The 55,395-nt window shown below is 66.2% G+C and carries 52 protein-coding genes, 1 pseudogene and 1 riboswitch (2 of these 54 cut by a window edge); of the genes and pseudogenes, 25 read left to right on the forward strand and 28 right to left on the reverse strand.

Going from position 1 to position 55,395, the window contains the following annotated elements; translation table 11 throughout:
* The 4 genes from IM760_RS00570 to IM760_RS00585 all read right to left on the reverse strand — a co-directional run.
* Positions 1–662, reverse strand: the 5' portion of a protein-coding gene (locus tag IM760_RS00570) for a cytochrome c peroxidase (protein WP_204426607.1). 457 nt of this gene lie to the left of the window's left edge; the window shows 662 of its 1,119 coding nt (coding positions 1–662); its start codon is at positions 660–662; the stop codon falls past the left edge of the window.
* Positions 659–3,133: a TonB-dependent receptor plug domain-containing protein gene (locus tag IM760_RS00575; RefSeq protein ID WP_204426608.1), complete on the reverse strand. Its 2,475-nt coding sequence runs from the start codon at positions 3,131–3,133 to the stop codon at positions 659–661. Before IM760_RS00575 ends, IM760_RS00570 begins: the two co-directional genes overlap by 4 nt.
* A gap of 2 nt (positions 3,134–3,135) precedes the next feature.
* Positions 3,136–6,300, reverse strand: coding sequence for a carboxypeptidase-like regulatory domain-containing protein (locus tag IM760_RS00580; RefSeq protein ID WP_204426609.1), 3,165 nt, complete (start codon positions 6,298–6,300; stop codon positions 3,136–3,138).
* Positions 6,301–6,373: 73 nt separating this feature from the next.
* Positions 6,374–7,303 (reverse strand): AraC family transcriptional regulator, encoded by a 930-nt coding sequence (locus IM760_RS00585; protein WP_239549528.1) that lies wholly within the window; start codon positions 7,301–7,303, stop codon positions 6,374–6,376.
* 125 nt (positions 7,304–7,428) lie between these two features.
* Between IM760_RS00585 and IM760_RS00590 the strand changes: the two genes are divergently transcribed.
* From IM760_RS00590 to mmsB, 4 genes and pseudogenes are all read left to right on the forward strand, one after another.
* Complete coding sequence (locus tag IM760_RS00590) at positions 7,429–8,739, forward strand: GntP family permease (RefSeq protein ID WP_204426610.1); 1,311 nt, start codon at positions 7,429–7,431, stop codon at positions 8,737–8,739.
* Between the two features lie 46 nt (positions 8,740–8,785).
* The gene (locus tag IM760_RS00595) at positions 8,786–10,291 is read left to right on the forward strand and encodes a CoA-acylating methylmalonate-semialdehyde dehydrogenase (protein ID WP_204426611.1); all 1,506 of its coding nucleotides are present in this window, start codon (positions 8,786–8,788) and stop codon (positions 10,289–10,291) included.
* Positions 10,292–10,364: 73 nt separating this feature from the next.
* On the forward strand, positions 10,365–11,516 hold the full coding sequence (locus tag IM760_RS00600; protein ID WP_204426612.1) for an acyl-CoA dehydrogenase family protein: 1,152 nt from the start codon (positions 10,365–10,367) through the stop codon (positions 11,514–11,516).
* Between the two features lie 23 nt (positions 11,517–11,539).
* Positions 11,540–12,433, forward strand: a pseudogene (gene mmsB, locus IM760_RS00605) (3-hydroxyisobutyrate dehydrogenase); the annotation flags it as partial.
* On the opposite strand, the gene thpD reads toward mmsB, so the two are convergent.
* Both thpD and IM760_RS00615 read right to left on the reverse strand, forming a co-directional pair.
* Positions 12,414–13,349, reverse strand: a complete 936-nt coding sequence (gene thpD, locus IM760_RS00610) for an ectoine hydroxylase (protein ID WP_204426614.1) — start codon at positions 13,347–13,349, stop codon at positions 12,414–12,416. The pseudogene mmsB and the gene thpD sit on opposite strands and share 20 nt — an antisense overlap.
* Before the next feature lie 126 nt (positions 13,350–13,475).
* Complete coding sequence (locus IM760_RS00615; protein WP_228234548.1) at positions 13,476–14,906, reverse strand: amidase; 1,431 nt, start codon at positions 14,904–14,906, stop codon at positions 13,476–13,478.
* Positions 14,907–15,057: 151 nt separating this feature from the next.
* Between IM760_RS00615 and IM760_RS00620 the strand changes: the two genes are divergently transcribed.
* Positions 15,058–15,810, forward strand: coding sequence for an SDR family NAD(P)-dependent oxidoreductase (locus IM760_RS00620; RefSeq protein WP_204426615.1), 753 nt, complete (start codon positions 15,058–15,060; stop codon positions 15,808–15,810).
* Between the two features lie 28 nt (positions 15,811–15,838).
* Here the strand turns inward: IM760_RS00620 and IM760_RS00625 are convergent, their stop codons facing one another.
* Positions 15,839–16,669 carry an HAD family hydrolase gene (locus tag IM760_RS00625; protein ID WP_204426616.1) on the reverse strand — a complete coding sequence of 277 codons (831 nt, stop codon included), beginning with the start codon at positions 16,667–16,669 and terminating at the stop codon, positions 15,839–15,841.
* 149 nt (positions 16,670–16,818) lie between these two features.
* Here IM760_RS00625 and IM760_RS00630 point away from each other — a divergent pair, with 149 nt between their 5' ends.
* Positions 16,819–17,415 (forward strand): DNA polymerase ligase N-terminal domain-containing protein, encoded by a 597-nt coding sequence (locus IM760_RS00630; RefSeq protein WP_204426617.1) that lies wholly within the window; start codon positions 16,819–16,821, stop codon positions 17,413–17,415.
* 17 nt (positions 17,416–17,432) lie between these two features.
* Positions 17,433–18,353 carry a non-homologous end-joining DNA ligase gene (ligD, locus tag IM760_RS00635; RefSeq protein WP_204426618.1) on the forward strand — a complete coding sequence of 307 codons (921 nt, stop codon included), beginning with the start codon at positions 17,433–17,435 and terminating at the stop codon, positions 18,351–18,353.
* Between the two features lie 31 nt (positions 18,354–18,384).
* Here ligD and IM760_RS00640 read toward each other — a convergent pair whose 3' ends face one another.
* Together IM760_RS00640 and soxR are read right to left on the reverse strand one after the other, a co-directional pair.
* A complete protein-coding gene (locus IM760_RS00640; RefSeq protein ID WP_204426619.1) occupies positions 18,385–18,819 on the reverse strand; it encodes a hemerythrin domain-containing protein in 435 nt (144 codons plus the stop codon).
* Between the two features lie 94 nt (positions 18,820–18,913).
* Positions 18,914–19,402, reverse strand: coding sequence for a redox-sensitive transcriptional activator SoxR (soxR, locus tag IM760_RS00645; protein ID WP_204426620.1), 489 nt, complete (start codon positions 19,400–19,402; stop codon positions 18,914–18,916).
* Between the two features lie 110 nt (positions 19,403–19,512).
* On the opposite strand from soxR, the gene IM760_RS00650 reads away from it, so the two are divergent.
* Positions 19,513–20,448: an ABC transporter ATP-binding protein gene (locus IM760_RS00650; RefSeq protein WP_204426621.1), complete on the forward strand. Its 936-nt coding sequence runs from the start codon at positions 19,513–19,515 to the stop codon at positions 20,446–20,448.
* 1 nt (position 20,449) lies between these two features.
* Entirely contained in the window at positions 20,450–21,211 is a 762-nt protein-coding gene (locus IM760_RS00655) for an ABC transporter permease (protein WP_204426622.1), read from the forward strand.
* A 61-nt stretch (positions 21,212–21,272) separates the two neighbouring features.
* On the opposite strand, the gene IM760_RS00660 is transcribed toward IM760_RS00655, so the two are convergent.
* A complete protein-coding gene (locus tag IM760_RS00660; protein WP_204426623.1) occupies positions 21,273–22,730 on the reverse strand; it encodes a catalase in 1,458 nt (485 codons plus the stop codon).
* Between the two features lie 207 nt (positions 22,731–22,937).
* Between IM760_RS00660 and IM760_RS00665 the strand changes: the two genes are divergently transcribed.
* The 3 genes from IM760_RS00665 (at position 22,938) to IM760_RS00675 (ending at position 26,476) form a co-directional block, all read left to right on the forward strand.
* Positions 22,938–23,369 (forward strand): DUF3301 domain-containing protein, encoded by a 432-nt coding sequence (locus IM760_RS00665; protein ID WP_338021354.1) that lies wholly within the window; start codon positions 22,938–22,940, stop codon positions 23,367–23,369.
* A 117-nt stretch (positions 23,370–23,486) separates the two neighbouring features.
* Positions 23,487–24,665, forward strand: coding sequence for a pyridoxal phosphate-dependent aminotransferase (locus IM760_RS00670; RefSeq protein WP_204426624.1), 1,179 nt, complete (start codon positions 23,487–23,489; stop codon positions 24,663–24,665).
* 26 nt (positions 24,666–24,691) lie between these two features.
* Positions 24,692–26,476, forward strand: a complete 1,785-nt coding sequence (locus IM760_RS00675; RefSeq protein WP_204426625.1) for a thiamine pyrophosphate-requiring protein — start codon at positions 24,692–24,694, stop codon at positions 26,474–26,476.
* 58 nt (positions 26,477–26,534) lie between these two features.
* On the opposite strand, the gene IM760_RS00680 is transcribed toward IM760_RS00675, so the two are convergent.
* Together IM760_RS00680 and IM760_RS00690 are read right to left on the reverse strand one after the other, a co-directional pair.
* Positions 26,535–28,547: a hypothetical protein gene (locus tag IM760_RS00680; protein WP_239549529.1), complete on the reverse strand. Its 2,013-nt coding sequence runs from the start codon at positions 28,545–28,547 to the stop codon at positions 26,535–26,537.
* A gap of 402 nt (positions 28,548–28,949) precedes the next feature.
* Complete coding sequence (locus IM760_RS00690) at positions 28,950–29,423, reverse strand: peroxiredoxin (RefSeq protein ID WP_204426628.1); 474 nt, start codon at positions 29,421–29,423, stop codon at positions 28,950–28,952.
* A 207-nt stretch (positions 29,424–29,630) separates the two neighbouring features.
* Between IM760_RS00690 and IM760_RS00695 the strand changes: the two genes are divergently transcribed.
* The 3 genes from IM760_RS00695 to IM760_RS00705 all read left to right on the forward strand — a co-directional run bounded on the left by IM760_RS00695 (position 29,631) and on the right by IM760_RS00705 (position 31,954).
* Complete coding sequence (locus IM760_RS00695) at positions 29,631–30,311, forward strand: SDR family oxidoreductase (protein WP_204426629.1); 681 nt, start codon at positions 29,631–29,633, stop codon at positions 30,309–30,311.
* 135 nt (positions 30,312–30,446) lie between these two features.
* Complete coding sequence (locus IM760_RS00700) at positions 30,447–30,689, forward strand: helix-turn-helix transcriptional regulator (RefSeq protein WP_204426630.1); 243 nt, start codon at positions 30,447–30,449, stop codon at positions 30,687–30,689.
* The gene (locus tag IM760_RS00705) at positions 30,686–31,954 is read left to right on the forward strand and encodes a type II toxin-antitoxin system HipA family toxin (RefSeq protein WP_204426631.1); all 1,269 of its coding nucleotides are present in this window, start codon (positions 30,686–30,688) and stop codon (positions 31,952–31,954) included. Before IM760_RS00700 ends, IM760_RS00705 begins: the two co-directional genes overlap by 4 nt.
* Here IM760_RS00705 and IM760_RS00710 read toward each other — a convergent pair.
* From IM760_RS00710 to IM760_RS00740, 7 genes are all read right to left on the reverse strand, one after another.
* Positions 31,923–34,013, reverse strand: coding sequence for a VIT and vWA domain-containing protein (locus IM760_RS00710; RefSeq protein WP_204426632.1), 2,091 nt, complete (start codon positions 34,011–34,013; stop codon positions 31,923–31,925). The two genes, IM760_RS00705 and IM760_RS00710, sit on opposite strands and share 32 nt — an antisense overlap.
* Before the next feature lie 133 nt (positions 34,014–34,146).
* Entirely contained in the window at positions 34,147–34,536 is a 390-nt protein-coding gene (locus IM760_RS00715; protein WP_204426633.1) for a DUF3775 domain-containing protein, read from the reverse strand.
* Between the two features lie 126 nt (positions 34,537–34,662).
* Positions 34,663–34,923, reverse strand: a complete 261-nt coding sequence (locus tag IM760_RS00720) for a DUF2442 domain-containing protein (RefSeq protein ID WP_204426634.1) — start codon at positions 34,921–34,923, stop codon at positions 34,663–34,665.
* Positions 34,924–34,972: 49 nt separating this feature from the next.
* Complete coding sequence (tmpT, locus tag IM760_RS00725; protein WP_204426635.1) at positions 34,973–35,638, reverse strand: thiopurine S-methyltransferase; 666 nt, start codon at positions 35,636–35,638, stop codon at positions 34,973–34,975.
* A gap of 14 nt (positions 35,639–35,652) precedes the next feature.
* On the reverse strand, positions 35,653–36,159 hold the full coding sequence (locus IM760_RS00730) for a hypothetical protein (RefSeq protein WP_239549530.1): 507 nt from the start codon (positions 36,157–36,159) through the stop codon (positions 35,653–35,655).
* 14 nt (positions 36,160–36,173) lie between these two features.
* Positions 36,174–38,933: a DNA polymerase I gene (gene polA / locus IM760_RS00735; RefSeq protein ID WP_204426636.1), complete on the reverse strand. Its 2,760-nt coding sequence runs from the start codon at positions 38,931–38,933 to the stop codon at positions 36,174–36,176.
* Between the two features lie 95 nt (positions 38,934–39,028).
* Entirely contained in the window at positions 39,029–40,075 is a 1,047-nt protein-coding gene (locus IM760_RS00740) for an alpha/beta hydrolase (RefSeq protein ID WP_204426637.1), read from the reverse strand.
* 109 nt (positions 40,076–40,184) lie between these two features.
* On the opposite strand from IM760_RS00740, the gene IM760_RS00745 reads away from it, so the two are divergent.
* Positions 40,185–41,111 (forward strand): homoserine kinase, encoded by a 927-nt coding sequence (locus tag IM760_RS00745; protein WP_204426638.1) that lies wholly within the window; start codon positions 40,185–40,187, stop codon positions 41,109–41,111.
* Between the two features lie 8 nt (positions 41,112–41,119).
* On the opposite strand, the gene IM760_RS00750 is transcribed toward IM760_RS00745, so the two are convergent.
* Positions 41,120–42,250: a cellulase-like family protein gene (locus IM760_RS00750; protein ID WP_204426639.1), complete on the reverse strand. Its 1,131-nt coding sequence runs from the start codon at positions 42,248–42,250 to the stop codon at positions 41,120–41,122.
* A 92-nt stretch (positions 42,251–42,342) separates the two neighbouring features.
* Positions 42,343–43,212: a metal ABC transporter substrate-binding protein gene (locus IM760_RS00755; RefSeq protein WP_204426640.1), complete on the reverse strand. Its 870-nt coding sequence runs from the start codon at positions 43,210–43,212 to the stop codon at positions 42,343–42,345.
* Between the two features lie 115 nt (positions 43,213–43,327).
* On the opposite strand from IM760_RS00755, the gene znuC reads away from it, so the two are divergent.
* The 4 genes from znuC (at position 43,328) to IM760_RS00775 (ending at position 46,468) form a co-directional block, all read left to right on the forward strand.
* Positions 43,328–44,110, forward strand: coding sequence for a zinc ABC transporter ATP-binding protein ZnuC (znuC, locus tag IM760_RS00760; RefSeq protein WP_204426641.1), 783 nt, complete (start codon positions 43,328–43,330; stop codon positions 44,108–44,110).
* Positions 44,103–44,888 (forward strand): zinc ABC transporter permease subunit ZnuB, encoded by a 786-nt coding sequence (gene znuB, locus IM760_RS00765; RefSeq protein WP_204426799.1) that lies wholly within the window; start codon positions 44,103–44,105, stop codon positions 44,886–44,888. Before znuC ends, znuB begins: the two co-directional genes overlap by 8 nt.
* 67 nt (positions 44,889–44,955) lie before the next feature.
* Positions 44,956–46,263, forward strand: a complete 1,308-nt coding sequence (locus IM760_RS00770) for an MATE family efflux transporter (RefSeq protein ID WP_204426642.1) — start codon at positions 44,956–44,958, stop codon at positions 46,261–46,263.
* A 58-nt stretch (positions 46,264–46,321) separates the two neighbouring features.
* Positions 46,322–46,468: a hypothetical protein gene (locus IM760_RS00775; protein WP_204426643.1), complete on the forward strand. Its 147-nt coding sequence runs from the start codon at positions 46,322–46,324 to the stop codon at positions 46,466–46,468.
* Here the strand turns inward: IM760_RS00775 and IM760_RS00780 are convergent.
* The 5 genes from IM760_RS00780 to rd all read right to left on the reverse strand — a co-directional run bounded on the left by IM760_RS00780 (position 46,452) and on the right by rd (position 49,930).
* Positions 46,452–47,285, reverse strand: coding sequence for a hypothetical protein (locus tag IM760_RS00780; RefSeq protein ID WP_204426644.1), 834 nt, complete (start codon positions 47,283–47,285; stop codon positions 46,452–46,454). The two genes, IM760_RS00775 and IM760_RS00780, sit on opposite strands and share 17 nt — an antisense overlap.
* 165 nt (positions 47,286–47,450) lie before the next feature.
* Entirely contained in the window at positions 47,451–48,068 is a 618-nt protein-coding gene (locus IM760_RS00785; protein WP_204426645.1) for a hypothetical protein, read from the reverse strand.
* Between the two features lie 93 nt (positions 48,069–48,161).
* Positions 48,162–48,533 carry a hypothetical protein gene (locus IM760_RS00790; protein WP_204426646.1) on the reverse strand — a complete coding sequence of 124 codons (372 nt, stop codon included), beginning with the start codon at positions 48,531–48,533 and terminating at the stop codon, positions 48,162–48,164.
* Between the two features lie 22 nt (positions 48,534–48,555).
* A complete protein-coding gene (locus tag IM760_RS00795; protein WP_204426647.1) occupies positions 48,556–49,707 on the reverse strand; it encodes an NAD(P)/FAD-dependent oxidoreductase in 1,152 nt (383 codons plus the stop codon).
* Positions 49,708–49,765: 58 nt separating this feature from the next.
* Positions 49,766–49,930, reverse strand: coding sequence for a rubredoxin (gene rd / locus IM760_RS00800; protein ID WP_138773523.1), 165 nt, complete (start codon positions 49,928–49,930; stop codon positions 49,766–49,768).
* Between the two features lie 227 nt (positions 49,931–50,157).
* On the opposite strand from rd, the gene IM760_RS00805 reads away from it, so the two are divergent.
* The 4 genes from IM760_RS00805 to phoR all read left to right on the forward strand — a co-directional run bounded on the left by IM760_RS00805 (position 50,158) and on the right by phoR (position 53,870).
* Complete coding sequence (locus tag IM760_RS00805; protein WP_204426648.1) at positions 50,158–50,676, forward strand: chorismate--pyruvate lyase family protein; 519 nt, start codon at positions 50,158–50,160, stop codon at positions 50,674–50,676.
* Positions 50,677–50,679: 3 nt separating this feature from the next.
* On the forward strand, positions 50,680–51,561 hold the full coding sequence (ubiA, locus tag IM760_RS00810; RefSeq protein ID WP_204426649.1) for a 4-hydroxybenzoate octaprenyltransferase: 882 nt from the start codon (positions 50,680–50,682) through the stop codon (positions 51,559–51,561).
* Positions 51,562–51,644: 83 nt separating this feature from the next.
* Positions 51,645–52,349, forward strand: coding sequence for a phosphate regulon transcriptional regulator PhoB (phoB, locus tag IM760_RS00815; protein ID WP_204426650.1), 705 nt, complete (start codon positions 51,645–51,647; stop codon positions 52,347–52,349).
* Positions 52,350–52,559: 210 nt separating this feature from the next.
* Positions 52,560–53,870 carry a phosphate regulon sensor histidine kinase PhoR gene (phoR, locus tag IM760_RS00820; RefSeq protein WP_204426800.1) on the forward strand — a complete coding sequence of 437 codons (1,311 nt, stop codon included), beginning with the start codon at positions 52,560–52,562 and terminating at the stop codon, positions 53,868–53,870.
* Between the two features lie 55 nt (positions 53,871–53,925).
* Here the strand turns inward: phoR and IM760_RS00825 are convergent, their stop codons facing one another.
* Together IM760_RS00825 and IM760_RS00830 are read right to left on the reverse strand one after the other, a co-directional pair.
* Positions 53,926–54,132: a SlyX family protein gene (locus IM760_RS00825; RefSeq protein ID WP_204426651.1), complete on the reverse strand. Its 207-nt coding sequence runs from the start codon at positions 54,130–54,132 to the stop codon at positions 53,926–53,928.
* Between the two features lie 46 nt (positions 54,133–54,178).
* Positions 54,179–54,772 carry a TetR/AcrR family transcriptional regulator gene (locus IM760_RS00830; RefSeq protein ID WP_338021355.1) on the reverse strand — a complete coding sequence of 198 codons (594 nt, stop codon included), beginning with the start codon at positions 54,770–54,772 and terminating at the stop codon, positions 54,179–54,181.
* A gap of 101 nt (positions 54,773–54,873) precedes the next feature.
* A riboswitch (yybP-ykoY riboswitch) is annotated at positions 54,874–55,035 on the forward strand.
* Positions 55,036–55,086: 51 nt separating this feature from the next.
* Between IM760_RS00830 and IM760_RS00835 the strand changes: the two genes are divergently transcribed.
* A protein-coding gene (locus tag IM760_RS00835; protein ID WP_204426652.1) for a TMEM165/GDT1 family protein crosses the window boundary here: on the forward strand, positions 55,087–55,395 show its 5' portion. Its footprint extends 240 nt past the window's final position; only the first 309 of its 549 coding nucleotides appear in the window; the start codon lies at positions 55,087–55,089; the stop codon falls past the right edge of the window.

The raw sequence follows: 55,395 nt of genomic DNA on the forward strand, positions 1-55,395 counted from the left end.
CTAAGCGCGTCGGCGTCGCCGCCGTAAAACCGGTCGAAGCGGGTGGTGCCGGTGACAAGGGTGGTGAGGTAGGCGCTGAGGGCCTCGGCCAGGCGTTGTGGATCGAGCGTGGCGGTGCCAAAGGCGTCGCGGATCAAACCGGCATAGCCGGGTATGGCGTTGACCGCCGCCACCGCTTCGTCCGGGCTGCCGTGCATCTCTTCGGGGTTGGCGATGGGCATCAGCACCTGGTCTTGCAGGGTGGCGGCGCGGCCGTCCCAGAACTGGGCTTGCAGAAAGGCCGCGTTGGCGACGCTGGGCGTATTCCGCCGGCCGCGCTGGCGGTCGTGCCCGTAGGGCACTTCGCGGCCGTCGGCCCAGCCCCATTCCGGATCGTGGCAGGACGCGCAGGCGATCTGCCCGGAACCGGACAGACGCGGGTCGAAGAACAGGGTTTCGCCCAGATCGCGCAGCGCTTGATCCACTTCGGGTGTCGGCGGCAACGGCCCCAGCGGCCGCGCGTCGACGTTGTCGTCCACCTGGAACGCCGGCCAGCACGCCGGCCCGGCGCGGTAACGTTCCAGGCGGTCCGCGTTGCCATCGGGGCAGGCGTCGGCGGCCAACGCCGGCGCCGGCCACGCCACACCGAGCAAAAAAGCCAACGCCATCCAGCGCAATGTCACAGCCGCACCTTCATGCCGAGCCAGTAATTGCGGCCAATTTCGATGCCGGAGTCGTAAGTATCCGGGTTGCCGTCGTCGGCGGTGTAGGTACGCGCGTTGAAGACGTTATTGATCTGCGCGTCCAGCACCAGGCCCGGCTTGCGGGTCACCTGCCAGGTCAGTTTCAGGTTACTGATCCAGGTGGCGGGCCGGTCCCGGTCCTCGTACACCGGCAGGGACTCGGTCACCGTCTGCCCGTTCGGCAGGGTGATGGTTTCGCCCTTCTCGGAGCGGCCGGAGTTGGCGATGTAGCGTTGCTCGTCCCGCCAGGTGGTGACCAGACTGGCGCGCAGATTCCGGTGCAGGTCCGCCGCCAGGCTGATGTTGGCGACCAGCGGGCGGTTGTAGTCATAGCGCACCTGCTCCAGTTCCCCCTGGCGCATGCGCTTGCCCTGATAGTAGATGTATTCATCGGCCAGCGGATTGTCGGCGCTCACGTCGTAGTCCGAGTTGGAGGTTTCCGCTTCCGACCACGTGGTGCTGAGCCCCAGATGATAGCGGCCGAAGGTCCGGTACCAGGCCAGCGAGACACCCTGGTAGCGGCTGCTGCCGTCATTGGTAAGGCGGTATTGTTCGAAGCCGTCCTGCTGAACGTCAGTGCGTTCCTGGGAGAGTTCGTCGTGCCCGTCCCGGTGGATGTAGCGCACATCCAGAATGCCGCCCAGGAAGCTCTGCTTCACGCCCACGGTCAGTTCGTCGCTGTAGGGGGTGTTCAGGTCCGAGAACACGTAACGGGTGCGGGCGCCGCCGGAATCGCTTTCCCAATCCCCCACCACATTGGCCACCGAACCCCGGTACTCGGTGTAATGGGGAACGCGCGCCTCGCGCAGCTTGTAGGACAGCAAGGGCGCGCTGTGATAACGGTTGGCGCCAAAGGTCAGGTGCGTGCGCCCGTCACCGAACACATCGAAGGCGCCGCGGAAACGGGGTGACAGGTTCAGGTTGCCGAGGAAATCATCGTAATCGTAGCGCGCCCCGAACACGGTCTTGACCCGGCCCCAATAGGTGGAGGCCTCGGTGTAGGCGGCGGCCTGGGCCAGGCCCACGTCCAGGTCATGGGCCTGGTACACATTGCGAGTGGAAAAGAACTGCTCACCTTCCACGCAATCCAGGCTGATACCGCGGCATTCGATGTCGGTGTTCACGATGCCGTTCTGATAGATGTACGAAGTGGACGGCCGGTCTTCAAGCACCCGCACGTAACTCAAATCCAGCCCGTACTCCAGGTTCCAGCGGCGGCCCAGCCATTGGACCGGCTGACGCTGGGCGTCCAGCCCGAAGGTGTAGCGCCGCTGTTGACGGTCCAGGTCGCCGAAGCCGCCCTGGCGGCTGAACGCCAGGTCGTTCTCGATGCCCCAATGGCGGCTCGGGCTGTTTTGCCAGTTGAAAAAATGCTGCGGGGAACGGCGGCTGTTTTCGCTCAACGACACCGCCAGACGGGCGGTGATGTCGTGCCGGTCGGTGAGCCAGGACAGCTTGCCGTTGCCGGTCAGACCACCGCCGCGCACGCTGAAGTCGCTGTCCTTGGCGTCCTTGATAAAGTACTCGCCCTCATAGGGCGCCACCGCCAGCCCCAGATCCAGCCAGCCCTGATCCCACACCGGCGTATAGAAGCGGCCATTGAGGCCCAGGTTTTCCTGTTCCTGATCCTTGATCTCGCCCAGGGACACATCCGGATTGCGCGAATAGGACCGGGTGGCGCCCAGGTAGACGCCGCGCCCGCCGGCCAGTGGCTGGTCCACACTGACGCCCATGCGTTCGCGCTTGAAGGAATCCGGCTCCGGCGGCGCCGAGGGGTTCTCGGCGTCCTCCGGCACATGGTGGAACACGCGATAATCCACCCAATCGGACCGGGTGGTGCTGTAGGACAGATTGATCCGGCGCGGCCCCTGGCCGGCGCGACGGGTTTTCATGTCCACCACGCCGCCGGTGAAATTGCCGAAGCGCGCCGGCACGTTGCTGTCGTAGACCGTCACCGATTCGAGCATGTCCTCATCGATGAACAACGACTGCTCATGGCCGGGCACATCGGTGATCGAATTGGGATTGTCCGCCAGCGGGTCGAGCCGGCTGTTGATGTCCACGCCGTCCAGCTGGAAGTTGTTTTCGTAGGCGCGCCCTCCGGAAATGGAAATCGACGCCGGCTTCAGATCGTACAGACTCTCCGGTTCATAGCGATCCTCGCTGAACTGGATATTGGGCAGCACCTCCAGGGCTTCGGTGACGCTGCCGTTGGCGCTGCCGTAATCGTCCAGCATGTGCCGGTCCAGGCGATAGCTGCCTTCCGGTTCGGTGGTCACCGGCTGGGCCGCGCCGTCGCCGTGCACATAGACCGGGTTGAGGGTTTCCACGTCGTCCTCGGCGTGGGCCGCGAGCACACAAAAAAAGAGGCCGACGGTCAGTGCCGCCGGCCGAAGAGGGTAGTCAGTCATGGTCAGCCATCACAGGACGCGCAAAAGGGCGTGGAATCCTCATCGTCCGTGATGCCATCTCCGTCCAGGTCGTCATCCAGCTGCAAAGCGCTGGCCGCGATGTCCTCCGCGTCGACCCCGAGATTGAAGAAGTCCGGACGACCATCGCCGTCCGTATCCCGGACCGCAATGGCGCCCTTGGCGAAATCGTTTTCGCCGGTCATTACCTTGGCGATGCTTTGCAGCATCCGATTGCGGTCGTTGTTGGAAAGGCCGTTCTTCCCGGTGAGCGCCACCGCCTCGTCGTAATGGCGGGCCTTGGCCAGCACCTGTGCGGACTGATTCAGATAGGTCAGCCGCGAGCTGTCGGACAATTGCGCGTCGGCCAGATTGGCCACGCCCAGCTGGTTACCGTTGCCGAGAATCAGGTCCCGCGCCGCCGCCCGGGCGTCCGCCACGTTCTGCTGGTCGGTAACGGTCAGCGCACCGGTGCGCAGCGCCATCCGGCCCGCCTGTTCGGCGACCTGATTCAGGCTGGTGGCCAGCGACAGACCACCGGACATGGCCGCGCTGCGGGTGCTGTCGTTGGTGGCGCCCGCCGCGTCCTGGAAGTAGCGGGTTTGCGCTTCGCGGCCGTAGTCGAGTGCCAGGCTCAGGTTATCGTTACCCAGCGCCAGCGACATCAATCGCAGCAATGCTTTGTCGTAGACGCTGCCCGACATGGCGGCGGTCTCGCTTTCCGCTCGCGCTATGCTGAGAGCACCCTCGGTGGTCAGCCCCAGGCGACTCTGGTAAACGGCAACGCCGGAAAGAATGGCAAACCGATCATCAGCGTTCGTGATACTTTGTAGAACCTGATCCGCGACTGATGCACAATCGCCCATCCAGTCGCGCGCCGTATCAATGTCATCCCAACTTTCCGCGAACTGAACCAACCTCATACAACCGCTACCGAGCAAAGCATTGTAATCATTGCCGTACGCATCCTGGTATTCATCGGAAAGATAGAAATTCCAGGCTGCGTCTCTTACCTGATCACCCAGCAGAACGTAGCCATTGCTGTAGAGAGCCTCCGAGAGTACGGGCACCGTTTTCGACTGATCGATCAGGTACGCCAGATACTCTTTCGGCTCTGGGTATTTCTGACGCAAGCCGTCAAGCGCCTCTTGAAGCTCTCCTCTCACTACTGCCTGAAACGCGACTCCGACATTGATATTCTGCAAAGCATCGTCGATTTCGCGCGGATCGGTAATGGTTTCTTCCACCTGCTGAAGATAACGGTCCACCTGATTGGTCGCGACATAGTACGCCGCCATTCTTTCCACATAGACGTCCGTCTGCTCCAGATTACAGGGTGTCAAAGCCCTGGTTTGTTCGAAGAGATCAATGGTGTTTCTGAGTTCCTGTTCAGCGCCCAACGCGTAGTAGTAACCGGCTGAATAGGTCAGATAGAAAGTTCGCAGCTTGTAGTGGGTACAACCACTGTTGGTCTGATATCCGGTGCCAAGAACAAAACGGGTGAAAAGATCGACGCTCTGAATGGCATCGCTCAGAAAAGGCTCCACCCGATTCTCTTCAATCGCTTTTTCTACCGATAATTCCGCGTTATCACGTATCGCCGTCAGCAGCTTTCCATACACCGACTGGTAGGGGCGCCCCTCATAGAGAGAGACGTAATCGATCACGTTATCGATGGCCCTCTGCGACGCCTCAATCTCCCCCAACCGCCGATAGTCGAGTACCAGCGAGTTGTACAGGTCGGCTTCCGGCGCAGTCAGATTTTCCAGGCCTTTTGCCTCGATAATGCTGTCCAATTCGGAAAGGGAAGTGTCAACCAGCACTTTCGCTTCGTTATGCGATCCTGTTTCGATAAGCCTGTACGCGATCCTCTGAGCCGTCCTGGCGCGGAGGAATGGCTGAAATACTCGCGTTCGTAGAATGCTTTTCGCCTCCTCAACCTGGCCGGCAAAGGCCAAGCCTTCGGCGATGTCTTCATACACCGGATCCAGAATCAGATCGTCGAGCACATCATCGAACAGCCGTTCGGCGCGGTAGAACGGCGACAGGTCGGAGGCGTAGAAGTATTCGCGGCGGGCGTCGCTGTCCATGCCGAGCTTTTCCGCGTCGGTGAGCGGAATGCGGTGGTCCAGGGCGCGCAGGCCAGTAAGGCGGGCGATGTCGTTGTCGGCGCCGAGACCGGCGGGCACGGTGAAGTCGCTGTGTGAGAGGGCGTCCGGGTCCAGCTGATAGTTCTGCAGCACATAGCGCATCAGGTTACGAATCTGCGCGCTGCCGGCGGGGACGCCGGCGCCGCCGTTGGCGCTGATCAGGGTGTCGGCCAGGGCGGCGATGTTGGCCTGGCTGGTCTCATCCTCCGCGCTTTGTCCGAACGCATCGCGCAGGTAGAGGGCGATTCCCTGGCGCACCGCGATGCGGTTGGCGGCGTCCACCACCGCCTCCGCGCCCTGACCGGTGGCGGCCCCGGCCACGGCCTGGAATTCCTGTGCCAGCCCGTTGACGCGCTGGCGGCTGGCCTCGGTCAGGTTGGGATCCGTGGCCAGCCACTCGCGGGCGGCGTCCAGGTCGCCGGTGTCGCGCAGGGCGTCGACCAGCCAGGTCATCGGCGCGCTTTCCCGATTGAGGGCCACGCCCAGCAGCGTCAGCCTCAGGGACTGGCGTTGCAGGTCGCCGTCGGTGGCCGGGTCGTCCAGCACCCGGTCGGCGTCCAGGCCGAGCCAGCCGGCCACGGTCTGCCGGGCGTCGCCCAGGTCGGCGCCGTCGTCCACCAGGGCCATCACCAGGGTCGACACCGGCGTGGCCAGGCCACTGCCGCCGGACACCGGCCCCACCAGGGTCAACCCGGTGAAGTCCTGCCCGGTTTGCGAATCCACGCCGCCCTGGGCCACCACCCGGGCGCCGGTCAGATTGGCGCCGGACGACACCGCGAAGCGAAAGCCCCCGTCCGCGTCGCTGCGCACCGGCACCGCCAGGGCGTTGCCGTTGGCGTTTTGCAGTTTCACCAGGGCGCCGGCGATGCCCGGGTCGGTGACCCGGCCGGACACGGCGCCACCGCCGCCTCCCTCGCCGCCACCACCACTGCCACCGCCTCCGCCGCCACAGGCGGCCAGCAGGCCAACAAAGAGAGCCACGGCCACGGGCCGTGCCCAGCGCGTGCATCGCTGATACATGACGGGTTCCCCCAGGTTCGCTTTGGTGTAAGGACGCCGGGGAAGATAATCTAAGTGATAATGATTCGCAATATTATGTAGGAAGTTGACCGCCGGCCAGGTGTTCCCGCCGGTAGTCCCGGGGCGCCATGCCCATCACTTTCTTGAACATTCTGGAGAAGTAGTAGGGGTCGTCGAAGCCCAGTTGCTGGGCGATGTCGACCACGCTCAGGTCGGTGATGTCGAGCAGGTAGCAGGCGCGGCTGATCTTCAGATGCTGGAACGCCTGCATCGGCGTCTGGCCGGTCTGGCGCTTGTAGGCGCGGATAAAGTGGTAACGCGACAGGTCGCTGGTGGCGGTCACCAGGGTGTTCAGGTCCACCCGCTGATGGAGCCGGGCGCGCAGCCAGGCCTGCACCCGGGCCACGTCCAGCGCGTCGTTGCGGTCCTCGCGCTGGCGGCGCATCAAGGCCATGTAGCTGAGCAGACTTTTCAGCAGGTTGGCGGCGTAGATCAGGTGGTGGCCGCGAAAGCGGGTGACCGTGGCCAGCAGGGCGTCCAGGTCCTCGGTGAGGCGGGGATGGCGACCCACCGGCGCCACGAAGGCATCCGGGCCGTCCAGCACCGCGTCGAAATAGTCGTCCACCCGGTCGCCGCCCAGGTGCGCCCAATAAATGGTCCAGGGGTCGTCCGGGTTGGCCCGGTAGCGGTGCGGCCGGCCCTCGCGGAACAGCAGCACGTCACCGGCGCCCACCGACTGGCGCCGGCCCTCCAGTTCCGCTTCGCCGGAGCCCGCCAGGCAGTAGATCAGCAGATGGTCCCGGGGCGCGCCACGGTCCATCTGGTGGCCGGCGGCGCTGGGATAGAACCCGGCCCCGTGGGGCAGGCAATCCCGGCAAAGCGGGTGTGCCGCCAGCTCCGTCACCAGCGCCGGCGGGATCACCACCCGCCGGCCGCTTTCCGGCAGCGGCCATTGGGAGGTTTCCACCTGTGAACCGGTTCCGTGCATCGCAATTTTGTCCATTACCTATCAATTAAAGCCATCTTATCCGCCAAAAGCCTGTGGTACACCATAGCAATAATTGAAAAACACGGCGGCCCCATTCGGGCGCCATCGTCAGAACAACAATACGAGAAAAGGGAGAGCTCATGCTTGTAGCCAGCTTCCTCGGGCTGTTCGCCGGCCTGGCTTTACTGGTGGTGCTGACCATGCGCGGCGTCAACATCATCATCTCCGCGGTGCTGTGCGCCATGCTGGTGGCGGTGTGCAGCGGCCTGCCGTTGGACGACGCCATGCTGGACAGTTACATGGCCGGCTTCACCGGCTTTTTCACCACCTGGTTTCCGGCCATTTTGCTGGGCGCGATTTTCGGTCAGCTGATGGACGACAGCGGCGCCGCCAAGGCCATCGCCCGCCAGTCCAGCCGCTGGTTCGGCGAGAAGCGCGCCATCATGGCGGTGGTGGGCGCCTCGGCGATCCTCACCTACGGCGGCGTGAGCGTGTTCGTGGTGGGTTTCAGCGTCTATCCGATCGCCTTCGAGCTGTTCAAGAACGCCAACCTGCCCCACCGCTTTATTCCCGGCGCCATGGTGTTCGGGTCGATTTCGTTCACCATGACCTCGCCCGGATCACCGGAGGTACAGAACCTGATTCCCACCGAGCATTTCGGCACCACCGCGGTGGCCGGCGGCGTGATCGGCGTGATCTGCGCGCTCACCATTCTGGTGCTGGGCGCCTGGGCGATCCGCCGCTGCGTGCGCCGGGCGGTGAACGCCGGCGAAACCTTCGACCCGCCAGCGGCGGCGGCGCGCCAGCACGACCGGGACGACGGCGCGCCGGTGCCCACCTGGGCGGCGCTGTTACCCTTGCTGGTGCTGGTGGGCGGTTTCAATCTGCTGTCGCTGGCCCTGGGCGTGCGCCCCGTGGAGGCGCTGCTGGTGGCCATGGGCGCCAGCCTGGTGCTCGGCTTCGCCCTGTTTCATCGCCACTTGCACCAACGCGTGCGCACCCTGGGCGCCGGCGCCGACAATGCGCTGGTGGCCACCGCCAATACCTGCGCGGTGGTGGGCTTCGGCGCGGTGGCGGCGCTGACGCCGGCGTTCAAGGAGATCGTGGCGGTGCTCACCGATCTGCCCGGTCTGGAATACGCCGGCCTGGCCATGGCGGTGACGGTGATCGCCGGCATCACCGGGTCCGCCTCCGGCGGCCTGGGCATTGCCCTGCCGATTCTGGCGCCGATCTACCAGGGCATGGGCCTGGATAACGGCGCCATGCACCGCATTTCCGCGCTCGCCTCCGGCGGTCTCGATTCGCTGCCGCACAACGGCTATGTGGTGACCACCATCCGCGCCATCTGCAAGGAAACCCACCAACGGGCCTACCCGACGGTGTTCATCGCCAGCGTACTGGTACCCTCGGTGGTGCTGGTAATGGCGGTGGTTCTGTATACGCTGGTGTAACGACGCCGGCCTCCGAATACGGCCAATAATTTTAGGAGAAAGCGTTATGAGCAACCGACTGCCCCAACTGATCCAGGGTGAGTTCCGGCAAAGCGGCACCGACACCTGGATTCCGGTGACCAACCCGGCCACCGGCGAGGTGCTTTGCGAGGCGCCGGCGGCCACCGCCGACGAAATGGAACGCGCCATCGCCGCCGCCAAGGCCGCCTTTCTGGAGTGGCGGGAGGTGCCGGTGTCCGAGCGTGCCCGGCTGATGCTGCGCTACCAGCATCTTCTCAAGGAGCGCCACGACGACATCGCCCGGGTGCTGGCGAAGGAAACCGGCAAGGTGTTCGCCGACGCCAAGGGCGACGTGTGGCGCGGCATCGAAGTGGTGGAGCACGCCGCCAATATCGCCTCTCTGATGATGGGCGAAACCGTGGAGAACGTGGCCCGCGGCATCGACAGCCATTCCTGGACCCAGCCGCTGGGCGTGTGCGCCGGCATCACGCCGTTCAACTTTCCGGCCATGATTCCGCTGTGGATGTTCCCCATGGCCATCGCCTGCGGCAACAGCTTCGTGCTCAAGCCCTCCGAGCAGGATCCGATGACCCCCAACCTGCTCGCCGAGCTGTTCCTGGAAGCCGGCGCGCCCAAGAATCTGCTGCAGGTGGTGCACGGCGGCAAGACCCAGGTGGACACCCTGCTCACCCACCCGGAAATCAAGGCGGTATCGTTCGTCGGTTCGGTGCCGGTGGGCCAGCATGTGTACCGCACCGCCACCGACCATCTGAAACGCGCCCAGTGTTTCGCCGGCGCCAAGAACCACATGGTGGTGATGCCCGACGCCCGCAAGGATCAGGTGCTCAGCAATCTGGTGGGCTCCGCCTGCGGCGCCGCCGGACAGCGCTGCATGGCGATCAGCGTGGCGGTGTTCGTGGGCGAATCCAAACAGTGGGTGGACGAACTGAAGGACCAGTTCGCGGCGGTGCGCCCGGGCGCCTGGGACGACGACCAGGCCGCCTACGGCCCGCAGATCAGCGCCAAGGCCCGGGACCGCATCCTGGCCCTGATCCGACAGGGCAAGGAAGAAGGCGCCACCTGCCTGCTGGACGGTTCCGAGTGCACCGTGGACGGTCTGCCGGACGGCCACTGGGTGGGCCCCACCCTGTTCACCGACGTGACGCCCCGGATGTCGCTGTATCAAGAAGAGATCTTCGGCCCGGTGCTGTGCTGCCTGTGCGTGGACAGCCTCGACGAGGCCATCGAACTGGTCAACAACAGCCCCTACGGCAACGGCACCTCGATCTTCACCGCCAATGGCGCGGCGGCGCGCAAGTTCCGCCACGAAATCGAAGTGGGCCAGGTGGGCATCAACGTGCCGATCCCGGTGCCGCTGCCGTTCTTCAGCTTCACCGGCTGGAAGGGCTCCTTCTACGGCGATCAGCACGCCTACGGCAAGCAGGCGGTGCGCTTCTACACCGAGACCAAGACGGTCACCAGCCGCTGGTTCGATGACGACATTCCGGACGCCACCCACGGCGGCCCGAACATGACCATCAATCTGAAATGAATCGCGGCTGAAGCCGCTCCTACAATGGCCGTGCCGTGGGAGCGGCTTCCGCCGCGAGCCGCGAGGATCAAACGTGGATTTCGCCTTCACCGATGAACAACTGGCGTTCCGGGACACGGCGCGCCAGTTCGCCGACAAGGCACTGGCGCCGTTCGCCGCCGAATGGGACGCGGGCAGTGTGTTTCCCAAGGACACCCTTCGCCGGGCCGGCGAGCTGGGGTTCTGCGCGCTCTACTGCGACGAGGAACACGGCGGCCTGGGCCTGAGCCGGCTGGACGCGGCGCTGGTGTTCGAGCAACTGGCCGCCGGCTGCACCTCCACCACCGCCTTTATCACCATCCACAACATGGCCACCTGGATGCTCACCCGCTTCGGCGGCGACGCGGTGCGGGCACGCTGGGCGGCGCCGCTGATCCGCGGCGAGGCGCTGGCCTCCTACTGCCTCACCGAGCCCAACGCCGGCTCCGACGCCGCCTCGCTGAGTACCACCGCCAAGCGTGACGGCGACGACTATGTGATCAACGGCGCCAAGGTGTTCATCTCCGGCGCCGGCGACACCGACGTGCTGGTGTTGATGGCGCGCACCGGCGGCCCGGGCGCCGGCGGCATTTCCTGCTTCGCGATCCCGGCGGACGCGGCCGGCGTCAGCTACGGCCGCAACGAGGAGAAAATGGGCTGGAAGAGCCAGCCTACCCGGGCCATCACCCTGGAGAACGTGCGGGTACCGGCGGACCAGCGCATCGGCGACGAGGGCCAGGGTTTCCGCATCGCCATGGCCGGCCTGGACGGTGGCCGCGTCAACATCGCCAGCTGCTCCCTGGGCGCCGCCACCGCCGCGCTCAAACAGGCACAGGGCTACGTGGGTGAACGCAAACAGTTCGGCCAGCCCATCGCCGAGTTCCAGAACACCCAGTTCAGCCTGGCGGACATGGCCACCCATCTGGTGGCGGCGCAGCAAATGGTGCGCCTGGCCGCCTGGAAGCTGGACCAGGGCGACGCGGACAAAAGCACCTACTGCGCCATGGCCAAGCGGCTCGCCACCGATCTGTGTTTCGACGTCTGCAACCAGGCGCTGCAACTGCACGGTGGCTACGGCTACATCAAGGAGTACCCGCTGGAGCGCTATGTGCGCGACAGCCGGGTGCATCGGATTCTGGAAGGCACCAACGAGATCATGCGGGTGATCATCGCCCGCCGCGTGCTCAAGGATTTGTCGTTCCTGTAACGACCCGCTTCGATAAGGAGAAAAACATGAAAATCGGCTTCTTCGGTGTCGGCAACATGGGCGGCCCCATGGCCGCCAATCTGGCCGCCGCCGGCCACGACGTGACCGCCTTCGATCCGGTGCCCGCCCTGCGGGAGGCCGCCGAGGAAAGCGGCGTGCACACCACCGACACCCCGGCGGACGCCCTGGCCGGCGCCGAGGTGGTGATCAGCATGCTGCCCTCGGCGGCGGCGGTCACCGGCCTGTACCTGGGCGACGACGGCATCCTGCCGCGCATCCAGCCGGACGCCCTGATCATTGATTGCTCCACCATCGATGCCGCCACCAGCCGGCGGGTGGCGGAGGCCGCCGCCGAGTCCGGTCTCGCGATGATCGACGCCCCGGTGTCCGGCGGCGTGGGCGGCGCCCGCGCCGGCACCCTGACGTTCATTTGTGGCGGCAGCGAGGACGCGGTGGAACGGGCCCGGCCGATTCTCGACGCCATGGGCAAGAACGTGTTCCGCGCCGGCCCGCCCGGGGCCGGCCAGGTGGCGAAAATCTGCAACAACATGCTGCTCGCCGTGCACATGATCGGCACCGCCGAAGCGCTGCAAATGGGCGCCGACCACGGCCTGGACCCGAAGGTACTGTCCGAGATCATGCGCGTCAGCTCCGGCGGCAACTGGTCCCTGGAAGTCTACAATCCGTGGCCCGGGGTGATGCCCAATGTGCCGGCGTCGAACAATTACGACGGCGGCTTCGGCGTCAATCTGATGAACAAGGATCTGGGCCTGGCCCTGGAAGCGGCCCTCGCCACCCGCTCGGCCACGCCCATGGGCGCGCTGGCGCGCAGCCTGTACGCCAGCCACGCCAACCAGGGCTACGGCAATAAGGACTTCTCCAGCATCCTGGCCCTGTTCAAGCGCAAGGACGACTAGCGTCCGGCTCGTGGGCCAGGAACCAGGGCCGCCGACGACGGGCCCCATACGGCGCCACACAGACGTTGTCACGGCGGTTGTAGACGAAGAACACATTACTGCGCGGGTCCGGCGACATATTGGCGTTGGACCCGTGCAGGGTGTTGCAGTCGAACAGGATCAGACCACCGGCTTTGCCGGTGGGCGCCTCGATGCCGCCCCGCTCGATCAGTTCACTGAGCACCTGGTTATCGGGCACGCCGAACTGCTGGGTTTTCAGGGACTGCTTGTGATGGTCGTCCGGGGTCTCGCCCAGGCAGGGCACGAACACCTTATGGGAGCCCGGGATCAGCATCAGCGGACCGTTGAACGCATGATTGTCGGTGAGCACGATGGAGGCGCTCACCGCGTGCATGGCGGGCATGCCGTCCTCGGCGTGCCAGGTCTCGAAGTCGGAATGCCAGTTGAAACCCTTGCCGTGAAAGCCGGGCTTATAGTTGATGCGGGACTGGTGCACGTAGGCGTCGCCGCCGAGAATCTGGCGTACGCGACCCAGCAGGCGCGGATCCCCGGCCAAGCGGCGGAACCGCTCGGACAGCAAATGCACCGCGAACAAGGAACGGATCTCCTCGCTGCCCGGCTCGGTAATGCTGAACTCGCGGCCTCGGAACGCCTCGCGGCTCAATAACTCATGCAGGGTGTCGGTGAGCTCCGCCACTTCGCGTTCGTCGAGGAAACCGGGCTCGAACAGAAAGCCGCGACGTTCGAACTCATCCAATTGCGAAGCGCTCAGCGGACCGTCCTCGGCACGGCCTTTGACCACGGGCTCGCGACGATTCAGCCAGGGCAGGTCCGGACGACGGGGGAGACGGGTGGGGTAGGGATCTTGCCGCCGGGCCTCGGCCTGGGCGGGGCGGACTTGCGTCTGCACTGACATCAAATCACCTCCTGAGATTTGGGATCAGAATCAGATTGGCAACACTATGAGAGCCGGCTCCGGGACCCGGGTCCGGCTTGGCATTGTGAATATGAAGACGCCCAAAAGCGTTTCAAGGGGGCGCGGTCAGCCGTCCTGAATACGCCGCCAGGGACGGGCGGCCTCCAGCTCGAAGGCCAGTTCCAGCAGGGTGCGCTCGCCGCCCTGCACCGCCGCCAGCTGCACGCCGATGGGCAGCCCCTCGGCGCTGGCCCCCAGGGGCAGCGAAATCGCCGGGCTGCCGGAGGCGTTGTTGGCCGGCGTGAAGCTGGCGTACTTGATCAGCCGGTCGATCAGCGTTTCGAACGGCTGGGTCGGGCTCAGATAGCCCAGCTCCGGCACGGTGCGCGCCAGCACCGGCGACAGCACCACGTCATAGCGTTGGAAACTGTCCGCGTACTCCTTCCAGGTGCGCCGCAGGCGGTAGAGCACCGCCGGCGTCTTCCACAGGCGGCGCCGGTAATAGCCGGCCAGCCCCACGGTCAGGTCATCCAGCCGCTCCGTCTGAAAGCCCGGCCCGAACAGCCGGGCGCCGAAGCGGCTGACCATGAACGCCATCATCCCGTAGTAGGTCACGAAGTCGTCGATGAAGGACGGTTTCAGGGGGATCGGCGCCTCTTCCACGTGGTGGCCCAGGTCCGCCAGCAGCCGGGCGGTGTCCGCCACCGCCGCGCGGGTGTCCCGGTCGGTGGCGCTGCCGGTGATGGAGTCCATCACCAGCCCCACCTTCAAGCGGCGCCGCCCGGGTCCGGTGACGTCGCCGATGGCCGGCAGTTTGGGGTTGCGGTAATAGCGCTCGGCGGCGGCGAAGAAGCGGGCGGTGTCGCGAACGCTGCGGGTCAGCACGCCCTCGCTGATCAGGTCCACCGGCAGCGCCTGGGAGGCTTCCGACTTCACCAGCCGCCCGCGGGTGGGCTTGAGCCCCACCAGACCACAGCAGGCGGCGGGGATGCGGATCGAACCGCCGCCGTCGTTGCCGTGGGCGATGGGCAGCGCGCCGGCGGCCACCAGGGCGGCGGCGCCGCCGGAGGAGGCACCGGAGGAATAGCCGGTGTGCCAGGGGTTGCAGGTGGGCGGCTGGTCCATGAATTCGGTGCTGGCGCTGAAGCCGAAGTCCGGCAGGCGGCTCTTGCCCAGCAGGGTGAAGCCCTGGGCAAGAAACTGGCGGGCGAAGTCGCTGTCCTTCTCCGCCGGTCGCGTGCACACCGCCGCCGAACCGTGGCCGGTGGCCAGGCCGGCCACGTCGATGTTGTCCTTGATCAGCGTCGGCACGCCGGCGAAGGCGCCCCGGCCTGGCCGGGCGGCCTCGCCGCGCCCGCGCTCGAAGGCCGCCAGGGCCACCGCGTGCAGTTGCGGGTCCACGCGACCGATGCGCTGGATGGCGGCTTCGGTCACTTCGCTGGCGCTCAGGGCGCCTCGCTCGATCAACGCGGCCAGGCCGGTGGCGTCGTGATCGCCCAGGGCGTCGTCGGTAAAGGCGTGCAGGCGGCGGCGCGGATCGCTCATCGGGGTGCCCATGATGGCCCTCCTGTTGTTGTTCTCGGGTCGTGTTCGATGACGGCAAGGCATTGAATGTACCATGGTGCCAGATTCAGCACGGGCCAATCCCGGGCTGCCGGCGGTGCCGGTTGGGCGTAAAGTCGGGTTTTCTTGGAACGGGAGAGACCGGATGAACTTCGACTTCAACGGCCGGCGGGTGATCGTCGCCGGCGGCAGCAAGGGCATCGGCCGGGCCATCGCCCTGGGCTTCGCCCGGGCCGGCGCCCGGGTGTCAGTGTGCGCCCGCGGCCAGGCCGCCCTGGATTCGCTGCGCGAGGACGCCGCCGGCGACGGCCTGGCCCTGCACACCGCGCCCTGCGACATCGGCGACAAAGCGTCCCTGGAAGGCTATCTGGAGGCGGCGCTGGCGGAACTGGGCGGCGTGGATGTGCTGGTCAACTGCGCCTCCGCGTTTGGCCGCGACGACAACGAGGACGGCTGGCTGCGCAGCGTCGAGGTGGACCTGATGGGCACCGTGCGCGCCGCCCACTATTGCCTGCCCCATCTGAAACAAACGCCCGGGGCCTCGATCATCAACATCGCGTCCATCGCCGCCCTGCACGCCTCCACCCGCACCGCCCCCTACGCCGCCATCAAGGCGGCGGTGGCCCACTACACCGGCAGCCTGGCGGTATCGATGGCGACCCACGGGGTGCGCGTCAACGGTCTGGCGCCGGGGTCCATCGAGTTTCCCGGCGGGGTCTGGGATCAGGCCCGCCAGCACAATCCGGATCTCTATCAACGGATTCGCGGCGGCATTCCGTTCGGGCGCCTCGGCACCCCGGAGGAAGTAGCCAACGTGGCCCTGTTTCTGGCCTCCGATCTGGCCAGCTGGATCACCGGACAGACCCTGGTGGTGGACGGCGGCCAGGTGCTCGCCTGAGCGGTGGTCCGCCCGGCGGCGGGCCGGCTCAGGCCCGCGCCCGCTCCACCCGTTTGCCATTGGCGAGCATGCGCCGGGCCAGCCGGGTCAGGCCGCCGATGCTGTCCACCACCGCGTCCGGCCGGTGCGGGTGGCTGACGGTGCCGGGGAAGATTTTGTCCAGCCAGCTCTGTGGCCAGTGGGCGCCGTTGTAGAAGATGGCGGTGACGCCGGCGTCCTTGGCGGCGATCACGTCGGTGGTGCTGTCCCCGGCGTACCAGCAATGTTCGCCGGGCGTCAGGCCAAGCTGGTCGAGGGCCTTGAGTAGCATGTCCGGCGCCGGCTTGCGGTTCTCCACGTCGTCCCCGCACACGGTGACATCAAACAGATCCTCCCAGCCGGTGCCGTCCACGATGCGCAGCTCGTGCTCGAAGAAATCCCGCTTGCGGTTGGAGATCACCCCCACCGGCACGCCGGCGGCGCGCAGCCGCTCCAGCTGCGGGCGGATGTCCGCCTCCAGAGGGTGCACTTCGTCCACGTAGTTTTTGTAGCAGGCGTCGAACGCCTGATGGACACGCCGCTTGGCGTCGCCGTCGGCGCCGAACAGCACCTCGAAAATGTCGGTGCGCGAGATCTTGCGCTGGGCGGTGATCTTGGGGTGCAGTTTGTGGTGCTCGCGGACGTACTTGACCAGCTTGGCGTCCTCCAGGGTCTTGGACGCTTCCGGTTCCAGCAGCCGGTCCCACAGGCCCAACTCCTCCAGACGAGGCAGCACGTCGTCCACGGCGTGGTACATGGCGTCGTGGGTGTCCACCAAGGTGGCGTGCCAATCGATCAGCACCACCGACGGCGGCGCATGGGGCAGTTGCAGAATGCTCAAGGTGGCGGTCTCCTCGCTGTCCCTACCGCCACGACCTTAACCCAAACCGGCGTGAAGCGCGCGGGATTGAAACTTTTTTACGCTTGCCCGCTGATTCCGCCGCCGCCCCGGCGCTATGCTGGGCCTTCGGCAACGACCGAGGAGGCACCATGAGCAAGGACAAGCTCGGCGATTACCGCCGCAAAAGAGACCTGGACGCCAGCCGGGAGCCCGCCGGCGGCCGGGGCACGCGGCCCGTTTTCGTGATTCAGAAACACGACGCCAGCCGGTTGCACTATGACTTCCGCCTGGCCTTCGACGGCACCCTGAAATCCTGGGCGGTACCCAAGGGACCGTCCACCGATCCCCGGGACAAGCGCCTGGCGGTGCAGGTGGAAGACCACCCCCTGGACTACGCGGAGTTCGAAGGCGTGATCCCGGAAGGCCACTACGGCGCCGGCACCGTGATGGTCTGGGACCGGGGCGAGTACCGCAATCTGCGCGCCGACAAGGACCCGCCGGTGAGCATGGCCGACGCCTGGCGGGAGGGCCTGCTGGAGATCTGGCTGGACGGTGACAAGCTGCAAGGCGGCTACGCTCTGAAGCGGTTCCGCGACGGCGACAAGCCCCAATGGCTGTTGATCAAAATGGACGATGAGCACGCCGACGCCCGCCGCAACCCCACCTCGACGCAGAACAAGTCGGCGAAGAGCGGCCGCACCCTGGCGCGCATCGCCCGCGACGAGAAGGCGGCCCATCAGGAGTGACTCACCAGGAGCGCGGCATGACCGATACCATTCTGAACGTGGACGGGGAACGGATCGCCCTCTCCCACCCGGACAAGGTGCTGTTCCCGGACGACGGCCTGACCAAGGCGGATCTGGCCGATTATTACCAACGGGTGGCGCCGCTGATGCTGCCCCACCTGCGCGGCCGGGCCCTGACCCTGCACCGCTTTCCCGACGGCATCGGCGAAAGCGGCTTCTACCAGCAGAATCGCAGTGATCATTTCCCGGATTGGCTGCCGGCGCGACGGATCGACCATGGCGGCGACACTGGCGAAGTGACGCACATCTTCTGTGAGCGGGCCGCGGACCTGGTGTACCTGGCCAGCCAGGCGACGCTGACACTGCACGCCTGGCTGAGCCAGGCGGCCCGGCCGAATCGCCCGGACCAACTGGTGTTCGACCTGGACCCGCCCGGCGACGACTTCGCGCCGGTACGCCGGGCCGCCCACCAGATCGGTGACGCCTTGCGCGAGGCGGGGCTGACGCCGTTCGTGAAGACCACCGGCTCCCGGGGTCTGCACGTGGTGGCGCCGCTCAAGCCCGACGCGGATTTTGACCGGGTGCGGCGGGCCTGCCGGCGGCTGGCCGATCATCTGGCCGCGCGCCACCCGGACGCGCTGACCACCGAGCAGCGCAAGAACAAGCGCCGGGGTCGCCTCTATCTGGACATCATGCGCAACGCCTTCGGCCAGACCGCGGTGGCGCCCTATGCGGTGCGCGCCAAACCGGGCGCGCCGGTGGCCATGCCGCTGGACTGGGAAGAGGTGAACGATCGCGCCATCGGTCCCCGGCGTTACACTCTGGAGAACGCCTTCCGCCGCCTGGGGCAGAAGGACGACCCCTGGGCGGACCTGGGCCGGTCGGCGGCGGGCATCGATAAACTGGAGGCGGCGCTGGAGGCGTGGGACCAGGGCTGACCCTGGCCCCACGGCGGCGATTCGGGCGGCCCTATTTGGCCGCCGCCATCTCCTCCCGGTAGGTACCGGCCAGGCGGGTCTTGTCCTGCTCGTTGAGGGCGCGACCGGCAAGCTGGAACACTTCCTGCTCTTCTTCATCCAGATGGTGCGTGACCAGGTGCTGCAGCTTTTTGGCGGTGGCCAGCCAGCCCGGTGAACTGAAGTCGGTGTTCTCCAGCTCCTCCACCAGTTCATCGATCTCGTGGTGTTCGGCCACGCTGTGACGGGCTTTCTCCTGGGTCAGGTCCTGTTCCATCATCGGTACGTACAGGGCCCGCTCCTCGGCGGCGGCGTGGGCGGTGAGTTCCTGCTTGACCTTGGCGAACAGCTCCTCGCGACCTTCACTGTCGCCGTGGGTTTTGACCAGCAGCTCCAGCAGGGTCCGCTGGGTGTCGTGGTCCTGACGCAACGCTTCGAACAGATTCATGGACGGGATCTCCTCGGGCTTTGATTCCGGTTGTTCTTGGGGTATTACACCTTACCGCCAAACCGGAAGTTTGCCGCCGGCGCTTTACCGGAATTTACCCTTGTCGCTCTCCATTCCCCTCGCCGTCGCCTTCCCAGCGCCGCGCCCCGGTACCGGTTTCCGCCAGGGTGTCACCGGGGTTGCGCAGCCGGCAGGCGGTGAGCGACAGGCAGCCGCAACCGATGCAGTCGTCCAGCTGATCCCGCAGCTGGCTGAGATGATGGATGCGTTCCTCCAGGTCCTGGCGCCAGCGGGCGGACAGCCGCGACCAGTCCCGGGCGGTGGGGCTGCGCCCGGAGGGCAGCGACGCCAGCGCGCCGGCCACCTCCGCCAGCGGAATGCCGATGCGCTGGGCCACCTTGATCACCGCCACGCGGCGCAGCACGTCCCGGTGATAGCGGCGTTGATTGCCGGCGCTGCGATGGCTTTTGATCAGGCCCTTGCGTTCATAAAAATGCAGCGCGGACACCGCCACGCCGCTGCGCCTGGCCACCTCGCCCACGGTGAGCGCCTTGCCGATATCGATGGAGGGTACCGGGTCCATTGCCACCTCTGTTGACCTGAACATTGGTTGAGCTTTTATGCTGCCTTCCCATGGGTACCGGCACAAGTCGTAGAATGTCGTTTTCGCGCCATCAACCGCAAGGAGCCCCCGTGTCCGACATTATCGCCATCGACGGACTCAGCAAGACCTACGAGTCCGGTTTCACCGCCCTGCGTGATGTGAACCTGCACATCCGCAAGGGCGAAATATTCGCGTTGTTGGGGCCGAACGGCGCGGGGAAAACCACCTTGATCAGCATTGTCTGCGGCATCGTCAATCCGGGACCGGGCACGGTGCTCGTGGACGGCTGCGATATCCGGCGCGATTACCGGGCGGCCCGTTCACGCATTGGCCTGGTGCCCCAGGAACTGTCCACCGATGCCTTTGAGACGGTCTGGGCCACGGTGAATTTCAGCCGTGGCCTGTTCGGCAAGCCGGCGGACCCGGCCTACGTGGAGAAAGTGTTGCGCGACCTGTCCCTGTGGGACAAGCGCAAGGACAAGATCATGGCCCTGTCCGGCGGCATGAAGCGCCGGGTGATGATCGCCAAGGCGCTGGCCCATGAACCGGCCATTCTATTTCTCGACGAGCCCACCGCCGGCGTGGACGTGGAGCTGCGGCGGGATATGTGGAATCTGGTGCGCGGCCTGCGCGAACGCGGCGTGACCATTATCCTCACCACCCACTACATCGAGGAGGCGGAAGAGATGGCCGACCGGGTCGGCGTGATCAGCGGCGGCGAAATCATTCTGGTGGAGCACACCCGCACGCTGATGGAAAAGCTGGGCCGCAAGGAACTGCGGCTGCAGCTGGCCGCGCCCCTGGAGGCGATCCCCGCGGGCCTGTCCGATCTGAATCTGGTGCTGGAGGGCGACGGCCACGAGCTGGTGTATGGCTTCGACGCCCGCCACGATCAGGCCGACGTGGCCGGTCTGCTGCGTCGCCTGGGCGAGCAGGGCATCGAGTTCCGCGACCTGCGCACCCGTGAGAGCTCACTGGAGGATATTTTCGTGGATCTGGTCCATAACCGTCGCACGGGAGACTGATATGAATCTGCACGGCGTAAAAGCCATCTATCTGTTCGAGATGGCACGCACCTGGCGCACCCTGATGCAGAGCATCGCCTCGCCGGTGATTTCCACTTCCCTGTATTTCGTGGTGTTCGGCTCGGCAATCGGCTCACGGATGGTGGAGATCGACGGCATCAGCTACGGCGCCTTCATCATTCCGGGTCTGATCATGCTGATGCTGCTTAACGAGAGCATTTCCAACGCCTCGTTCGGCATCTACATGCCCAAGTTCACCGGCACCATCTACGAGGTGCTGTCGGCACCGATCTCACCGCTGGAGATCGTCGCGGGCTACGTGGGCGCGGCGGCCAGCAAGTCCATCATTCTCGGGCTGCTGATTCTGGCCACGTCCCGTCTGTTCGTGGACTTCAGCATCGCCCATCCGGTCGCCATGATCGGCTTTCTGGCGCTGACCGCGGTGACCTTCAGCCTGTTCGGTTTCATTATCGGGGTGTGGGCGGACGGTTTCGAAAAGCTGCAGATCATACCGATGATGATCGTGACACCGCTGACCTTTCTGGGCGGGACTTTCTATTCGGTGAACATGTTGCCGCCGGTATGGCAGACGGTGACTCTGTTCAATCCGGTGGTGTATCTGGTGAGTGGCTTTCGCTGGAGTTTCTACGGCGTGGCCGACGTCCATCTGGCCGTCAGTCTGGGCATGACGCTGGTGTTCATGCTGGTGTGCGTGGGGCTGATTACCTGGATCTTCAAAACCGGCTACCGGCTGCGGACCTGAGCCGCGCCGTCACACCGCGCCCGGCCGGGCGCGGTGTTCGGTGCGTGGTTGAACAGCTCGCTTACTTCTTCTCGGCGCGTACCTTCTCCTCGATGCGCTTGCCGATGGTTTCGTCCACGTTGCGCCAGTACTCGAACACGCGGGACAGCACCGGCTCCTCCACGCCGTCCAGCACGTGGCCGGCCACGTTGTTCACCAGACGGTCGCGGGCGGCGTCGTCCATCACCTTGTTGACCAGATCGTTGGCCTGATTGAAGTCGCCGTCGTCCTTGCGCAGCGTGTAGGCGGCACGCACGAACTCGCCGTCCGCGGCCCACACTGCCTGTTCCGGGTAACGTTCCGGGTCCGCCGCCGGGCCGCCCTTGGAGTTCAGGGCATAGACCGGGTCGCTGGCGTTACGCATGCGCATGGCGCCGCCCTTGCTGTAGCTGTGCACCGGACACTTGGGTTCGTTGACCGGAATCTGACGATAGTTCACGCCCAACCGGGCCCGGTGGGCATCGGCGTAGGAAATGGCGCGCGCCAGCAGCATCTTGTCCGGCGACAGGCCGGTGCCGGGCACGAAATTGTTGGGCTCGAACGCCGCCTGCTCGATCTCGCTGTGGAAATCCGTGGGATTGCGGTCCAGGGTCAGCTTGCCCACTTCGTGCAGCGGGTAGTCGTCGTGGGGCCAGACCTTGGTCAGGTCGAAGGGATTGATGCGGTAGGTTTTGGCGTCCTCGAACGGCATGATCTGCACGTGCAGGGTCCAGCTCGGGTGGTCGCCGCGCTTGATCGACTGGAACAGGTCACGCCGGTGGTAGTCGGCGTCGCTGCCGGCCATCTCGTCGGCCTGCTCCTGGGTCATGCACTTGATGCCCTGGTCGGTCTTGAAGTGGTACTTCACCCAGAAGCGCTCGCCGTCGCCGTTCACCCACATATAGGTGTGGCTGGAGTAGCCGTTCATGTGCCGCCAGGTGGCGGGCACGCCCCGGTCACCCATCAGCCAGGTGACCTGGTGGGCGGATTCCGGCGCATTGGTCCAGAAATCCCACTGCATGTCGTTGTCGCGCAGACCGTTGTCGGCCCGGCGTTTCTGGGAATGGATGAAGTGCTGAAACTTCATCGGATCGCGGACAAAAAACACCGGCGTGTTGTTGCCCACCATGTCGAAGTTGCCCTGCTCGGTGTAGAACTTCACCGCGAAGCCGCGCGGGTCCCGCCAGGTATCCGGGCTGCCGGCTTCGCCGGCCACGGTGGAGAAGCGAATCAGCACATCGGTCTTCTTGCCCTGCTGCAGAAAGTCGGCCTTGGTGTACCGGCTCACGTCCCGGGTGACCTGGAAATGGCCGAAGGCGCCGCCGCCTTTCGCATGGGGCTGGCGGTCCGGAATCATTTCCCGGTTGAACGCGGCCATCTGCTCCATCAGGTAGTGATCGTGCAGGACGATCGGCCCATCGGGCCCGACGGACAGGGAATGTTCATCGCTGGCGACCGGAATCCCGGCATCGGTGGTGGTTGGCTTGCGATTGTCGCTCATTGCTGGTTCTCCCTCCTGATGTCCCGGGCCGGCGTGGTCGGGCGGCGCGGAACGAAAAACGGCCAGGCGGGCTCCCGGGGCTGGGGCCCGCTCCGATACCGTTGCGCTTTGCGACTACGGTCGCAGGGCGCGGCCCCCTCGGAAAGACACCGGGCGGCGAACTTTACAAAAATTGATGGAGCGGCGGTTGAATCGCGTGACGTCGGCGTGAAACGGCCGGTGCGCGTGGCGCCGATGGCCAACCGGCGCGGCGCCGCTTACCATGACCGGACCCTGATCGGAACGAAGACCCTGATTGTGAATCTCGCCCTCACCGACGTTCTGCTGCTGGCCGCCCTGGTGCTGGGCGCGGCCCTGTTCTGGCGGGCCCAGCGCATCCGCGAGACCGCCCTGCGCGTAACCCGCCGGCATTGCGAGCGTGAGGAGGTATTGCTGCTGGATCAGACCGTGGGTCTGCGCCGCCTGCGATTGCGCCGCGACCACGGTGGCCGGCTGCGTCTGTGGCGGCTCTATGAATTCGAGTTCACGGTCACCGGCGGCGAGCGCTACAAGGGCGAAACCGAAGTGCTCGGCGAGCGGGTTCAGCGCGTGGTGCTACCGCCGCACCGCTTCACCCGGGAGCCGGACCAGCTGCACTGACCCGCCCCGCGCGCCAACCCGCAAACCCGCCGCCTTTTACACCTTTTTTTGCTGTCCGCCTTGCCGGTGCCCCGCCGGCGGGCGTACCCATGGGGTGAACGGTCAAGGGAGTGCATCATGCCGTTTTCTCATCGGGTGGAGAGCATCCAGCCTTCCCTCACCCTGAAAATCAACGCCGAGGCGGCGGCCCTGCAGCAGGGCGGCGAGCGGGTCGCCCGCCTGGGCGCCGGCGAGCCGGACTTCGACACGCCGGCGCCGATCAAGGAAGCCGCCCATTCGGCCATCGACCGGGGCTTTACCCACTACACGGCGGTGGACGGCACCGACGACCTGAAAGCCGCGGTGCGGGAGAAGTTCCGCCGCGATAACGACCTGGACTTCGCCCAGGATCAGGTAATGGTCACCTGCGGCGCCAAGCAGGCGCTCTACGACCTGTGCCAGACCCTGCTCGGTCCCGGCGACGAAGCGGTGGTGCCGCGCCCCTACTGGGTCACCTATCCCGCCCAGGTGACCCTGGCCGGCGCCCAGCCGGTCTATTGGGATCTGTGCGCGGAGGATGACTACCTGCCGGATCCGGACCGGCTGGCGTCCGCCTTTACCCACCGCACCCGGGTGGTGTTCCTGAACAGCCCCAACAATCCCACCGGGCGCGTCTACGACGAGGACCGCCTGAGGCGGCTGGCGGAGGTGTTCCGCCGACACCCGCAGGTGTGGGTGATCTGCGACGACATCTACGAGCATCTGAACTGGAGCGGCCGGCCTTTCCGTACCTTGCTCAACGTGGCACCGGACCTGGCCGATCGCTGTTTCGTGGTCAACGGGGTCTCCAAGGCCTACGCCATGACCGGCTGGCGGGTCGGTTTTCTGGGCGGGCCGGCGCCGGCCCTGGAGCGGCTGAAAAAGGTCCAGGGCCAGAGCACCGCCGGTACCGCCAGCATCAGCCAGCACGCCGCCCTGGCGGCGCTCACCGGCGATCAGACACCGGTCCGCGAGATGGTGGCCGAATACCGGCGCCGCCACGACCGGGTGGTGCCGGCGCTGGATGCCCTGCCGGGGGTGCGCTGCGCGCCCTCGGACGGCACCTTCTACGCCTTCCCGGACGTGCGTGAACTGATCGCCGACCGGGACGATGTGGAGGACGACTATCAACTGGCGGAGACCCTGCTCCACGACGCCGGCGTGGCGGTGGTGCCGGGCAGCGGGTTCGGTGCGCCGGGGCGCCTGCGGGTGTCGTTCGCCGCCAGCCAGGACACCATCGACCTCGCCCTGGAGCGGCTGCGCCGCTTTATCGGCTAACGGAGCACACTTGCCAAGGAGGCATCATGAGCAGCACCGCGACGGTTTCGGATTTCATTGTCGACCGGCTTCACCAATGGGGCGTGGAACGGGTCTACGGCTATTCCGGCGACGGCATCAACGGCGTGATGAGCGCCCTGCGCCGCGCCGAGGAGAAGATCACCCTGGTGCAGCCCCGCCACGAGGAGCTGGCCGCGTTCATGGCCTGCGGGCACGCCAAATACACCGACCGCCCCGGCGTGGTGGTGACCACCTCGGGCCCGGGGGCGATCCACGCCCTTAACGGCCTGTACGACGCCGCCAAGGATCATATGCCGGTGGTGGCGGTGATCGGCCAGCAGGCACGCCTGAGTCTGGGTTCGGATTTCCAGCAGGAGGTGGACCTGGAAAGCGTGTTCCAGGACGTGGGGGCCTATGTGCAGACCGTGATGGCGCCGGCCCAGGCCCGCCATGTGGTGGACCGGGCCCTGCGCATCGCCGAGGCGGAACGCACCGTGACCTGCGTGATCGTGCCCAACGATATTCAGGACGCGCCCATGGCCGAGCCACCGGCCAGCCACGGCGCCACCTGGTCCGGGGTGGGCTACCGCCCGTCCCGGCGACTGCCCGCCGACACCGATCTGGGCCAGGCGGCCGAGATTCTCAACGCCGGCGAGAAGGTGGCGATCCTCGCCGGTGCCGGCGTCAAGGACGCGGTGCCCCAACTGCTGGACCTGGCCGAGGCCCTGGGCGCCGGTATCGCCAAGGCGGTGCTGGCCAAGACCATGATCCCGGACGACGCGCCCGGGGTCACCGGCACCATCGGCCTGCTGGGCACCGAGCCCAGTGATCGCATGATGAGGCATTGCGACACGCTGCTGATGGTCGGCACCAGTTTTCCCTACGCGGAGTTTCTGCCGGAGTCCGGCCAGGCCCGGGCGGTGCAGATCGACATCGACGCCGCCAATCTGGGCCTGCGCTACCCCACCGAGGTGAATCTGCACGGCGACGCCCGCGCCACCCTGGAGGCCCTGCGGCAGCGTGTCGAGCCGAAAACCGACCGCGCCTGGCGCGACGATTTGCAGGAACAGATCGAGGATTGGTGGGACACGGTGGCCGCCCGCGCCAACACCGGAGCGGACCCGCTCAACCCGCAGAAGATCTTCTGGGAGCTGTCCGCGCGGCTGCCGGACAACGCCTTGCTCGCCGCCGACGTGGGCACCGCCACTGACTGGTACGCCCGCTTCCTGAAAATCCGCGGCGGGGTGCAGGGCTCCACTTCCGGGGGGCTGGCCTCCATGGGCAACGGCGTGCCCTACGCCCTGGCCGCCAAGTTCGCCCACCCGGACCGCCCGGTGATCGCCATGGTCGGCGACGGCGCCATGCAGATGATCGGCAACAACGGCCTGATCACCGTGGCCAAATACTGGCGCGACTGGTCGGACCCGCGGCTGATCGTGCTGGTGCTCAACAACCGGGACCTGAATCAGGTGACCTGGGAGCAGCGCGTCATGGAGGGCGATCCCAAGTTCGAATCCTCCCAGGCCCTGCCGGACTTCGACTATGACCGCTACGCGGAGATGCTGGGCCTGACCGGCGTGCGCCTGGACCACCCGGACCGGGTGGAGGCGGTGCTGGACGACGCCCTCGCCGCGGACCGGCCGGTGGTGATCAATGCGGTGGTGGACGCCAACGTACCGCCACTGCCCACCCATCTGGAAATGAGCCAGGTAAAGGGCTACATGCAGTCGATCCTGAAAGGCGACCCGGAGGCCGGCGCCGAGATCCGGCAATCGCTCAAGGCCATGGCGGCCAAGTATCTGAAGCGCTGAACAAAAAAAGCCCCGGCGAAGCCGGGGCACTGGCACTTACGGAAGAAAAGGGGAGCGCTCAGGTCCAGCCGAACAGACCGTCCAGCAGACCGCCGAGCAGGTCGCCCAGGCCGGGGATGCCTTCCAGCACGTCGGCGATGGGAGACAGAATGTTTTCCAGCAGGCCGTCGTCGCCGGCCACGGTGTCGAGCACGGACACCAGCGGTTCGCCCAGGGCCGGGATCTGTTCCAGCAGATCACCCACCGCGGGGATCAGAGCGAAGTCCTGATCCAGCAGACCGCCCAGCAGGTTCTCCAGGCCGGCTTCGCCGTCCAGGGGGCCGCCGCTGAGCAGGCCGCCGAGCAATTCGTTGGCCAGGTCACCCAGCACCGGCACTTCTTCGAGCAGGCCCAGGGCCGGGTTGAGCAGGTCGCCCGGGTTGCTCGGGTCGACACCGCCTTCGCCGCCCAGCAGGGTGCCCAGCACTTCGTTGAGCAGGTCACCGGCCACCGGCAGCTGATCCAGCGCGCCGGTCAGGGTGGCCAGCGGGTCGCCGCCTTCACCACCGCCCTCGACCGCGCCCAGCAGGGTGCCGATCAGCGGGTTGAGCAGGTCGCCCAGCACCGGCACTTCGCCAAGCAGGTCGGTGAACTGACCAAGCTGGTCACTGGCGGAGGTCAGGCACTGCAGCGGGTCGCCGGATTCGCAGTTCACCGCGCCCAGCAGCTGGCCCACCAGCGGACCCAGTACCGGCACCTGGTCCAGCACTTCCTGCACCGGCGCGCTCAGTTGGGACAGGTCGCCACTGGTCAGCGCGTCGGCCAGGGATTCCAGGTCCAGCGCGTCCAGGGGCAGGCCACCGGCGTCGCCACCGGCCAGGCCGTTGAGCAGGTCGCCCAGCACCGGCACTTCGGCCACCATCTCCGGCAGACCTTGCAGTTGTTCCAGCAGGGCGAACAGCGGGTTGGCGTCTTCGCCGCCGCCGTTTTCCAGGGCGTCGCCGATCAGATCACCCACCACCGGGATGCCGGCCAGCAGTTGCGGCAGGGTTTCCAGCAGGTCCAGGTTGCCCGGATCGCTTTCAATGGCGCCCAGCAGGCTGTTCACCAGCTCGCCCACCACCGGCACGCCACCCAGGGCATCGGTGACCGGGGACAGCAGTTCACCGGCTTCCAGCAGACAGGTCAGCGGGTCCGCCTGATCGCCACAGATTTCGCCCACGCCCGGCAGACCGGCCACGTTGAGCACGCTGCCCACGCCGGTGAGCACTTCGGTGACACAGTCCTGCGGGTTGAAGTCGCCGGCGTTGGCGGCCACCGGGCACACCGCGGTGGAGAGCGTGTTCAGGGTGCCGATCAGCAGCTCGCCGCTGGCCAGATTGTTGGCCACGCCGGTGAGACAGGTTTGCGGATTCAGGGCGTCCTCGCAGCCCAGCACGGTGAGCGCGCTCTGCAGGGTCTCAGGCGTGGTTTGCAGCACGTCCACCACGCACAGCACCGGGTTGTCCGCGTTCGGGCACAGTTCCTGGGTGATCGGGCTGGTGCCGTCCAGCAGACCGGTGATGGTGTCGCGCAGGTAGACGGTGCTTTCCATCACGCAGTTGGGCAGGAATTCCACGTCGGACAGGCTTTCCACCAGAGCGGTGTCGGTGCCGGCCACCGTGTCGGCGCACACCAGACCGAGCAGGTTGTCGTTGCCCAGGGAAATGTTGGTCAGGGCTTCGTTTTCACAGGTCACCACGTCAATCGCGTTGCCCAGCGGCACGTCCAGCACGGTGCCCGGGCAAACGGAAGCGGTGAAATGGTTGTTGGTGTCGATCAGGCCGACGGTCGCCGCGCGTTCTTCGTCGTCCATGTCGTCACCGGGATTGCCGGGCTCGTCCGGGTTGTCCGGGTCATCCGGATCGCCCGGGTTGTCCGGGTCGCCGGGTTCATTCGGATCGCCGGGGTTATCCGGGTTATCCGGGTTGTTGGGCGTTTCCGCGCCGCCATTGCCGGACGGGCCGCCGCTGCTGCCGCCACCGCCACCACAGGCGGCCAGCGCCACCAACATCATCATCAATACCAGTGTTTTCGCCAGGGACCGGAACATGATCCACCCTCCTTGAGTTTTATCCGCATCAGTCGCTGCCCCCTCCCCCCACAACCGGAATCGGAGAGCGGCAGTGCACAGATGGAATGTACAAAGGGTGGCAATGAAAAAATGTCGGCCTTGCTTTAAGAGCTGTTACGGCACCACTCAAACGCAACCGGGGCGCTTCGTAATGTGTGCGGGGTGTAACGAATTCGTGATCTTTTACGTTCCGAACGGGCCAAAAGAGCGAAATGTGCTGAACATCTTGTTATTTATAACCAAAGACGTGCTATGCGCGAATGCGTGACCGGCCCCCGGCCGGTTGTCGCGAAAAGACAACCTCCCAACAAAGCGGGGCGCGCCGGCCTGCTGGCCGGCGCGCCCCGCTGCAGTGTCCGTGCCCGGCACGGGACATTCGCCTCAGAGGTGCTTGAGCACGGTCTCGGCGCTGCTTTCCTCCACGCCCTTGGCGTCCACGCCCAGGTACTCCACCACGCCGTCATTGGCGATCAGCGCGAAGCGCTTGCTGCGAATCCCCAGGCCGGCGCCGCTGGCGTCCAGCTCCAGGCCCAGCGCCCGGGTGAACTCGGCGTTGCCGTCGGCCAGCATGGTGATTTTCTCGGCGTTCTGGTTGTCCTGCCAGGCGCCCATCACGAAGGCGTCGTTGACCGCCATGCAGCCGATGGCGTCGGCTTTCTCAAGAATCTCGTCCGCGTTCACCACGAAGCCCGGCATGTGGGTGTTGGAACAACCGGGCGTGAACGCGCCGGGCACCGCGAACAACACCACCTTGCGGCCCTTGAAGAAGTCGCCGGTGGACAGGTCCTCGGGGCCTTTGGCGCCGTTGGTCTTGATGGTGACGTCGGGCAGCTTGTCGCCTACGGCAATGGTCATGATCGTATCCTGTGGGTGTCGAAAAGGACCTCGAATGTACCAGAACCGGCACCGTGGCGCCGAGCGCGACGGTGCGTCTTAAAGGCTCCGGCAACGTAAAAGAGTGTTGCCATTGCCACCGCCGGTTTGATCCCGCCGGCGCGGGTCTCCAGGCTGGGTGGCATTCATTGACAGCACCATCCACTGACACGAAGAAGGAGATTCGTCATGAGTCAGACCATCGTCATTACCGGCGCCAATCGCGGCATCGGCTATCACATGGCACGGCTGTGGAAGGAACGCGGCAATCAGGTGATCGCCGTGTGCCGTAGCTCGGCCACGCAGGAAGGCCGCGAGGATCTGCACGACCTGGGCATTCGCGTGCTGGAAGGCTACGACGTGAGCAAGGACCAGGATGTGGCGGCGCTCAAGAAGGAACTGGGCGACACCCCGGTGGACGTGCTCTACAACAACGCCGGCATGATGGAAAACGAGACCCTGGACGACCTGAACCTGGACACCATGCGCCAGCAGTTCGAGGTGAACACCCTGGGGCCGCTGCGCGTCACCCACGCGCTGCTCGACAATATGCGCGAGGGCAGCCGGGTGGGCCTGATGACCTCGCGCATGGGGTCCATCGAGGACAACGACTCCGGCGGTCGCTACGGTTACCGGGTCAGCAAGGCCGGCCTCAACGCCGCCGGCAAGTCCCTGGCCGTGGATCTGAAGGACCGGGGCATCCCGGTGGCGATCCTGCACCCGGGCTTCGTGAAGACCGACATGACCGGCAACAACGGCGACATCACCGCCGAGCAGGCCGCCCACCGTCTGGTGCAGCGCATGGACGAGCTGAACCTGGACAACACCGGCACCTTCTGGCACTCCGACGGCAGCGTGCTGCCCTGGTAAGCGATGATACCGATCGGGAAGATTACACGGCCATCTGGGGCTGACACTCGAATTTTTCCCGATCGGTAATTTTTATTGGCGTCCGCCCTCTGTTTCTTCATGATATTCCCGATCAGGAATATTTTGGAGAATACGATGTCGCCCTCCCCCTCACCCTACGTCGTGGAAAGCGCGAGCGAATTGGGCGCTCGCATTCGAGCGGCACGCAAAGCCCAAGGCCTGACTCAGGTGGATTTGGCGGAAATCGCCGGGGTCGGCCCGCGTTTCGTGTCGGAACTGGAGCGCGGCAAGCCCACCGCCCGACTGGAGCTGACCTTCCGCATTACCCGGCTGCTTGGCCTGGATCTCTTGGCCATACCACGAGGTGGCCGGCCATGAGTCGCGGCCTCAATGTCTGGTATCAGGACCGTTTGGTCGGTCGCCTCCTGGACAGCGGCGCGGGGCGGATGGCTTTTCTGTATGACGGGGATTGGCTGGGCCGGGGCTGGGCGATTTCCTGCAGTCTGCCCTTGGATGAAACTGGAGATTTCCTGCCTCCCGACCTTCGGGGTCACCATTTTTTCGCCAATCTGCTGCCCGAAGGCAACGCCAGGGACCGACTGGTCCGGCAATTGGCCGTCGCCGACGACGATCTTTCCCTGTTGGAAAAGCTGGGGGGCGATTGCGCCGGCGCTTTGCAGTTACTGCCACCGCATGAGTCGCCGGTGACGGAAGAGGCTCCAGAAACGTCGCGAGCCCTCGACGAATCAACCCTGATCGCCGCCATTGAACAGGGCCGCTCTGCCTGGCTGGACGGCGATACCGCACCGCGTCTTTCTCTTGCCGGGGCACAGGACAAGATACCGGTCCTGGCCACTCCGACCGGCGAAGGCGGCTGGTGTTTCGATCTGCCTGAAGGCAACGCGCCGTCCACGCACATTCTCAAGCTGCCGGTTCGGGATCTGAAGCAGGTTCCCTTGCTGGAAATCTATACCACACATATCGCAGCGCAACTGGGCTTGCCGGTGGCACCGGTGAAACTGGTAAGAATCGGCGAGCATATTGCGTCGCTGGCGGAGCGCTATGATCGCCATGTGCAACCCGGAAGGGTACGGCGCCTGCATCAGGAAGACTTCTGCCAGGCCCAAGGGCTTTCACACCGCCAGAAGTACGACATCAACGACGGCGGCTTTGCCCCGCTGTCGAACATTATTCAAACCTATTGCCGGCAACCGGCGACGGATTTACAAGCCCTGGCCCAATGGCAAATCTTCAATGCGCTGGCGGGTAACGCGGACGGCCATATCAAGAACCTGTCCCTGCTATCGGAAGGCGGGGGGGTATGGACACTGGCGCCTTTCTACGATCTGGTTTGTACACTTGCCATCGACCAGGTCAGCCATAAGCTGGCGTTGCCGGTGGGGGAACAGACCGACCCCGGCAATCTGCACCACACTCATTGGGAGGCGTTCGCCAGACAACTCGGCATGGCGCCCAAACGGGTTCAGCGGCTTATCAAAATCCAGGTGACGCACCTGGAAGCCCATCTGGACGACCTGCATCAAGCGTTTATCGAACAACACCGCCTCGGCCACGAACTGGATAAGGCCAAGGCGGTGATCAAGCAGCAGGTTAAACGCGCGAGACAGAACTGGCTCGCCTAGCGCGCAGCAGGCCGGCCACCAACAGGATCAGGAACGGCAGCAGCGACCCGAGCCCCAGGGCACCGCCGCTGCCGCCGCCGCCCATGGACGGGCGCGCCTGTTGGAACATGGGCGGGTTCTGGTCGGCACGGTGGGATGCCGGGGCTTGCGCCTCCCGTTGCGCCTTGGCCAGTTTTTCCAGCTCGCGTCGGTCCGCGTTACGGCGGTCGATGCCGTATTTCTCGAACATTTCTTCACGCAGCACCACCATGGAGGTGTAGTCGGTGACCAGGCCGTATTCCAGGGCCAGGTCGGTGATGCCCTCTTCCAGATCCGCGTCGGCGCCGAAGTTGTCGCGCTGGCGCTGCAGGTCCTGGATGGTGGCGTAGGCCCACAGCCGTTCCAGCTCCGGGTTGGCGCCGCCTTCGGCGGGGAACGGGAAACGGGTTCGATAGCGGCGCGTCTCGCCGCCGACCTTGGCACTCAGGGTCACGTCCGCCGGACCGTCGCCCCAGTAATGGCCGAGCACCACGATGCGCCCGCCCCGGTAGACGGTACCGATGCGCTCGGGGGTCAGGTCGGCGGTTTTCACGCCGTCGATGTCGAGGGTCACGTCGTTCATGGCCCGGTGGGTGAGCTTGCCGGTGGCCTGCATCAGCCGGCCGACCATGTCGTCGCTGTTGGAGACACTCAGGGCGAAGCCGTTACTGGCGTCGGTGAGGGCGGTGAGCAGCGGCCGGTTGGCGCTGTTGCCCATGATGAAGGTGAACAGCCGCACGTCGTAGCGGTCGAGCAATTCCAGAAAGCGCTTCTGCTCGGTGACGCCCACATTGGCCACCCCGTCGGTGACCAGGGCGATGCCGGTGGGGCGGTCCGCGTCCAGGGACTTCAGGCCGGTTTTCAGACCGTCATAGAGGTTGGTGCCGCCGCTGGATTGCAGCGTGGCCACCCGGTTCACGTAGTCACTCACCGCCTCCGGGGTCACCGCCACGAAGCCGGAGGTCAGTTCCCGGGCGCCATCGTTGAACAGCACGATGCGGAAGCGGTCCTCCGGCCGCAGCCGGCCCAGGGCCTTGCCGACGCCGTCCGCCAGGGTGGCCAGCTTGCCGGCCATGGAGCCGGACACGTCGAGCACGAACACCCAGTCGCGGCCGCCGGTCACCGGCGGCAGGTCATCGCCGGGGGTCAGGCTCATCATAAAGGTGCCCCGGTCACTGCCCGGTGCCTTGTAGGCCACCAGGTCCACGCTGCCGGGCAGATCCGGCGGGTAACGCCAGTACACCGCGATGTCCCGGTTCAGCTGGAACGCCGGCTGCCCGCCGGGGGAGCCCTGCCCTTCCGCGTCGGCGCCGCCCTCGTCGTCGCCGTGCGGCTGGCCGCCGGCCCGGTTATCCAGTGCCACCCGCCATTGGGTGGGGCTGGTTTGCGTCACCGCCGCGCCGGGCTGGTCCGGCACCCGCACCGCCGCCACCGGATAACCGGTGCGCAGGTTCAGGGTAAAGGTGAAATGCTCCTCCACCCGTTCGTTGGCGGTCCAGAAATCCAGCTGGCGCTGGTCCACCCCGCCCTCTTCCAGCGGGTACAGATAACGGCCCACGCCGGTGTCCTCGTCCACCGGCTGCAGGTACACCAGCCGCACGCGGGTGTCCTGGCCGGCCCGCACCGGGCTCACCTGCACATCAAAGGCTTTGTAGCCGTCCTGCTCGGTCAGTCCGGCGTCCCGGCCGGCCGCCTTCTCCTGCTCGTACACCTGGCGGGCCTTCTGCTTCTCCAGCACCTCGCCCACCACCGGTTTGCCGTCGATCCAGACGGTGAATTCCGCCACGGCCCCCTTCTCAGGCACCGGGAAACGGTAATGGGCTTCCAGATCGCGGTCGTGGGGATTGTGGAAGACCTGCTCCACCTCGGTAATGGCGTAACCGTCCTCCACGTCCACGGTGACGTGCTGCTCGTTCAGAGAGAGGGGCGGCAGGCCGCCGTCCGAAGGGGTCATCAGCCCGGCGGCGCGGGCACCGCTGGCGGCCAGCGCCAGCATCAGCGCGCCCGCCAGCCAGCGGCAGGGGGAAATCAGCGAAGTCATGTCGGTCTCCTGTCTCTTATTGGAACGTCCTTTAAACGCCGTTCAATAGATACAGGAGAAGCGCCGGATTATTAAACGCTGTTCATTAACAAGACTTTTCCGGAGGTGTTCAATAGCCCCGGAAGCAGCCGGTTCAGAGGTCGCAGCTGACCCCGAACACCGCCAGCCCCTCCACCAGATACTCCGCCAGCAACGGGTGCCCCAGCAGGTAATCCGCGGTTTCCGGGGTCCACTCGTCCCGGGCCAGCCGCAGGGCGCCGTCCCAATCGTCTTCCTGGAAATCACCGCGCCCCAGCCACATCAGCGCCACCACCTCGGTCTGCTGGTCCGGCTCCAGGTCGGCGATGATGGTGCGGAACTCCGCCTGGGACGGCTCACCGGCGCCGGTGGCCGGCATCGGCGCGTCGCCGGGCTGGTCGATGGGGTTGCTGCCGTCGTCCGGCAACACGATGGCTTCCTGGGACTGGAACGCCTGGGCCAGTTCCACCAGCCGGCACACGGTCTCGCCGCTCACATTGAGCATGGGATTCTCCTTCTCCGGGTCGGTTACCGCCGGCCGGGGCCGGCGTTCTCTGTCTAGGAAAAGGGTGGCATGCCCGGCCGGGATCACAAGGTGAAGGACGTAAAAGAGGGTCTCAGTGTGGGAGCGTCAGGCCACGTCGTGGTGGGGCTCGGTGATATCGCCACGCCCCGCCAACAGGCCCGCAACGGAAATATCCTCGTCCAGTTCCTCCCAATGGAGCCCCTGGCCGGTGTAGCTGATTCGACAGGCCGCCCGCTGTTCCGGCGTGGCATGCAGCAGTCTCGGGAACCAGGCCAACGGGACCCCGAGAGCGCGACCGTCAGTCAGCTCCACCCACATGGTCTCGTTGTCGAAGGTCACTGCCTTAGCGCTGGCGGAAGTGCTCATTCCAAGCCCTCTCGATCTCCTCGAAGTGTTCCGCGCTCGAACGATCCTTTCAATAAGAGCGGCTTAGCGGATTCAGCCTCCAGGCCACCTGCACGAAAGAGGTAACGCCGGCGTCCTTGAAGCGGTCCTGGCTGTCGATCACATCCTGGCGGGACAGTTCTTCCAGGGTATAGCGGTCGCCGTACAACCGCTGGATTTCGTCGGGCTGGACCGTGAACGGCGGGCCGTCCATTTCGGCCGGGTCGTATTCGAAGCTGATCAGCAGTTGCGGGGCGTTGCCGGTGAGGGTTGCGACGTGGGGGGCGTATCGGGCGCGCAGTTGTTCCGGCAGGGCCACCAGGGCGGCGCGGTCGTAGACCCGGTCCACCGGGCCCAGGTCGGCGGCGGTGAGCGCGAACAGGTCGCCCTGGAACACGGTCAGGTCGCCGTGGCGCCAGCGGTGGCCGCCGTCCCAGGACGTTACCTCGGGCTCGAATCCGAGTTCCTCGAACAGCTCCCGCACCGCCTGTTCGCTCAGTTCCGCGCCCGCCACCGCGAAGCCCTGTTCCAGCAGCCAGCGGATGTCCAGCGTCTTGCCGCACAGCGGCACGAACGTCCGGTCGCCGGAGGCGGGGTCGAGCGCCGGCAGGTGCCGTTTGAGCACCGGGTTGGCGAACGGCAGGTGCCAGCCCAGCTCCCGGTTTTGCCATTTTTCCCGCCAGAATTGCTTGTCCATGCTCGCCTCCGGGCTCAGTGGTCGCGTCGCAGAACCTGCTCGGTCTGTTGCAGGAGCTGCGGGAAATCCGGTTTCGCCACCACCGCCAGCGCCAAGGCATAAACGCCGTTGAGAAGGGCCAGGGCGGCATCGGCATGCATAAAGCTGAGCGCCACGATCATGAACGCCACCGCGTCCAGCATCCCCAGAAAGGCGAACATGCTGGTCTGCGTTTTGACCGCCGCCAGGGCCGCCGGCCCGTCCGGCGCCACGCGGCCGGCCAGCGAGCGGCGGGCCACCGCTTCCGGTTTCATGATCAGGTTACGCAGGGGCCGGGCCACCAGCAGAGTCAGCGCCATGGCGCCCAGGGCGAGCTGCCAGAGGGTTTCCCGGGGCAGCAGTTCGGCGACCGGCCGATAGGCCGCGAACCGCACCGCCAGCCACAGGGCCACGCCGATAAACATGGGCGCCGACAGGGTGACGAACCAGAGCAGGTTGAGGGTTTTGGGGGACGGTACGCGCGCACCGGCGGTCTGGCCCATAAACGGTTTCCTTTTCAGTGTGCTTCTTCCCAGTTGTCGCCGATGCCCACGTCCACGATCAGCGGCACCTTCAGGTCGGCGGCGGCTTCCATGCGGTGTTTCACTTCCCGGATCAGGGCGTCCACCTGGCCTTCCGCCACCTCGAACACCAGTTCGTCGTGGACCTGCATGATCATCAGGGCGTCGAAGTCGCTGTCGGTGAGCCAGGCGTCCACGTTGACCATGGCTTTCTTGATGATGTCCGCGGCGGTGCCCTGCATGGGCGCGTTGATGGCGGTGCGTTCGGCGGCCTGGCGGCGCTGGCCGTTGCTGCTTTTGATTTCCGGCAGGTAGAGGCGGCGGCCGAACAGGGTTTCCACGTAGCCGTTTTCGGCGGCGTCGGCGCGGGTGCGGTCCATGTAGCGTTTCACGCCGGGATAGCGATCAAAGTAACGGTCGATGTATTCCTGGGCTTCGCCACGGGGGATGCCGAGCTGGCGGGCCAGGCCGAAGGCGCTCATGCCGTAGATGAGGCCGAAGTTGATGGCCTTGGCGTTGCGACGTTCGTTGTCGGTGACCTGATCCAACTCCTTGTCCCAGACTTCCGCGGCGGTGGCGCGGTGAATGTCCAGGTTGTTGGCGAAGGCGTGCAGCAGGCCTTCGTCACCGGACAGGTGCGCCATGATGCGCAGCTCGATCTGCGAGTAATCGCAGGCCACGATCTTGCGGGCCTCCTTGCCGCTTTCCGGCGGCGGGGCGCGGAACGCCAGCCGGATCTTGCGGCCCTCTTCGCTGCGCACCGGAATGTTCTGCAGGTTCGGGTCGCTGGACGACAGCCGGCCGGTGGCCGCCACCGCCTGGTGGTAGGAAGTGTGCACGCGGCCGGTGCGGCGGTTGATCAGTTCCGGCAGTTTGTCGGTGTAGGTGTTCTTGAGTTTGGAAACACCGCGGTACTGCATGATCACGCCGGGCAGCTCGTGGCCTTCCAGGGCCAGCTCCTGCAGCACCGCCTCGGCGGTGGAGGGGGCGCCCTTGGGCGTTTTCTTGATCACCGGAATGTCCAGCTTTTCATAAAGGATTTCGCCCAGCTGTTTGGGCGAGCCCAGATTGAATTCCTGGCCGGCGACTTTGTAGGCCTCTTCCTGCAGTTCCATCATGCGCTTGGCCAGGGACTGGCTTTGATTGCGCAGCATGTCGGCGTCCACATAGGTGCCGTTGCGTTCGATGCGGCTGAGCACCGGCAGCAGCGGCAGTTCGATGTCCTCGAACACTTTTTTCAGGCCGTCGATGCCTTCCAGTTGCGGCCATAACGCCTGATGCAGGCGCAGGGTAATGTCGGCGTCCTCGGCGGCGTATTCCGCCGCTTCGTCCAGGCCCACCTGATTAAAGGTAAGCTGCTTGGCGCCCTTGCCGGCGATTTCCTCGAAACTGACGGTTTTGTGGCCCAGGTATTTGAGCGCCAGGGAGTCCATGTCGTGGCGGGTGGCCACCGAATCGAGCACGTAGGATTCCAGCATGGTGTCGAACTCGACGCCGCGCAGGGTAATGCCGGCGTTGGCCAGCACGCTCATGTCGTACTTCAGGTTCTGGCCCACTTTTTTCACCGCCGGGTCTTCCAGCAGCGGTTTGAGTTTTTCCAGCACCAGCGCTTCGGGCAGCTGCTCCGGCGCGCCGGCGTAGTCGTGGCCGAAGGGAATATAGGCGGCCTCGCCGGCGGCGGTGGCCACGCTGACGCCCACCAGGGCGGCGTCCATGTAGTTAAGGCTGGTGGTCTCGGTGTCGAAGGCAAACAGATCCACCGACCCGAGCTTTTTCAGCCAGGCGTCCAACTGGGCCTCATTGAGTACGGTTTCGTAGCTGTCCCGGGCGATGGGCTGTTCCGGGCTCAGATCCACGGCCCCGTCGGCGGCGGGGTCCTGGCCGTCCAGCAGCTCCACCAGCCAGCCTTTGAATTCCAGGTCGCGATAGTATTCGGCGAGCTTTTCCACCTCGGGCTGGCGCAGTTGCAGTTCTTCCAGTCCCTCGTGCAGTTCGCAATCCACCTTGATGGTGGCCAGTTCATAGGACAGAAACGCCTGCTCCCGGTGTTCCTCCAGCTTTTTGCCCATGGTCTTGGCGCCACGGAACCCCAGCTCCGCCACTTTATCCAGGTTGTCGTAGATGTTTTGCAGCGACCCCAGGCCGGTAAGCAGGGCCAGGGCGGTTTTTTCGCCGACACCGGGCACGCCGGGAATGTTGTCCACCTTGTCGCCCATCAACGCCAGAAAGTCGATGATCAGCTCCGGGCCGACGCCGAATTTTTTGTGCACGCCGTCGATGTCGTAGAGGGCATCGTTCATGGTGTTGATCAGGGTGACGTGCGGGTTGACCAGCTGCGCCATGTCCTTGTCGCCGGTGGAAATCAGCACCGCCCTTTCCTCCGCGCTGAAGATCCGCGCGAAGGTCCCGATCACGTCGTCGGCCTCCACCCCTTCCTCGATGATCAGCGGCAGGCCCATGGCCCGGATCAGGTCGTGCAGGGGCTGCACCTGGGCGCGCAGATCATCGGGCATGGGCGGGCGGTTGGCCTTGTACTCCTCGAACAGCTCATCGCGGAAGGTTTTGCCCTTGGCGTCGAACACCACCGCCATGTATTCCGGTTGGTAGTCCTTGATCAGCTTGCGCAGCATGGCGGCCACGCCGCGCACCGCCCCGGTGGGCCGGCCGTCGGAGGTGGTCAGCGGCGGCAGGGCGTGGAAGGCGCGGTACAGGTAGGAAGAACCGTCGACAAGAATGATCGGTTTGCGGTCGGCCATGGGGGTCCTTGGTTGGAGCGTGTTCGGGAGGACATAGTGTAGCGCCCGGAAGGGGCCGGGTCAGGGGGCCATGGCCTGACCCCACCCCGCTTTCCCTAAAGCCGCTCGCGAGCGTGGGCGAGGATCTCATCCACCGCCCGGCGGGCGGCGGGCAGCGCGCCGCCCATGGTGATGAAGCCGTGCACCAGCTTCGGGTAATCCAGGTTGACCACCGGCACGCCCGCTTCGCGCAGCCGTTCGCCGTAGGCCAGACCTTCGTCGCGCAGGGGATCGGTGGCGGTGATCAGCAGCGTGTCCGGGTGGCCAGCCAGTTCCGGGTTGCGCAGCGGCGACACCCGGAAGTCCTCGACCAGGCTTTCATCCTGCATGTAGTGGTTGTGGAACCAGTCGATCATGTCCCGGTCCAGCCCACCCTGGCCGCCGCCGAGAGCGGTGGCGGAAGGCATCTCGTTGGCGCCGTCGGTTTTCGGGTACACCGCCACCACCAGTTTCGGCGCCGGCAGGGCGTGCAGCGCCGCCTGCTGGGCGATCACCAGGCTCAGATTGCCGCCGGCGCTGTCGCCCATCACCGCCAGCCGGTCGCGGTCGATGCCCAGGTCACCGGCCTGCTCGGTGAGCCAGCGCCAGGCGGCCAGCACATCGTCGGCGGCGGTGGGGGCGGGGTGCTCCGGCGCCAGCCGGTAGTCCACATTGAGCACCACGGCGCCGGTCTGGTTGGCGATATGGCGGCAAAGCCGGTCGTATTCCCCGGCGCTGCCGATGGTGAAGCCACCGCCGTGGGCGAACAGGATCGCCGGAGCGCCGTTCGCCGGCGCCGGGCCCACCCGTTTACCGGGGCGGTAGAGCCGCACCAGGATATCGCCGCCCTCCACCGGCACGCGGATATCGCGCACTTCGGCCACCGCTTCCTCGGGCACGTCGAGCATGCGGATCATCTGGCCGTACAGGGCGCGGCCCCGGGGCAGCGGCAGTTCGTGGAAGCCCTTGCGGCCGTCCGAGAGCGCCAGCAGCAGACGCAGCTTCGGGTCCAGGGTGGAGCGGTCGACCTTTTCCAGCAGCCCGGCCAGGCGGCCGGCGACGCCGGCGGGCAGGGCCAGCAGGGCACGCACCGAGGTGCGTTCGATGTTTTCTTGCAGGGACATGCGGGTTCCTCGAAAAAACGGCCTGTTCAGCGAATCTCCGGGGTTATACCATCGCCGGACGTATCAGGCCCGGTCATCCCCGGCCTTTTTTCCCGCTCAGGGTGGATGCATGTCCGTTTATACCCGTCTCGGCGACGGTGAGCTGCGCTCACTGCTGGCCGGGTACGATCTGCGCCTGGAATTCGCCGAGGCGGCGCCCCATGGCATCGAAAACAGCACCTGGTTGATCCGCGCCCGAGACGAACAGGACTGCCCCCGTCCGGTGGTCCTGACCGTGTTCGAGCGCTTTACGGACGAGGGCCTCTGGCCCTACCTCACCCTGCTCACCACCCTGGCGGAGGACGGCCTGCCGGTGCCGGCGCCGGTGGCCGACCGCGCCGGTCGCCTGCTGCAGCGGGTGGCCGGCAAACCGGCGGTGCTGGTGCCACGCCTGCCCGGCCGCCATTGCTTCAAGCCGGAAACCGAACATTGCCGGCAGGTGGGCGCGCTGCTCGCCGACCTGCACCGGCAGCCGCCGGAGCCGGCGCGTGCCCTGCCGGACGAACGGGAACGGCTGGCCGACCTGAGCGAGCATCTTTGCCGCCTCAGCGACAGCGACCAGCGTCACGCCCGCCGGTTGCTCCGCCATTGGCGCAAGGTGGCCCCCGGCGACACGGTGATTCACGGGGATCTGTTCCGCGACAACGCCCTGTTCGACGAGCAGGGCCGGCTCACCGGCGTGCTGGATTTCTACAACGCCTGCCTGGAACGGCCGGAGTACGATCTGGCGGTGGCGCTGAACGATTGGGCGGTGTCGCCGGAAGGCCGGCCGGTGCCGCGTCGGGAGGCGGCGCTGATGGCCGGCTACCGGGACGCCGGCGGGGTCTGGGAAACGGCGGTGCTGGATCTGGCCCTGGCGGTGGCGGCGCTGCGCTTCTGGCTGTCGCGGCTGATGGGCCCGGTATCCGGTGAGGCCGAAGGCCAGGGCAGCAAGGACCCGGCTGAGTTCGCGCGTATTTTCGGTTACCGGTTCGACGCCCTGGGCGAACTGTCCTGAGCCACGGCTCAGCGGCCCGGGCCGGTAAGAATCAGATGGTTAACATGGGCCAGCCAGTCGCTTTCGTCCCAGAGCCAGGGATGATGAGGGTTGGCCAGGCTGGTGGGCGTCAGCGCCTGCACGCCGTCCGCCACCGCCCGCGCCACCACCGCCTCGCAGAATCGGGCCCAGCCGGCCGGTAACGCCTCCGGCTCGCCGGTGGGGGTCAGCCAGCCTTCCCCGAGCACCGGCTGCAGCCGCCGCACCCGGGCAAACGCCAGCCGCCGATTGAGCAGGTCATACAGGCGCCCGCGCCAATGGTCGCCGGTGGCGTTCAGCAGGGCACCGCGCAGCGGCCCCAGCCGCCGGTCGAGCAGGCCCGGCACCGGCAGGTCGGCGCCGGTGGCCAGCCGGAAGCGCGGGTCGTCGTCCAGCCACAGTCCGTAATCGAGAAAATCCAGCTCGCTGGTGTCCAGCTGGCGCAGGTATTCGCTGTGGCCGGCGGCGGCGCTCAGCCCCACCCGCAAGGTGGGGAAATGGGCGCGCAGCGCGCGCGGCACTTCCAGCAGATAGCGCTCCACCTCCGCTTCCTGGTCCCGCTGCCAGCGTTCCGGCAGCGGCCGCTGGGCGGAGCGGCCGAACACCCGGCGCACGGCGCCGTGGCTCCAGGGCGGAAACGGAAAATGGTGGCAAAAGTCCACCGCCACCACCCGATCCAGGTGCCCCCACTGACGCACCAGTTCCAGGGTCTCCGCCCAGACATCGACGAAATCCCCGGGGCGGCGCACGAAGGAACGGCGGGCGCGGCTGTCGGGCACGAAAAAGCCGGAAAACCAGAGGTTCAGATCGCGCTCGGCGGCGGCGTCCAGGAAGCGGCGCAGGGCCTTGCGGATGGGCACGGTGTGGGCGCCGCCGGGCAGGCCGCGGCGCGGATCCGGCTCGGCGAGAATCTCGCAACGGTCCAGGTGCACGCTGTTGGCCGGGGTGGCCACCAGATGCGGATAGGGGTCCAGGCGCACGGTGTTGAAGCCCCGCGCCCCCGCCTCATCGAGCCGGGCTTCCACGGCCCCGGGCACGGCGCCGTAGTCCCGGCCCAGCGGCCAGGCATAGTCCCAACAGGTGATGGCGAGCCGCTGGGTCTCTCCCTGACGCTGCCCCATGAAAGCACCTCAACCGATAAACGACTCAGGATAACGGTTTCGGGCCATGTCTCAATGGGACCGGGGGACAATAATGCGCGTCGCCCGGCCAATCAGGGGCTCAGACAGCGCTCGAAACCGGCCGCCACCACCTGATCCAGCCAGGCCGGGTACGCCAGGTCCGGGTGATCCCGACCCAGCGGGTCCAGCGCCACCTTGCGGCAGTCGGGGCAGAGACGCTGGATCAGATCCCGCTGCGCCTCCGGCTCCAGCACCGCGCAGGTCAGGTCCCGGTCAGCCACCTGTTGCGCCAGGGCCACGAACCGGCGGCTGCCCGGTCCGGCGCCCAATTGGGCGCTGACGGTGACCGGGGCGCTCAGGCCCAGGCGCTGCTGAAAGTAACCCCAGGGATTGTGGTAGCTGAGCCAGGCGCGGTCGGCCAGCGGCGCCAGCCGTTGGCGGGCCGATTGCCGGGCGCTTTCCAGCGCCTCGAGGAACCGCGCCGGCTCACCGTCCGGCAGGTGCCCGGCGTCCCGCGCCGCCAGACCCCGGGCCAGCGCCGCCATGTTGTCCGGGTCCAGCCACAGATGGGGGTCCAGGGCGCCATCGTGATCATGATCGTGGCCATGGTCATGGGCGTGCTCGTGCCCGCCCTCGCGGCGGGTCACGCCGGGCAGCGAGAGCAGCGCCACCGACGGCCCGTCGCGGCGCGCCATCAGGTCCGCCACCGCCGGTTCCGCCTCGGCGCCCAGCCACACCACCAGGTCCGCCTGGCGCAGGGTCAGCATCTGGCGCGGCGACAGCATGGGGTTGTGGGGGCTCTGGTTGGGGGCCAGCAGCGTGACCACCTCGGTCTGCTCGCCGTACAGGGCGCGCAGCGCCATGGCCACCGGCTCCACGCTGGCCACCACCACCCGGGCGGCGGCCGGGACGGACCACAGCAGGCTGGACACCAGCAACAGGGCAAACATCATCGGGCGCATGGCGTCTCCGCGAACATGGGACAAAAAATCACGCCCGGAGCGGCGTTACCCCGGGCGTCGGACGAACGATATAGTATATCATTACTCTTTTGCTCCGAACCGGATTTCTCCCGTTATGACTGAAGCGCTGGTGACGGTGGACCACGCCGCCCTGACCCTGGGCGGCCAGGCGGTGCTCGAGGACGTATCGCTGACCCTGGCGCCGGGCCGCATTACCACCCTGATCGGCCCCAACGGCGCCGGCAAAAGCACCCTGGCCCGGCTGGTGCTGGGCCTGGCCCGGCCGGACCGGGGCCGGGTGGTGCGCCGGCCGGGCCTTACCCTGGGCTACATGCCCCAGCATCTGCGCGTGGACGAGAGCCTGCCGCTCACCGTGGACCGCTTTCTGTGGCTGGCGGCGCCGGGCCGCACCGGCGCGCGCCGCGACGCCCTGCAGCGTACCGGTGTGGCCCATCTGCGGCGGCGCGCGGTGCGCCAGCTGTCCGGCGGCGAAATGCAGCGGGTGCTGCTGGCCCGGGCGCTGCTGCGCCGACCCGACCTGCTGGTGCTCGACGAGCCGGCCCAGGGCGTGGACGTGGCCGGCCAGGACGCCCTCTATGGTTTGCTGGGCCAGGTCCGCGACGAGACCGGCTGCGGCATTCTGCTGATCTCCCACGACCTGCATCTGGTGATGGCGCGCACCGACGAGGTGGTCTGCCTGCACCACCATGTGTGCTGCTCCGGCACCCCGGAAGCGGTGAGCCGGGACCCGGCCTACCAGCGCCTGTTCGGCACCCACGGCATGGCCAACCTGGCGCTCTACACCCACCAGCACGATCACGACCACGACCTCAGCGGCGATGTGCACGGCGGGCATACCCATGACGGCCATCACCACGGAGGCCACCACCATGATTGAACTGCTCGCCCCGGCGCTGCTGGCCGGTCTGGCGGTGGCGGTGGTCGCCGGCCCCATGGGCGCCTTCGTGGTGTGGCGGCGGATGGCGTTCTTCGGCGACACCATGGCCAACAGCGCCCTGCTCGGCGCCGCCCTGGCCCTGGCCCTGCAGGTCAATCTGTACCTGGCGGTGAGCGCCGCCTGCCTGACCGTGGCGGTGGTGCTGGTGGGCCTGCAACGCCAGCGGCAGATCGCCGACGACACCCTGCTGGGCATCGTCGCCCACATCACCCTGGCGCTGGGCGTGATCGCCCTGAGCCTGCAGGACAGCGTGCAGGTGGACCTGTTCGCCTATCTGTTCGGTGATCTGCTGGCGGTGGGCTGGTCCGACGTGCTGGCTCTGTGGGCCGGCGCGGTGCTGATTCTGGCGCTGCTGGTCTGGCAGTGGCGCCCGCTGCTGAGCATCACCGTCAATGAGGACCTGGCGCGGGTGGAAGGCGTGGCGGTGACCCGAACCCGTCTGCTGCTGATGCTGCTGCTGGCATTGCTGATCACCGGCGCCATCCGCACCGTGGGCGTGCTGCTGATCACCTCCCTGCTGGTGATGCCCGCCGCCGGCGGCCGCCGGCTGGCGCGCACCCCGGAACAGATGGCCCTGTTCGCCAGCCTGATCGGGCTGGCGGCGGTGACCCTGGGCCTGACCCTGAGCTGGTACGCCGACACGCCGGTGGGCCCGTCCATCGTGGTCACCGCCGCGCTGCTGTTCGGCCTGACCCTGCTGCGCCGGCCCGCCTCCTAGTTCATGTCGATAAAACCGGGGAATATCGACACGTTGTTTTGACTTGTCGATGCCAGTTTCGAGCCCTATGAATAAGAAGCCAGGACAAGAAGCACTGAACCGCCGAATCTGGGCCCTGGCCTGGCCGCTGCTGTTGTCCAACATCACCGCGCCCCTGCTGGGCCTGGTGGACACCGCCGTGGTCGGGCATCTGGATTCGCCGGTCTATCTGGCGGCGGTGGCGCTGGGCGCCAACTTCTTCATGTTTCTGTATTTCTCGTTCAACTTCCTGCGCATGGGCACCACCGGCTTTACCGCCCAGGCGCGGGGCGCCGGCGAGGCCACCCTGGTGGTGGTGCTGCGGGCGCTGCTGCTGTCCACGGTGCTGGGCGGGCTGCTGATTCTGCTGCAGCCGGCGCTGCGCGAGGCCGGGCTGTGGCTGCTGGGGGGCAGCGCGGAAGTGCAGGCGCTGGCCCGGGATTACATCGCCATCCGCGTGCTGGGGGCGCCGGCGGCGCTGGGCAATTTCGCGCTGATCGGCTTCGCCATCGGCCTGCACCGCACCAGCGTGCCGCTGAAGATGACGGTGCTGATGCACGCCAGCAACGCGCTGCTGGATTTTCTGCTGGTGCAGGTGTGGCATTTTGATGTGCGCGGCGTGGCCACCGCCAGCGCCCTGGCGGAATACCTGGGGCTGGCCGGCGGGCTGTTCTGGCTGCGCCGGGAAATTTTCGGCGACGCCTGGCGGGCCCTGCCGGCGGGCGCCCTGCGCCAACTGGCGCCGATGGCGCGGCTGCTGGCGGTGAACCGGGATATCTTCCTGCGCAGCCTGGCACTGCTCAGCGTGTTTTTCTTCTTCACCGCCCAGGGCGCCCGGCTGGGTGATACGGTGCTGGCCGCCAACGCGGTGCTGATCACCTTTCTGTTGCTGCTCAGCAATACCCTGGACGGCTTCGCCAACGCCGCCGAGGCGCTGGTGGGCGACGCCACCGGGCGCCACGACCGCCGGGCCCTGGACGCGGCGGTGCGGGCCACCGGTCGCTGGACCCTGATGGTGGCGCTGCTGGCGCTGGCCGGGTTCGCCCTGGGCGGCGCACCGCTGATCCGCCTGCTCACCGACCTGCCGGCGGTGCGCGACACCGCCACCACCTACCTGCCGTGGATGCTGCTGCTGCCGCTCACCGCCAGCGCCGGCTTCTGGCTGGACGGGGTGTTCGTGGGCGCCACCCTGGCGCCGCAGATGCGCAACACCATGATCCTCGCCACCCTGCTGTTTTTCCCGGTGTGGTGGCTGACCCGGGACTGGGGCAACCATGGTCTGTGGCTGGCCATGAACGTGTGGATGGCCAGCCGGGGGGTGCTGATGGCGTTGGTCTGGCGGCGGGTTCGGGGCTAACCGGGACGGTGATAACCTGACCGGACATCGAATCCCACCCCGGACTTCGGCGTCAACCATGGACAAGGCCCTTACCCGTTTCTCCCTGCTTACCCTGGTCGCCGCGATCGCCGCCAGCGCGGCGTGCACCACCATGGCTTCCAGCGAGCAGGCCTGGCAAACCTTTCGCGCCGACGTGGCCCATTCCGCTACAGATAGGGCTTAAGAATCCCATAGATCTCAGGGTGGCTTTCTTGGAACGAGGGGGTTCGAGCAATCGACAAGTTCTCCGCGGAAGGCGTATAACCATAATCCAAAAGAACCTTGGCCGCCGCACCGGAAGCATAGCGACTTGATAAAAATTGAGGCCAGAGTGCCTCGCCCAGAGCAGGCCTTACCCCGGCTTGGCCTAAATAAACAAGCACTTCGTCCATCCCATAAATGACCGCCTTATCAAAGGCATTTCTGGTCTCTCCGTTGAACCACGTCTCGGTATTGGTCAGGCTCGCGCCTGATGCTGAAGCGATCATGCCCATCTTTTTTATAATGGCACTCTGGTCTAAATCGCCACTATCGCGCTTTCGCAACGAAGGGCTGACAGCATCTGATATGGCTTGCCTTTCCAGCGGAAGGAGACCTTTTCCCATAAGGCGCGCCAGTTGTTCCGGCGTTGTTTTGGCGACAATGATGCCCGTGGCTTTTCGCTTCGATGCCTCATCCATGCGACCCAAATCGAGCCCGCCTTCTTCCAAGGCCTGTACGACCTGTTCAATTCCTCCGTCTCGCAGAAGCAGACCCAGGGCTCGCATCTCCTTCTCGCTTTTCGGCTCCGAAGCAGCAGCTTCCAACGGGTTACGCTCCCCGGCTTCTGCTCTACTAAAGTCAACCTCTCCTTCAGGCTTTGAAGGGAGGGGATGAACATAACTGTCGTCTTTATCCAACGCTTCGTGTGTCACCTCTTCATTATTTTTGAGAGGGAACTGAAAAAGGACAGCGAGCGAAATAGCGACCCCGGTTATCGAAAGAAGCCCGTAGCGCATCATTCAGCGCCCTCCACATCACACGAGCCTGTTGATATATAGACTGGGGGTGTGATCAACAAGACGATAGTGATTGAGTCCACTGGATCAGCTTCCACGACCGGGCTGAAGCCGCTCCTACGGAGGAAGGGGGCGCAGGAGCGGCTTCAGCCGCGATGGGGCCTTGGGTCAGCGGCTCAGGGCGCCGTCGTTCTGCAGCCGTTTGGCCAGGTCGCCGGCGAAGCCGCGCACCGCGTTGCTCAGGCTGGTGGGGTTGATCACCCGGGATTGGGCCTGCCACACCGGGCTGTCGCGGCCCACCTGATAGAGCGTGCTTTGCAGGTAGTAGTCGCGGTTTTCCACGTAGTAGCCGGGGGAATAGACGGTGTCGTAGCCGGCGCCCAGGGACGGGCCGTAGCCTTGATTGAGGCGGGGCGGCACATAGTCGGCGCGCACTTCGGCCTTGAGGAAGGAGACCGCCAGCACGCCGTCGGCGCCGCTGCGGTCCACCGCCTTTTCCACCCGCCGGCGCAGATCGTCGCCGTCGGCGGCGCCGTCCAGCTGGCGGTGGGCCAGGTACACCTGGCGCACCCGGTCACGGAGTGCCTCGCCCAGGGCGTTCTCCACCGCCACCCGGTCCTGGTCGTCATTGATCAGCGCGATGACGAACAGGCTTTCGAAGCGGGGCTGCTCCGCGTCCGGCGTGTTCCAGCCGGACACCACCTCGGTGGGGGTGGCGCAGCCCGCCAGGGCCAGCGCAAAAGCCAGGGAGAAAAGTATCGAAACGGTGCGTCGCGGCGCGGTCATGGGGCATCCTTTCGGTTGGCGGTGGACATTCTGCCCCCCATGCTAACCGGCCCGCCCGGCGACGCAACCGACAGGGATCAAAAGCGGGGCCGGTCAGGCCTTGCCGGCGATGAATTTCATCAGCGTCATGAACCACATCAGGTGGCCCGGGTCGCCTTCCACCTTGATGTCGCCGGCCTGCATGCCTTCCATAAAGGCCATCTGGTTCTTGCCGGACGCCTTGAGGGTACGGAACGCGTAGTCCGCGTCCTTGAAGTTGAGCGTCACCGACGGGGTCGGATGCAGCACCCGCTTACTGGCCACGTGCCCCGGCCGGAAGTGGTACCAGCGGGCGGCGCGCCCGTCGAAGGTGCGCCACTGCATCACCACGTCGCGGTGTTCGAGCTGTTTGCGAAAGCCCGGGTGGCGGCGGGCCAGCCAGGCCAGCCGCCAGCCCAGCACCAGCAGGATCAAACGGAATTTCATCGGGTCTCCCAGCCGGCCGCCGTCAGGGCATCAGCGCGGGCAGTTCCTTGTTGAGTTTGAGCTTTTCCTTGACCGCTTCGCCGGTGAGGGCGTAGCCGCGCAGGGCGCCTTCTTTGTCGCGGAACAGGGCCTGCACGTCGTTGCCGTCGGCCTGGACCTCCCATTCGCCGTCCAGCTCCTCCGGCGGCGGGCACACCACCACCGGGCAGGCCGGGGTCTTGATGGTCACCGGCATCACGCCGTAGCTCACCGGGGTGGGCTCGCCGGCCAGGGTTTTGGCCAGGGCCCGGGCGCCGGCCATCAGAGGCAGGACGTACGGCAGCACATGGCCTTCCACCTCGGCGCAGTCGCCCAGGGCATAGACGTTATCGGCGCTGGTGCGCAGGGTACGGTCGGTGAGGATGCCACGGTTGGTGCGCAGGCCGGCGTCCTTGGCGATGTCGATGCGCGGCCGCAGGCCGATGGCGGACAGCACCAGGTCGGATTTCAGGTGCGTGCCATCGGACAGCTCGGTGACCAGACCCGCGCCCTCCCGGTCGTGGTGCACCGCTTTGGCCAGCGGCCCGAAATGAAAGGTCACGCCCAGGCTTTCCAGGCCGCGCCCCACCGCCGCGGAGGCCGCCTCCGGCAGCAGCATGGGCAGGCAGCGGCCCAGGGGTTCCACCAGGTTCACCTGGAAGCCGCCGTTGGACAGATCGTTGGCGAATTCGCAGCCGATCAGGCCGCCGCCCAGAATGGTGACGCTCTTCTTGCCGTCCAGGGCCTGCCGGAAGCGGGCGTAATCCATCAGGTCGTTGACCGAGAACACCTCGCCCACCGCGTCGCCTTCCAGGGGCGGCGTCCAGGTGTCCGCGCCCAGGGCCAGCACCAGGGCGCTGTAATCCAGATGGTCGTCCGGCAGCAGCACGCGCTGCTTGTCGGTGTCGATGCCGGCCACATGGACGCCGGTGCGCACGGTGACGTTGAACTGCTCGGCGACCTGTTCCGGCGTGGCCATGGCCAGCTGGTCGGCGGTCTTGTCCTTGGTGAAGCCGGTGGAGAGCATGGGCTTGGAATAGTTGCGCCCGTCGTCGGCGGTGAGCACCACCACCGGCGTTTCCTTATCCAGCTTGCGGAATTCCTTGACCGTGTTGAAGCCGGCCAGGCCGGATCCGATAACGACGATGGGGTTCATGGCGGGTCCTGGGTCATCTTGCGGTGAGTGGCGAAGGCGAGGAACGGGCCGGGGCGGTTCAGATCTCGATCATCTCGAAGTCTTCCTTGCCCACGCCGCAGTCCGGGCACACCCAGTCCTCCGGGACATCTTCCCATTTGGTACCGGGCTCGATGCCTTCCTCGGGCAGGCCTTCTTCCTCATCGTAGATGAAGCCGCACACCACGCATTCCCATTTCTTCATGCTTAAACCTCGTTTCGTCGGAAGCCGGGCCCGGGTAGACGGGCCGTTCCAGGGGCCCGCTAACGTAGCCACGGCCGCCGTAAAAATCAATGACAGTGGATAATGGCACCTTTGCCGGACGGCCATGCCGCGCCGCCCCGTCGAGGTAAGCAGGGTTCGTGCCGACCCTTGATCGGACGGTCATCCTGGGCCATAGTCCCCGCGCCCGCCGCGATTGAGCGAACACCATGCCCGATACCGCCCTGCGCGCCGATACCCGCTGGCGCGCCCAGGAACGCCTTGTTTTGCCTCCCCTGATCCGGGATTGGCTGGCGGACCCCGGCTCCCTGACCGCCCGGCTGCGCCGCCACGGCCCGTTCCGGGTGGCCCCGCGTCACGGCGCCATCGAACGGCCCACCCTGGAAGAGCAGGCCCAGTTGGGCCGCATCGGGCGCCGGTACGCCCTGATCCGCGAAGTCACCCTGTATGTCCATGAACAGCCGGTGGTGGAAGCGCGCAGCGTGCTGCCACTGGCCAGCCTGGCCAACGCCAACCGCAGCCTCGGCCACATGGGCAGCCGCTCCCTGGGCAGCGAGCTGTACCGCCGGCCCCTGGCGCACCGCGACCAGGTGTGGGTGCGCTTCGGTCTCAGCCCCTCTGGCCAGGGGCCCTGCTGGGGGCGACAATCCCGGTTCGTGAAGCGCGGCCGGCCGCTGCTGGTGGCCGAGCATTTTCTGCCCGCGCTGTGGGAACTGATAAGGGACTGACCTATGCTCGCCTTCGTGGAGCACCGCTGGCCCTCGCTGTGGCCCTGGATTCAGCTGATGCGGCTGGACCGGCCGATCGGCAGCATGCTGCTGATGTGGCCCACCCTGTGGGCGCTGTGGATCGCCGGCGACGGGACGCCCAGCCTCAAGCACATCCTGGTGTTCGTGCTCGGTGTCTATGTGATGCGCGCCGCCGGCTGCGTGATCAACGATTTCGCCGACCGCGACTTCGACGGCCACGTGACGCGCACCCGGGAACGGCCGCTGGCCACCGGCGCCCTGAGCGCCAAACAGGCGCTGCTGCTGTTCTGCGCCCTGGGCCTGCTGGCCTTCGTGCTGGTGCTGTTTCTGAATCGCTTCACCCTGCTGCTGTCGTTCGGCGGCCTGGCCCTGGCCATGCTCTACCCCTTCACCAAGCGTTTCACCTATTTGCCACAACTGTTTCTCGGCGCCGCCTTCAGCTGGGCGATTCCCATGGCGTTCGCCGCCGAGACCGAAAGCGTGCCCGAAATCGCCTGGCTGCTGTTCGTCACCAACCTGCTGTGGACGGTGGGCTACGACACCGAGTACGCCATGTGCGACCGGGAGGACGATCTCAAGATCGGCGTGAAGAGCACCGCCATTCTGTTCGGCGACCTGGACCGGCTGATGGTGGGCGCGCTGCAGGCGCTGACCCTGGTGGCGCTGTGGCTGGTGGGCCAGCGGCTGGGCCTGACCTGGCCCTGGTATCTGGGCCTGGCCGGCATGGCGGCCGGGTTCGCGCACCAGCAGTGGCGCATCCGCTACCGCCAGCCCGGGCCGTGCTTTCAGGCGTTTCTCAGCAACCACTGGGCCGGCGCCAGTGTGTTCGCCGGCCTCTATTTCCATTACCTGATCAGCGCCTGAAAAGGTGCTAATTTGTCATCAGGATGTCATAAAAAGGCAATCTAATAGGGGCACTTCAACGGGAGAACCCAGAGAACGCCATTATGTCCCGCAACCGCATTCTGATCGTCGACGATGAACCCGCCATCCGCGAGATGGTGGCCGTGGCCCTGGAGCTGGCCGACTTTGACGTGCTCGAGGCCGAGAACGCCCAGCGCGCCCATGAACGCATCGTCGATGAACGGCCCGACCTGGTCCTGCTGGACTGGATGCTGCCCTCGGTGAGCGGTATCGAGCTGGCGCGGCGCCTCAAGCGCGAGGACGCCACCGCAGAGGTGCCGATCATCATGCTTACGGCCAAGAGCGAGGAAGACAACAAGATCCAGGGCCTGGACGTGGGCGCCGACGATTACATCACCAAGCCGTTTTCCACCCGCGAGCTGATTTCGCGCATCAAGGCGGTGCTGCGCCGGTCTTCGGTGACGGCGGCGGAGAAAGCCATCGATGTGGAAGGTCTTTGCCTGGATCCGGTGAGCCATCGCATCAGCGCCCATGGCGAGCCGGTGGACATGGGCCCCACCGAGTACCGCTTGCTGGAGTTCTTCATGAGCCACCAGGAGCGCGCCTATTCCCGGACCCAGTTGCTGGATCAGGTGTGGGGGGCGAACGTGTACGTGGAGGATCGCACCATTGATGTGCACATCCGGCGGTTGCGTAAGGCGTTGGCGCCGCACGGGTTTGATGGGTTTATTCAGACGGTGCGGGGGACGGGTTATCGGTTCTCGGTGAAGACCAGCCAGGCTTCGTAATTCCTGGTGTTGGGGCGCGGGATTGGATTTCCGGTCCCGGACACGCTGCAAGTACGTCCGTGTAAGCTCGAGCTGGCCATCCCTGGCCAGCTACGGTCCGGGACCGAAAATCCAATCCCGCTTCGCGTTAACCGCCGTGACGCCTTGCTGGTTTGGGGTTAGTGTGCGGTTAGGCATTTTGAGACGTTTTCCATGAAGCATCCCTCCGGTATGCGGGCCAGTCTGGCCAAGGAAGTGAATCGGATTCTGATTCTGGTGGCGGCCGGGGTGGCGTTGTGTGTGTTGTGGCGCAGCGTGTGGCCGTTGGTGGCGGTGCTGGGGTTGTACATCGTGTGGAGCACGCGGCAGTTGTTCGCGTTGTACGTGTGGCTGGTGCGCGAGGAGCATACCGATCCGCCGGACAGCGTGGGGCTCTGGGGCGAGTTCTATACCCGGTTGGAGCATCTGTTCCGTCAGGAGCGGCGGGCGCAGGACAATCTGCAGGGCATCATCCAGCGGGCCCAGGCGTCGGTGAACGCGCTGGAGGACGTGGTGGTGATGATCGACCGCCACGGTCATCTGGAGTACTGGAACCATGCCGCAGAGCGGCATCTGGGGTTTCGGCCGGACAAGGATCTGGGCCAGCCGTTGACCAATCTGATGCGCCATCCGCGTTTTACCGATTACCTCAGCCAGGGGCGCTTCAACGAGCCGCTGGAAATTCCTTCCCCGGTCAACGACAGCCGCATTCTGCAGTTCCGGATCACCGAGTTCGGCGAGGGGGATCAGTTGATCCTGGCGCGGGACATGACCCGGCTTCATCACCTGGAAGAGATGCGCAAGGATTTCGTGGCCAACGTGAGCCACGAGTTGAAAACGCCGCTGACCGTGCTCAAGGGGTATCTGGAAACGCTGCAGGATACGGTGCCGGAGGAACAGACCCGGTTGCGGCGGGCCTTGCAGCAGATGAGCACGCAAAGCCACCGCATGGAGGCACTGGTCAACGATCTGCTGCTGTTGTCGCGGCTGGAGAACACCAAGGCGGACAACACCGGCCAGGCGGTGGCGGTGCACGGCATGCTGCACCGGATGCGCGAAAGCGCCCTGGCGCTGATGCCGGAGAAGCACCACCGGATCACGTTGACGGTGCCGGAGGACGCCCGCTTGCTGGCCAATCCGGCGGAGTTGGAAAGCGCTTTCGGCAACCTGATCACCAACGCGGTGAAGTACACGCCGGCGGAGGGCCACATTCATATTGAGTGGTGGCGCGACGACAAGGGCGGCCATTTGTCGGTGACCGACGACGGGGTGGGCATCGATCCGCAGCACATTCCGCGCCTTACCGAGCGCTTCTACCGGCCGGACAACAGCCGGGTCACCCAGACCGGCGGCACCGGGCTGGGGCTGGCCATCGTCAAACACGTGATGCTGCGCCACGACGGCAAGCTGGAAATCCAGAGCGCCCTGGGCAAGGGCAGCACCTTCACCTGTCACTTTCCGCCGGCGCGGCTGGTGGACAAGCCCGCCCTGGCGAACACCTGACGGACCGCCGCATCATCGGCGTACGACATGCCACGGCCGCGATAACGTGCCGCGATCAGTAGTGCGGCGGCGGCGCGTCCTGAATGCGCAGCGCCGCCAGTTCCTCACCCTGCTCCACCACCCGGTCGACCAGCTTGCGGCAGGCGGTTTCCAGCTCGTCCAGCTTGCGCTGCTGATCGGCCACCACCCGGTTGAGGCTGGCCACCAGGTCTTCCTGGTAGGCCAGCTTGGTTTCGATATCGAGAAAACGGTCTTCGCTCATGACACCTCCTGAAGCGGAGCGGCAGTATAGCGCCACACCCGGGGCGCTACACGGCGCCGGCCAGCACCGACTGCGCCAGATCCAGCGGGTCCTCCTCCAGCCAGTCCAGTTGTCCGTCCAGCGACAGCTGCGACAGGCCGTGGACCAGCGCCCAGGCGCGCACCGCCGCGCGGGTGACACGGGCCGGCTCCGGCGCCGCGCCGGGCCAGCCCCGCGCCACCGCCTGGCGCAGCGCCTCGAAGGACGCCCGGGACGCCTCGCTCAGTTCATCGCCGCGACGTTGCGGCGGGATCACGCTGAACATCAGCCCGAACAGGGCCGGATGCTGATGGGCGAAGCGCACATAGCTGCGCCCGGCGGCCAGCAGCTGTTCGCCGTCGGCGGCGCCGGCTTCCGCCTCGTGCTGGGCCGCGCTCAGGCGCCGGAACCCTTCCGACGCCAGCGCCTGCAGCAGCGCCTCCTTGTTGGCGAAATGCCGGTAGCTGGCGTTGGCGGTCACGCCCACCCGGCGGGCCAGTTCGCGCAGACTGAAGCCGCTGCCGCCGCTTTCCGCCAGCAGCGTCAGACCTTCTTCCACCAGGGCGCGGCGCAGGTCGCCGTGGTGATAGCGCCCGGTGGGCGTTTTCTTTGATGAGGGCACCCGTACACCTTCCTTTCCTTCGTATGTTTACAACATACACATGAGGCCATGGGGAGCCCAGCGCCGCGCGCTTGATTTAAGCCCCTGCCGCCGCTAAGGTTATCGCCGTCTTGGGGGAGTAGTCGCCGGGCCACCCCGCCCTGACGGTCGTCAACATAGTTGCGCCTCAATGCGCATGGCGGCCGTGTCCCGCGCGCGAAGCCGTTCGCGCCGCGGTATCGACGAGACCTGAGGCATTATCCGTATTCCGCGGGGGCGGGATCGACGGGTGATGTCTCCGGTATTGGTCGATCCCGCCCCCTTAAGGAACTCCGTTGGACGCTTTTCTTTCTTCCACCCTGCTGGTCGCCCTGGGCGAAATCGGCGATAAAACCCAATTGCTGTCCCTGGCGCTGGTGGTGCGCTACCGCAAACCCTGGCCGATTCTCGCCGGCGTGATCGTCGCCACCCTGGTCAACCACGGCATCAGTGTGTGGTTCGGCGACTGGCTCGCGGACACTATCCCGACGGATTGGCTGCGATGGATCCTGGGTTTGAGCTTTATCGCCCTGGGCCTGTGGATGCTGATTCCCGACAAGGACGAGGAGGTGGGCGACAAATACCGCTTCGGCCCCTTCCTGACC

It is taken from the genome of Alloalcanivorax marinus (assembly GCF_016906305.1).
Classification (GTDB): Bacteria; Pseudomonadota; Gammaproteobacteria; order Pseudomonadales; family Alcanivoracaceae; genus Alloalcanivorax; species Alloalcanivorax marinus.

What these genes read in the sequence shown, in the direction of transcription:
- IM760_RS00575 (WP_204426608.1), bottom strand. Translation starts at nt 3,133, where the DNA reads ATGACTGACTACCCTCTTCGGCCGGCGGCACTGACCGTCGGCCTCTTT.
- IM760_RS00580 (WP_204426609.1), bottom strand. Translation starts at nt 6,300, where the DNA reads ATGTATCAGCGATGCACGCGCTGGGCACGGCCCGTGGCCGTGGCTCTC.
- IM760_RS00585 (WP_239549528.1), bottom strand. Translation starts at nt 7,303, where the DNA reads ATGGACAAAATTGCGATGCACGGAACCGGTTCACAGGTGGAAACCTCC.
- IM760_RS00590 (WP_204426610.1), top strand. Translation starts at nt 7,429, where the DNA reads ATGCTTGTAGCCAGCTTCCTCGGGCTGTTCGCCGGCCTGGCTTTACTG.
- IM760_RS00595 (WP_204426611.1), top strand. Translation starts at nt 8,786, where the DNA reads ATGAGCAACCGACTGCCCCAACTGATCCAGGGTGAGTTCCGGCAAAGC.
- thpD (WP_204426614.1), bottom strand. Translation starts at nt 13,349, where the DNA reads ATGTCAGTGCAGACGCAAGTCCGCCCCGCCCAGGCCGAGGCCCGGCGG.
- IM760_RS00615 (WP_228234548.1), bottom strand. Translation starts at nt 14,906, where the DNA reads ATGGGCACCCCGATGAGCGATCCGCGCCGCCGCCTGCACGCCTTTACC.
- IM760_RS00620 (WP_204426615.1), top strand. Translation starts at nt 15,058, where the DNA reads ATGAACTTCGACTTCAACGGCCGGCGGGTGATCGTCGCCGGCGGCAGC.
- IM760_RS00630 (WP_204426617.1), top strand. Translation starts at nt 16,819, where the DNA reads ATGAGCAAGGACAAGCTCGGCGATTACCGCCGCAAAAGAGACCTGGAC.
- ligD (WP_204426618.1), top strand. Translation starts at nt 17,433, where the DNA reads ATGACCGATACCATTCTGAACGTGGACGGGGAACGGATCGCCCTCTCC.
- IM760_RS00640 (WP_204426619.1), bottom strand. Translation starts at nt 18,819, where the DNA reads ATGAATCTGTTCGAAGCGTTGCGTCAGGACCACGACACCCAGCGGACC.
- soxR (WP_204426620.1), bottom strand. Translation starts at nt 19,402, where the DNA reads ATGGACCCGGTACCCTCCATCGATATCGGCAAGGCGCTCACCGTGGGC.
- IM760_RS00655 (WP_204426622.1), top strand. Translation starts at nt 20,450, where the DNA reads ATGAATCTGCACGGCGTAAAAGCCATCTATCTGTTCGAGATGGCACGC.
- IM760_RS00660 (WP_204426623.1), bottom strand. Translation starts at nt 22,730, where the DNA reads ATGAGCGACAATCGCAAGCCAACCACCACCGATGCCGGGATTCCGGTC.
- IM760_RS00670 (WP_204426624.1), top strand. Translation starts at nt 23,487, where the DNA reads ATGCCGTTTTCTCATCGGGTGGAGAGCATCCAGCCTTCCCTCACCCTG.
- IM760_RS00675 (WP_204426625.1), top strand. Translation starts at nt 24,692, where the DNA reads ATGAGCAGCACCGCGACGGTTTCGGATTTCATTGTCGACCGGCTTCAC.
- IM760_RS00680 (WP_239549529.1), bottom strand. Translation starts at nt 28,547, where the DNA reads ATGTTCCGGTCCCTGGCGAAAACACTGGTATTGATGATGATGTTGGTG.
- IM760_RS00690 (WP_204426628.1), bottom strand. Translation starts at nt 29,423, where the DNA reads ATGACCATTGCCGTAGGCGACAAGCTGCCCGACGTCACCATCAAGACC.
- IM760_RS00695 (WP_204426629.1), top strand. Translation starts at nt 29,631, where the DNA reads ATGAGTCAGACCATCGTCATTACCGGCGCCAATCGCGGCATCGGCTAT.
- IM760_RS00700 (WP_204426630.1), top strand. Translation starts at nt 30,447, where the DNA reads ATGTCGCCCTCCCCCTCACCCTACGTCGTGGAAAGCGCGAGCGAATTG.
- IM760_RS00705 (WP_204426631.1), top strand. Translation starts at nt 30,686, where the DNA reads ATGAGTCGCGGCCTCAATGTCTGGTATCAGGACCGTTTGGTCGGTCGC.
- IM760_RS00710 (WP_204426632.1), bottom strand. Translation starts at nt 34,013, where the DNA reads ATGACTTCGCTGATTTCCCCCTGCCGCTGGCTGGCGGGCGCGCTGATG.
- IM760_RS00715 (WP_204426633.1), bottom strand. Translation starts at nt 34,536, where the DNA reads ATGCTCAATGTGAGCGGCGAGACCGTGTGCCGGCTGGTGGAACTGGCC.
- IM760_RS00720 (WP_204426634.1), bottom strand. Translation starts at nt 34,923, where the DNA reads ATGAGCACTTCCGCCAGCGCTAAGGCAGTGACCTTCGACAACGAGACC.
- tmpT (WP_204426635.1), bottom strand. Translation starts at nt 35,638, where the DNA reads ATGGACAAGCAATTCTGGCGGGAAAAATGGCAAAACCGGGAGCTGGGC.
- IM760_RS00730 (WP_239549530.1), bottom strand. Translation starts at nt 36,159, where the DNA reads ATGGGCCAGACCGCCGGTGCGCGCGTACCGTCCCCCAAAACCCTCAAC.
- polA (WP_204426636.1), bottom strand. Translation starts at nt 38,933, where the DNA reads ATGGCCGACCGCAAACCGATCATTCTTGTCGACGGTTCTTCCTACCTG.
- IM760_RS00740 (WP_204426637.1), bottom strand. Translation starts at nt 40,075, where the DNA reads ATGTCCCTGCAAGAAAACATCGAACGCACCTCGGTGCGTGCCCTGCTG.
- IM760_RS00745 (WP_204426638.1), top strand. Translation starts at nt 40,185, where the DNA reads ATGTCCGTTTATACCCGTCTCGGCGACGGTGAGCTGCGCTCACTGCTG.
- IM760_RS00750 (WP_204426639.1), bottom strand. Translation starts at nt 42,250, where the DNA reads ATGGGGCAGCGTCAGGGAGAGACCCAGCGGCTCGCCATCACCTGTTGG.
- IM760_RS00755 (WP_204426640.1), bottom strand. Translation starts at nt 43,212, where the DNA reads ATGCGCCCGATGATGTTTGCCCTGTTGCTGGTGTCCAGCCTGCTGTGG.
- znuC (WP_204426641.1), top strand. Translation starts at nt 43,328, where the DNA reads ATGACTGAAGCGCTGGTGACGGTGGACCACGCCGCCCTGACCCTGGGC.
- znuB (WP_204426799.1), top strand. Translation starts at nt 44,103, where the DNA reads ATGATTGAACTGCTCGCCCCGGCGCTGCTGGCCGGTCTGGCGGTGGCG.
- IM760_RS00770 (WP_204426642.1), top strand. Translation starts at nt 44,956, where the DNA reads ATGAATAAGAAGCCAGGACAAGAAGCACTGAACCGCCGAATCTGGGCC.
- IM760_RS00775 (WP_204426643.1), top strand. Translation starts at nt 46,322, where the DNA reads ATGGACAAGGCCCTTACCCGTTTCTCCCTGCTTACCCTGGTCGCCGCG.
- IM760_RS00780 (WP_204426644.1), bottom strand. Translation starts at nt 47,285, where the DNA reads ATGATGCGCTACGGGCTTCTTTCGATAACCGGGGTCGCTATTTCGCTC.
- IM760_RS00785 (WP_204426645.1), bottom strand. Translation starts at nt 48,068, where the DNA reads ATGACCGCGCCGCGACGCACCGTTTCGATACTTTTCTCCCTGGCTTTT.
- IM760_RS00790 (WP_204426646.1), bottom strand. Translation starts at nt 48,533, where the DNA reads ATGAAATTCCGTTTGATCCTGCTGGTGCTGGGCTGGCGGCTGGCCTGG.
- IM760_RS00795 (WP_204426647.1), bottom strand. Translation starts at nt 49,707, where the DNA reads ATGAACCCCATCGTCGTTATCGGATCCGGCCTGGCCGGCTTCAACACG.
- rd (WP_138773523.1), bottom strand. Translation starts at nt 49,930, where the DNA reads ATGAAGAAATGGGAATGCGTGGTGTGCGGCTTCATCTACGATGAGGAA.
- IM760_RS00805 (WP_204426648.1), top strand. Translation starts at nt 50,158, where the DNA reads ATGCCCGATACCGCCCTGCGCGCCGATACCCGCTGGCGCGCCCAGGAA.
- ubiA (WP_204426649.1), top strand. Translation starts at nt 50,680, where the DNA reads ATGCTCGCCTTCGTGGAGCACCGCTGGCCCTCGCTGTGGCCCTGGATT.
- phoB (WP_204426650.1), top strand. Translation starts at nt 51,645, where the DNA reads ATGTCCCGCAACCGCATTCTGATCGTCGACGATGAACCCGCCATCCGC.
- phoR (WP_204426800.1), top strand. Translation starts at nt 52,560, where the DNA reads ATGCGGGCCAGTCTGGCCAAGGAAGTGAATCGGATTCTGATTCTGGTG.
- IM760_RS00825 (WP_204426651.1), bottom strand. Translation starts at nt 54,132, where the DNA reads ATGAGCGAAGACCGTTTTCTCGATATCGAAACCAAGCTGGCCTACCAG.